Raw genomic sequence first — 56599 nt, forward strand, 5'->3', positions numbered from 1 at the left:
ACGTTGTCGCGGGTAACCTTTTTGACGGTACCGGAGATGATCTCGCCAACGCGCTCGCGGTAGGCATCGACCACCTGGGCACGCTCGGCCTCACGGACCTTCTGCACGATGACCTGCTTGGCGGTCTGGGCGGCAATACGACCGAATTCGATGGACTCGATCTTCTCTTCGATCACGTCACCAACCTTGGCTTCAGGGTGGGTTTCGTGAATCTTGCTCAACCAGGTCTCGATCGCCGGATCATCAAGATCGGCTTCGTCGACCACGGTCCAGCGACGGAAGGTCTCGTAGCTACCGGTGTGGCGGTTGATTTCCACACGCAGGTCGACTTCGTCTTCAAAACGTTTTTTGGTTGCAGTGGCCAGTGCCACTTCCAGCGCTTCGAAAATGACGCCGGGCGGTACACCTTTTTCGTTGGATACCGATTCAACAACCAGCAGTACTTCTTTGCTCATCGTACGCCTCGCCTTGCGCAAGCCATTGGGCCCGGATAGTCCGCCGGGCCCGGCACGTCTCAGTCAAAACTGGGAATAATATTGGCCTTGTCGATCGAGTCGATCGGCAACAGGAATTCTTGATTGTCCACCTGGACCACCACATCCTGCTCCTCCACACCGCGGAGAAGGCCCTGGAAGTTACGACGACCCTCGAAGGGTGAGCGCAGCTTGATCTTCACTTGTTCGCCGGCATGCGAGGCAAACTGTTCCAGAGTGAACAGTGGGCGATCCATGCCTGGAGAAGACACCTCGAGGGTGTATTCACTGCTGATCGGATCTTCCACATCGAGAATTGCGCTGGCCTGACGGCTGACCGCTTCGCAGTCGTCCACCAGGATGCCGCCTTCCTTGTCGATGTAGATGCGCAGTACCGAATGCTTACCCTGGGAAACGTATTCGATCCCCCAGCATTGATAGCCCAGACCCTCGACAACCGGGGCCAACAAGGCCTGCAACTGTTCTAGCTTGCTCGACACCTGAACCCCCTCGTGCATGCTGTGCAAATAAAAAATGGGCGAAGCGCCCATCCCTGAAAGCGCCGTTGGACAACGACGCCGAAAACTGTTCGGTTAGCAAAAAGCCCCTGAAAAGGGGCTCCGCTGAAGCTGGTTGCGGGGGCTGGATTTGAACCAACGACCTTCGGGTTATGAGCCCGACGAGCTACCAAGCTGCTCCACCCCGCGACAAAGCTGGGGCAAAAGTATAAGACTGAACCCTCTTGAGGGTCAAATCCGAACCTTCACCTGCAAGAAAGCCCGCTAAAGCGGGCTCTCAAGCTTTAATTGGTACCGAGAAGGGGACTCGAACCCCTACACCCTATGGGCACAACCACCTCAAGGTTGCGTGTCTACCAATTCCACCACCTCGGCAATACTACTACTTGAAACCCGTTACTTCTGCTCTTGTGCCGGAGGAGGTACATCACCCGTGTTAGGAGTGGTTTCGCTCTTCTGCTGCTGGAGCACCGGTACATCATCATTAACTGCCGGTTTCTGCGGCTCTTTCACTTCTAGCACTGCTGGATCTGGAAGACCTGCTTGGCTAAGCTGGTGAGCTTGTTGCTTCGCGAAGTATCCTAACCCAAGTGCTGTCAAAAAGAAAGTGGCAGCGAGTATAGCAGTTAATTTACTCAGAAACGTTGCAGAACCCTGGCTCCCGAACACGGTATTTGAAGCACCCGCGCCGAAAGATGCACCTGCTTCCGCACCTTTACCCTGTTGCAACAGAACCAGCACTACAAGCGACAGCGCTGCCAACAGATGAAAAACAACGATGACTGTTTCCAGCATTTGTTCAGTTTCCTGCGGCGCGACAAATTGCACCGAATTCGTCTGCGTTCAGGGAAGCTCCACCAATGAGCCCCCCATCGATATCCGGCATGCCGAACAGTTCGGCCGCATTGGCCGCCTTCACGCTGCCGCCGTAGAGCAACTGCACCTTCGCAGCCACTTCAGCATCTTTTGCCGCCAACTGGCTACGGATGGCTGCGTGCACATCCTGGGCCTGCTGTGGCGTGGCCGTAAGGCCGGTACCAATGGCCCATACAGGCTCATAGGCAATTACTGCATTGGCAAAAGCCTTAACACCGAATGCCTCGATGATACTGCTTAGTTGACGCCCGACAACTTCGAGCGTTTTGCCAGCCTCGCGCTCTTCAAGGGTTTCCCCGATGCAAAGCACTGGCTTCAAACCTTTGGCCTGGGCCGCTGCAAACTTGCGATTGAGCACTTCGTCGGTTTCACCAATGACCTGGCGACGCTCCGAATGACCAATCAACACCAACTTGCAGCCTGCTTCAACCAGCTGTTCCGGAGCAACTTCTCCGGTCAGCGCACCCTGTTCGGGTTGTACTGCAGAATTCTGTGCGCCGACAGTAATTTCCTTACCTGCCAGGCCATCGATCACTTGATTGATGAACAAGGCCGGTGGAAATACAACGACTTCCACTCCGCTCGGCAAGGCCAGATTTCTCAAGCCTTCGGTCAGCTCAGCGACGCTAGCGCGGGTACCGTGCATCTTCCAGTTACCAGCTACCATAGGGCGACGCATGCTTTACCTCGTCGGTCAAAGTGGGCGCAGATAGTACCCAACCCTATCTGCGCTGGCAAGCGCCTTCAGACACAAACTTCGCCGACCAGTTTGGCCAACGCTTCTGCGTGCGCACGCACCTGGCTTTCGTCCTCGCCCTCGACCATCACCCGCACCAACGGCTCGGTACCGGATTTTCGCAGCAGCACGCGGCCGCGGCCTGCCAAGGCCTCGGTCACCTTGGCACTGGCTTCCTTGACCGCCGGGTGCTCCAGCGGGTCGACCTTGCTGGCGCCATATCGCACGTTGATAAGCACCTGCGGGCACTTGCGCAGGGCCTGACGAGCCTGCGCCAGAGTTTCGCCACGACGCTTGAGTGCCATCAATACCTGCAGCGCTGCGATGATCGCATCACCGGTGGTGGTGTGGTTGCAGCACACGACGTGCCCGGAGTTTTCGCCACCGACCAGCCACTCACGCTCCAGCAGCTCTGCCATGACGTAACGGTCACCGACCTTGGCCCGCACGAACGGAACATCCAGTTCCTTCAGCGCAAGCTCCAGGCCCAGGTTGCTCATCAGCGTGCCCACCACCCCGCCCTGCAGCTTGCCACGCTCGTGCAGGTCGCGAGCAATGATGAACAGCAGTTCGTCACCATCAACGATGGCGCCGGTGTGGTCGACCATCAGCACGCGGTCGCCATCACCGTCAAAGGCAATGCCCAGGTCGGCATGGCCTACCAGCACGGCAGCCTGAAGCGATTCGATGTGAGTCGAGCCACAGCCTTCGTTGATGTTCAGGCCGTCTGGCTGGGCATGCAGCACGGTCACTTCGGCACCCAGCTCGCGGAAAACGCTTGGCGCGACCTTGTAGGTGGCACCGTGGGCGCAATCGACAACCAGCTTGAGGCCGTCGAAACTGGTGCTGGTCGGCACACTGCTCTTGCAGAACTCGATGTAGCGGCCGGCTGCATCGTTGATGCGCGAAACCTTGCCCAGCTTGCCCGACTCGACAACGGTCATCGGCTGATCGAGCAATTCCTCGATCATCAACTCGACTTCGTCCGGTAGCTTGGTCCCTTGGCCCGAGAAGAACTTGATGCCATTGTCATCGTGCGGGTTGTGCGAGGCGCTGATGACGATGCCGGCTTCGGCGTGGAAGGTACGCGTCAGGTAGGCGATGGCCGGCGTAGGCATCGGCCCGAGCAGCATCACATCGGCACCTGCCGCGGACAGGCCGGCTTCGAGTGCGGACTCGAACATGTAGCCGGAGATACGCGTGTCCTTGCCAACCAGCACTCGGCAGTGGCCTTGCTTGCGGAAGGCCATGCCGGCCGCCCAGCCAAGCTTCAGCATGAAGTCAGGCGTGATCGGGTATTCGCCGACGCGGCCACGAATGCCGTCGGTACCAAAGTATTTTCTGCTCATAGGGACTCCAATGTTCTTATTCGGCGTTTTGCACCGCAGCGATCATGCGCACCACATCAACGGTTTCGGCCACGTCATGGACACGAAGGATGCTCGCCCCCTTGGTCATGGCCAACGCCGCCAGCGCAAGGCTGCCATACAACCGCTCGCCAACCGGACGTTCCAGCGTCAGGCCGATCATGCTCTTGCGTGAAACACCCACCAGCAGCGGGCGCCCAAGGCGATAGAGCGCTTCCATGTGCTTGAACAGGCTCAGATTGTGCGCCAGTGTCTTGGCGAAACCGAAGCCCGGATCAAGGATGATTCTGTTTGCGTCGATGCCCGCCGCGGCGCAGGCGACCATTCGCTGTTCAAGGTAGCGCGTAACGTCGGCGGTCACATCTTCGTAATGCGGGTCGTCCTGCATGTTACCCGGCTCGCCACGCATGTGCATGAGGCACACCGGCAGGCCGGTATCCGCGGCTGCGTCCAGGGCGCCATCGCGCTCCAGGGCACGCACGTCGTTGATCAACCCTGCACCGAGGCGCGCCGATTCACGCATGACGGCTGGCGTGGAGGTATCGACCGAGATGACCACGTCGAGTCGGCTGTTGATCGCCTCGACCATGGGGGCCACCCGCTCCAGCTCCTCGGTCACCGATACCGCGCGCGCACCCGGCCGCGTGGACTCTCCGCCGATGTCGATCAGCGTGGCGCCTGCGGCAACCATCGCTTCGGCATGACGCAACGCCTCATCACGCTGGTTGAAGCGCCCGCCATCGGAGAAGGAATCAGGGGTGATATTGAGAATACCCATGACATGGGTACGCGACAAATCAAGAACCCGATTGCCGCAAGGCAACCGGGTCGGGTACTGCACTGAGCTCATAGATGCCCTTAGTGTTGAGCCGCTGGACCGCCGATCGGCGATTCCGGGCGATCACCCTGGGCAGCTGGTTTGCCCGAAGCCGAGTCATCATCCCAGTCGCGCGGTTCGCGGGGGGTACGGCCAGCCATGATATCGTCAATCTGCTCGGCGTCGATGGTCTCGTACTTCATCAGCGCTTCGGCCATGGCATCGAGCTTGTCACGGTTGTCGGTGAGCAGCTGCTTGGCCGTGGCGTAGCACTGGTCGATGATGCTGCGCACTTCCGAGTCGATCAGCTTGGCGGTTTCGCCGGAAACGCTGGCGTGCTGGCTCGCAGCACTGCGCCCCAGGAACACCTCACCTTCTTCCTCGGCGTACATCAGCGGCCCGAGTTTTTCGGAAAGGCCCCACTTGGTCACCATGTTGCGGGCGATCTGGCTGGCACGCATGATGTCGTTGGACGCGCCGGTAGTGACGCCATCGAAGCCCAAGGTCATTTCCTCGGCAATACGGCCCCCGTACAGCGAGCAGATCTGGCTGATCAGTGCGCGCTTGGACAGGCTGTAGCGGTCTTCTTCCGGCAGGAACATGGTCACGCCCAGGGCACGGCCACGCGGAATGATCGAAACCTTGTAGACCGGATCGTGCTCAGGCACCAGGCGACCGACAATGGCGTGGCCAGCCTCGTGGTAGGCAGTGTTCTGCTTTTCTTTCTCGGACATGACCATGGTCTTGCGCTCGGCGCCCATCATGATCTTGTCCTTGGCCAGTTCGAACTCTTTCATTTCGACCAAGCGCTTGTTGGCGCGCGCGGCAAACAGCGAGGCCTCGTTGACCAGGTTGGCCAGGTCCGCACCGGAGAAGCCAGGGGTACCACGGGCAATGACCGCCGGGTTGACGTTCTCGCCGACCGGCACCTTGCGCATGTGTACCTTGAGGATCTGTTCGCGACCACGAATGTCCGGCAGGCCCACCACCACCTGACGGTCGAAGCGGCCGGGGCGCAGCAGCGCCGGGTCGAGCACGTCCGGACGGTTGGTAGCGGCGATGACGATGATGCCATCGTTCATCTCGAAGCCGTCCATCTCCACCAGCAACTGGTTGAGGGTTTGCTCACGCTCGTCGTGACCACCCCCCATGCCAGCGCCACGGTGGCGACCAACGGCGTCGATCTCGTCGATGAAGATGATGCATGGGGCGTGTTTCTTGGCCTGTTCGAACATGTCGCGCACACGGCTGGCACCGACACCGACGAACATTTCCACGAAGTCCGAACCGGAAATGGTGAAGAAAGGCACCTTCGCCTCGCCGGCGATGGCCTTGGCTAGCAAGGTCTTACCGGTACCGGGCGGGCCGACCATCAGCACGCCACGCGGGATACGGCCGCCCAGGCGCTGGAACTTGCCCGGGTCGCGCAGGAACTCGACCAACTCGCCGACTTCTTCCTTGGCTTCGTCGCAACCTGCAACGTCGGCCAGGGTGGTCTTGACCTGGTCTTCAGACAACAGGCGCGCCTTGCTCTTGCCGAAACTCATCGGCCCGCCCTTGCCCCCCGCTCCGCCCTGCATCTGACGCATGAAGAACATGAACACGGCGATGATCACCAGGATCGGGAAGCTCGCTACCAGCAGCTGTGTCCAGATGCTCTGCTGCTCAGGCTGCTTGCCTTCGATGATGACGTGATTGTCGACCAGGTCGCCAATCAGGCCGTTGTCGGTAATGGCCGGACGCACGGTCTTGAAATTGTCGCCATCGGCGCGCTTGCCGGTGATGATGTAGCCGTCGACGGTCACACGCTCGACCTTGCCATCCTTGACCTGCTGGATGAAGTCGGAATAGTTGAGGGTCTGCGGCTCGTTAGGGCTGGAGAAGTTGTTCATCACTGTCACCAGGACAGCTGCGATGATCAACCACAGGATCAGATTCTTTGCCATGTCGTTCAATTCGCTACCCTCTGAGGTCGGCGCACGACGCAGCCGTTCCTCGCATGATATTCATCGCCCTAACTTACTACATTACCTACGCAGCCGCAGGCACCGTCTGTAACCCTTTGTGAAAGCTAGACTACACGAAGTTCGGACGATCCTGACGCGGCGGCCGATTGGAAATAACTATCGGCCACCACGCTTCACGCCTTTCATGCCCCTTTGAAACCCCTGCCCAGCAGGTACTGCTCGCGGGAACGGTCACGCGACGACGACGGCTTGCGCATCTGTACCTTGTCGAACTTGCTGCGCACGTCCTTGAGGTACACGTCAAAACCTTCGCCCTGGAAAATCTTGATCAGGAAATCGCCGCCGGGCTTTAGCACGCGGGTTGCCAGATCGAGGGCCAGCTCGCAGAGGAACATGGCACGCGGCATGTCCACCGCAGGCGTACCACTCATATTGGGGGCCATGTCGGAAATCACAAGGTCTACGTGCGAATCGCCGACGGCCTCGAGAATGCGCTGCAGCACTTCATCCTGGGTGAAATCGCCCTGGATGAAGGTCACATCGGGGATCGAGTCCATCTCCAGGATGTCGGACGCGATCAGGCGGCCCTGGCCACCAATCAGACGACTGGTCACCTGCGACCAGCCACCAGGAGCAGCGCCGAGATCGATCACGCTCATACCTGGGCGGATCAGCCGGTCCTTTTCCTGGATCTCCAGCAGTTTGTAGCTCGCACGCGAGCGGTAGCCGTCCTTTTGTGCCTGTTTCACAAAAGGATCGTTGAAATGCTCTCGCAGCCAGTTTGCGCTGCTTTTGGAACGTTGTACCACGGGGCACCTCGATGATATGCGTCGTGATTGACTGGGCGGAGCCGGTGGCCCTCGGGTAAAATGCCGGTCAATTTTACAGAATCAGACGGAAAGGGTCAGATTATGCCGCTCAATAACGAGCAGAAGAAGCAATACAAGTCCATTGGTCATGACCTGAAGCCGGTCCTGATCGTCGCTGGCAACGGTTTGAATGAAGGCGTCATCGCCGAACTGGAGCGCGCCTTGGTCGACCATGAGCTGATCAAGGTCGAAATTCGCTCGGAAGACCGCGAAGAGCGCGCCGAGACCATTGCCGAACTGTGCAAGGCCGGCCGTGCCGAACTGGTGCAGACCATTGGCAAGAAAGCCCTGATCTACCGCAAGAACCCACAGCCGAACAAGCAGCTGTCCAATATCCACCGTTACAAGTAACGGCAAAGGGGCTGCTGCGCAGCCCATCGCCGGCAAGCCAGCTCCCACAGGTACGGCGCATGGCCTGAATTCGATGCGGTCGGTGTGGGAGCCGGCTTGCCGGCGATGGGCTGCGAAGCGGCCCCAGCGATCTCGAGCCGCTTAGCGGCGCACCTTGACCGGAACCGGCTGGGCCACCAGCACGATGCCGGAAAAGCCCAGCACCAGGAAACAGAGCAGCTGCCAGCGCTCGCCAACGGAAATACCGTAGCGCAAGGTGTAATACCCCACGCAGGCACCGAAGCCGAGCAACAGCATCTGGCCACGGAACTGCTGCCACCAGGCCGACAGGCCGTCCACCCTTGCCAGCACCGCCAGCTGGGTCAACAAGCCAAGCAGCGCCACACCGATCAACCAGCGGTCGATCTGCCCGGCGATATCCTGCACCAGCAGCGGCGCCAGGCCACTGACCTTGAGCGCGGGCACCAACCCCACGTGAAACACCCACAAGCCACCGACCCAGAAAACCTGGGCCAGCTGCCATAGGATCCCCTCGAGGGATGGCGCCCGCAGGCGCCGGTCAGATGTGCTTGACTTCGACAATCTCGTACTCGACCGTGCCGCTAGGCGTCTTGACGACGACAGTATCACCTTCTTCCTTGCCGATGATGGCACGGGCAATAGGCGCTCCGCTCGAGAGCTTGCCCTGTTTAACGTCGGCTTCATCCTCGCCGACGATCTGGTAGGACACCTCTTCATCGGTTTCGGTGTTGGCCAGTACCACGGTGGTACCGAAAATCACCTTGCCGGTGTGAGGGATGGTAGTCACGTCGATCACCACCGAGTTCTGCAGGCGGCCTTCGATATCGCGGATACGCGCCTCGACCATGCCCTGCTCTTCACGGGCGGCATGGTATTCGGCGTTTTCCTTGAGGTCGCCCAGTTCACGTGCTTCGCCGATGGCCTGGCTCAGGCGCGGGCGCTCGGTCTTGCTCAGGAACAGGTGCTCCTCTTCCAGGGCGCGAGCGCCCTGGACGGTCATCGGGTACTTGGTAATGCTCATGCTTTCAGTCCTGCATGCAGATCCTGCAGGCGACGAACGGTCTTTTCCGGACCGAATTTCAGCGCCTCGCAGATGGCTTCACCGGCCGCAATGGTAGTGGTGCAGTAAATCTTGTGCTGCAGCGCATTGCGACGAATCGAGTAGGAATCGGCGATCGACTGGCGGCCTTCGGTGGTGTTGATGATCAGCGACACTTCGTCGTTCTTGATCATGTCGACCACGTGCGGGCGACCTTCGGTCACCTTGTTCACACGGCGCACTTTCAGGCCAGCCGCTTCGATAACCTTGGCAGTGCCGGCAGTTGCAACCACTTCGAAGCCCAGGGCGATCAGGTCGCGGGCAACGCCAGCCACTTGCGGCTTGTCGTCGTCACGCACGCTGATGAATGCGGTACCGCCGGTCGGCAGTACTTCGCTGGCACCCATCTGGGCTTTGGCGAAGGCTTCACCGAAGCTGTCACCGACACCCATGACTTCACCGGTCGATTTCATCTCAGGGCCGAGGATCGGGTCAACCCCCGGGAACTTGGCGAACGGGAAGACGGCTTCCTTGACGCTGTAGAAGTTCGGGATGATTTCCTGGGTGAAGCCCAGCTCTTTCAGGGTTTTGCCGGCCATGACGCGGGCCGCGATCATCGCCAGGGAGGTGCCGATGCACTTGGAGACGAACGGCACGGTACGCGAGGCGCGCGGGTTGACTTCAATCACATAGATCTTGTCGCCCTGCAGGGCCAGTTGCACGTTCATCAGGCCGACCACGCCCAGCTCCAGGGCCATCTTCTTGACCTGTACGCGGACTTCGTCCTGCACTTCCTTGCTCAGCGAGTACGGTGGCAGGGAGCATGCCGAGTCGCCGGAGTGAACGCCGGCCTGCTCGATGTGCTGCATGATGGCGCCGATCACCACATCGGTGCCGTCGCACACCGCATCCACGTCCATCTCGATGGCGCAGTTGAGGAAGTGGTCGAGCAGTACCGGGCTGTCGTTGGACACCTGCACAGCTTCGCGCAGGTAGCGCTTGAGCTCGTCCAGCTCGTAGACGATTTCCATGGCACGGCCGCCCAGTACGTAGGACGGGCGCACTACCAGCGGATAGCCGATGCCGCCAGCAGCGCTGATGGCTTCTTCTTCGCTGCGCACGGTGGCGTTTGGCGGCTGCAGCAGGTTCAGGCGCTGAACCATCTGCTGGAAGCGCTCGCGGTCTTCAGCGCGGTCGATGGCATCCGGGCTGGTACCGATGATCGGTACGCCGGCTTCTTCCAGGGCGCGGGCCAGTTTCAGCGGGGTCTGGCCACCGTAGTGGACGATCACGCCTTTCGGCTTCTCGACACGGCACACTTCCAGCACGTCTTCCAGGGTCAGCGGCTCGAAGTACAGGCGGTCGGATGTGTCGTAGTCGGTGGAGACGGTTTCCGGGTTGCAGTTGACCATGATGGTCTCGTAACCGTCTTCACGCAGCGCCAGTGCGGCGTGTACGCAGCAGTAGTCGAACTCGATACCCTGGCCGATACGGTTAGGGCCGCCACCCAGGATCATGATCTTGTCGCGGGTCGACGGGTTGGCCTCGCACTCTTCCTCATAGGTGGAGTACAGGTAGGCGGTGTCGGTAGCGAATTCGGCAGCGCAGGTGTCGACGCGCTTGTACACCGGGAACACTTCCAGCTTGTGGCGGTGACGGCGCAGGTTCTTGTCGGTGATACCCAACAGCTTGGCCAGGCGCTGGTCAGAGAAGCCCTTGCGCTTGAGGCGCAGCATGTAGTCCTTGTCGATCGACGACAGGGCCAGGGTCTTGACCTTCTCTTCTTCCTTGATCAGGTCTTCCATCTGCACCAGGAACCACATGTCGATGCCGGTCAGGTCGAAGATCTGCTCGCAGGTCATGCCGGCACGCATGGCGTCAGCCACGTACCAGATACGCTCGGCGCCCGGTACGGTCAGCTCGCGCTTGAGGATGCTGCTGGCTTCGGGGTTGGCCAGGTCGACTTTCGGGTCGAGGCCGCAGGCGCCGACTTCCAGGCCGCGCAGAGCTTTCTGCAGAGACTCCTGGAAGGTACGGCCGATGGCCATGACTTCACCCACGGACTTCATCTGGGTGGTCAGGCGGGCGTCGGCTTTCGGGAATTTCTCGAAGGCGAAGCGCGGCAGCTTGGTGACGACGTAGTCGATCGACGGCTCGAAGGACGCCGGGGTGCGGCCGCCGGTGATGTCGTTCTGCAGTTCGTCGAGGGTGTAGCCGACAGCCAGCTTGGCAGCGATCTTGGCGATCGGGAAGCCAGTGGCCTTGGAGGCCAGCGCCGAGGAACGCGAAACGCGCGGGTTCATCTCGATCACGACCATGCGGCCAGTGTTCGGGCAGATACCGAACTGCACGTTGGAACCGCCGGTTTCAACACCGATTTCACGCAGCACCGCCAGGGAGGCGTTGCGCATGATCTGGTATTCCTTGTCAGTCAGGGTCTGTGCCGGGGCGACAGTGATCGAGTCACCGGTGTGCACGCCCATCGGGTCGAAGTTCTCGATCGAGCAGACGATGATGCAGTTGTCCTTCTTGTCGCGGACCACCTCCATCTCGTATTCCTTCCAGCCGATCAGCGATTCGTCGATCAGCAGTTCCTTGGTCGGCGACAGGTCCAGGCCACGGGCGCAGATTTCTTCGAATTCTTCACGGTTGTAGGCGATACCACCACCGGTGCCGCCCATGGTGAACGACGGACGGATGATGCACGGGAAGCCCAGGCGCTCGAGGACGGCGTTGGCTTCTTCCATGCTGTGGGCGATACCGGAGCGCGGGCACTCCAGGCCGATGTCCTTCATGGCCTTGTCGAAGCGCGAGCGGTCTTCGGCCTTGTCGATGGTGTCGGCATTGGCACCGATCATTTCCACGCCGAACTTTTCCAGAACGCCGTGGCGCTCCAGGTCCAGGGCGCAGTTCAGTGCAGTCTGGCCACCCATGGTCGGCAGCAGTGCGTCCGGGCGCTCTTTCTCGATGATCTTGGCCACCGACTGCCACTTGATCGGCTCGATGTAGGTGGCGTCGGCCATGGCCGGGTCGGTCATGATGGTGGCTGGGTTGGAGTTCACCAGGATGACGCGGAAACCTTCCTCGCGCAGGGCTTTACAGGCCTGGGCGCCGGAGTAGTCGAATTCGCAGGCCTGGCCGATCACGATCGGGCCAGCGCCGAGAATCAGGATGCTTTTGATATCTGTACGTTTTGGCATGGTTGTCACTCAAATCCGGGGTCAGTCGGCAAGCCGCTTTGAACAATCTGGGTCAGGCGCTTCCGGGCGCGGCGCAAGCCGGCCCGGGGCCTTGAAGCAGGATGCTCAGCGGCGCTTGGCCATGGCATCGATGAAACGATCGAACAGTGGCGCGACGTCGGTCGGGCCTGGGCTCGCTTCAGGGTGGCCCTGGAAGCTGAACGCGCTCTTGTCGGTACGCTCGATACCCTGCAGGGTGCCGTCGAACAGCGACTTGTGGATGGCGCGGACGTTGCCCGGCAGGGTGGCCTCGTCAACGGCAAAGCCGTGGTTCTGGCTGGTGATCATGACTACACCGGTGTCCAGATCCTGGACCGGGTGGTTGGCACCGTGGTGGCCATGGCCCATTTTCACGGTCTTGGCGCCAGAAGCCAGGGCCAGCAGCTGATGGCCCAGGCAGATACCGAATACCGGGATCTCGGTCTCGAGGATTTCCTTGATCGCCTGGATGGCGTAGTCGCAAGGCTCGGGGTCACCAGGGCCGTTGGACAGGAACACGCCGTCCGGGTTGAGTGCCAGCACTTCGCTGGCCGGAGTCTGGGCCGGCACCACGGTCACGCGGCAGCCACGGGCAACCAGCATGCGCAGGATGTTCAGCTTGACGCCGTAGTCGAAGGCGACCACGTGGTAAGGCAGGTCAGCGGCTTCGATGGTCGGATGGCTGTCGGTCTTCAGTTCCCACACGCTGGAGCGCCACTCGTAGCGTTCCTTGGTGGAAACGACCTTGGCCAGGTCCATGCCCTTCAGGCCCGGGAAGGCGCGGGCAGCGGCGATGGCGGCTTCTTCGCTGATGTTGTCACCGGCGAGGATGCAACCGTTCTGAGCGCCCTTTTCACGCAGGATTCGGGTCAGGCGACGGGTGTCGATACCGGCGATGGCGACGACGCTGTTGGCCTTGAGGTACTCAGGCAGCGACTGGGTGTTACGCCAGTTGCTGGCCAGCAGCGGCAGGTCACGAATGACCAGGCCAGCGGACCAGACGCGGTTCGACTCGGCGTCTTCCGGGGTAGTACCGGTATTGCCGATGTGCGGGTAGGTCAGGGTAACGATTTGCTGCGCATAGGAAGGGTCTGTAAGGATTTCCTGGTAGCCGGTCATAGCGGTGTTGAATACCACCTCACCAACGGTCTGACCGTCGGCACCGATAGCTTCACCGCGGAAAATACTGCCGTCGGCAAGGGCGAGTATGGCTGGCTTTGTCAAGAAGACCTCCCGTAAATCAAGCATGAAAGGGCGATCGCAGGTTGCAAAAAAGCGGAGTGACGTATGGACACGTCACCCCGCTTTCATGTGCTGAATTCAATTCGCTGCGCGCTTTTAGTGGACACACTAAAGCTGTAGCTTACAGAAAAGTGCGTTTTCGGTCTACCGCGGATGTGTCTCTAAAACACATCAATGCGACAGGCTGACATCTGTGCTGGCTTCTTCGCGGGCTTGCCCGCCTCCACAGAACTTCACAAACCTCAAGGCTTGCGCCATCCCTGTGGGAGCGGGCAAGCCCGCGAAACAGCCAACACCACTCCAACTGCTTAACGCAGCTCGAGCACATCCTGCATGTCATACAGGCCAGGCTCACGCTCGTCCAGCCACAGCGCCGCACGTACGGCACCCTTGGCGAAGGTCATGCGGCTGGAAGCCTTGTGGGTGATCTCCACGCGCTCGCCTTCGGCGGCGAACAGCACGGTATGGTCACCCACCACATCTCCAGCACGCACGGTGGCGAAGCCGATGGTCTGACGCTCACGTGCACCGGTCTGCCCTTCACGGCCATACACGGCCACTTCCTGCAGGTTGCGACCCAGCGCCTGGGCAACCACTTCACCCATGCGCAGCGCGGTGCCCGACGGCGCATCGACCTTGTGCCGATGGTGCGCTTCGAGGATTTCGATATCCACATCGTCACCCAGCACGCGCGCTGCGGTATCCAGCAGCTTAAGGCACAGGTTGACGCCGACGCTGAAGTTGGCGGCAAAAACGATCGGGATTTCCTTGCCGGCTTCGGCCAACTGCTGCTTCTCTTCCGGCGTGAAGCCAGTAGTGCCAATTACCATGGCCTTGCCCGCCTTGCGGCAGAACGCCAGGTTCTTCAGGGTCACCGAAGGGTGAGTGAAATCGATCAGCACGTCGAACTCGTCGACCACCTTGGACAGGTCGTCGGAAATCGGCACACCAATACGGCCCAGGGCCGCCAACTCACCGGCATCAGCCCCAACCAGCGAGCTGTCCGGGCGGTCTATCGCCGCCGTCAGGCCCGCCCGGGGGGCCTGTTGCTGCACGGCCTCGACGAGGGTCTTGCCCATCCGCCCTGCCGCGCCCATCACTGCAATACGTCGCATAGCCATTTCCTTGTCAGAGATCGCCGAAGAAGCGCTTCACGCCATCGAACCAGCCACTGGCCTTGGGCGAGTGAGAGCTATCGCCTTCCAGCGAATCACGCAGCTCTTCGAGCAACTCGCGCTGACGACGGCTGAGATTGACCGGGGTTTCCACCGCCACACGACACAGCAGGTCGCCCGCACCACCACCGCGCACCGGAGCAACACCCTTGCCGCGCAGGCGGAACTGCTTGCCGGTCTGGGTACCCTCCGGGATCTTCAGCTTCACCCGACCATCGAGGGTCGGCACCTCCAGTTCGCCACCCAAGGCAGCATCGGTGTAGCTGATTGGCACTTCGCAGTACAGGTGCTTGCCATCACGCTGGAAGATCTCGTGCTCACGCACGTTGATCACTACATACAGGTCGCCGGTCGGGCCACCATGGGTACCAGCCTCGCCCTCGCCCGACAGGCGGATGCGGTCGCCAGTATCGACACCTGCCGGCACCTTGACCGACAGCGTCTTGTATTCCTCGACACGGCCTTCGCCGTGGCACGAGGTGCATGGGTCGGTAATGATCTTGCCCTGGCCATGGCAGCGCGGGCAGGTCTGCTGTACCGAGAAGAAGCCTTGCTGCATGCGCACCTGGCCGATACCGCCACAAGTCGGACAGGTAGACGGGGTCGAGCCCTTCTTGGCACCGGAGCCGTCGCACGGCTGGCAGTTGACCAGCGTGGGCACACGGATGCTGACCGTGGTGCCACGTACCGCTTCTTCCAGGTTCAGTTCCAGGGTGTAGCGCAGGTCACTGCCGCGCTGGGCACCACCACGCGAGCCGCCGCGGCCACCCCCGAAGAAGTCGCTGAACACATCGCCGAAGATGTCGGAGAAGTTGGCACCACCGAAACCTGCGCCACCACCACCCATGCTCGGGTCAACACCCGCATGACCGTACTGGTCGAACGCAGCACGCTTGCTGGCGTCAGACAGCACTTCGTAGGCCTCGTTGGCCTCCTTGAACTTGTCTTCCGACTCTTTGTCGCCTGGGTTGCGGTCCGGATGGTACTTCATCGCCAGGCGACGGTAAGCCTTCTTGAGGTCTGATTCGCTGGCGCCGCGCTCGACACCCAATACCTCATAATAGTCACGCTTGGACATAGGTCATTTACACCTTGTTGGGCGTCTGGCATCTACGCCGCGCCATCAGCACCCGCCCTTTGCCCATCAGGGCCACCGACAGATGCTGTAAAAATTCTCGAATTCCAGATACGCCAACGCGGGAGCAAGCCCCCGCGCGGCGACATCCTACCAGCTCACCACCAAACGGCGGTGAACTGGCCGACAACATGCAGGGATTACTGCTTGTTGTTGTCTTTCACTTCTTCGAACTCAGCGTCAACCACGTCATCGTGCTTGGCTTCCGGCTCGGCCTGCTGTGCGCCGCCCTGAGGCTGTTCGGCCGACTGCTCGGCGTACATCTTCTGGGCAACCGGCGCCGAAACCTTGGACAGCTCCTCGACCTTGGCGTCGATGGCAGCCTTGTCGTCGCCTTTGACAGCGGCTTCCAGGGCAACAACGGCAGCCTCGATGGCGGCTTTCTCTTCAGCGGTAACCTTGTCACCAGCGTCAGCGACCATCTTGCGGGTCGAGTGAACCAGCGCATCACCCTGGTTACGGGCAGCGGCCAGCTCTTCGAACTTGCGGTCTTCCTCGGCGTTGGCCTCGGCGTCACGCACCATGCGCTCGATCTCTTCGTCCGACAGGCCGGAGTTGGCCTTGATCACGATCGACTGCGACTTGCCGGTAGCCTTGTCCTTGGCGCTGACGTGCAGGATGCCGTTGGCGTCGATGTCGAAGGTTACTTCGATCTGCGGAACGCCACGTGGAGCCGGCGGAATGTCAGCCAGGTCGAACTTGCCCAGCGACTTGTTCTGTGCAGCCTGCTTGCGCTCACCCTGCAGCACGTGGATGGTCACGGCACCCTGGTTGTCGTCGGCAGTCGAGAACACCTGCGACTTCTTGGTCGGGATGGTGGTGTTCTTCTCGATCAGCGAAGTCATCACGCCACCCATGGTTTCGATACCAAGGGTCAGCGGGCTGACGTCCAGCAGCAGTACGTCTTTGACGTCACCAGCCAGCACCGCGCCCTGGATAGCAGCACCCATGGCCACGGCTTCGTCCGGGTTGACGTCCTTGCGCGCTTCTTTACCGAAGAAGTCGGCAACGGCTTTCTGCACCAGCGGCATACGGGTCTGGCCACCGACCAGGATCACGTCGTCGATCTTGCTTGCATCGATACCGGCGTCCTTCAGGGCGATACGGCAAGGCTCGATGGTACGGGCAACCAGGTCTTCGACCAGCGATTCCAGCTTGGCGCGGGAAATCTTCACGTTCAGGTGCTTCGGACCGGTAGCGTCTGCAGTGATGTACGGCAGGTTTACGTCGGTCGACTGAGCGGAGGACAGTTCGATCTTGGCCTTTTCAGCGGCTTCTTTCAGACGCTGCAGTGCCAGCGGATCGTTCTTCAGGTCCATGCCGGACTCTTTCTTGAACTCGTCGACGAGGTAGTCGATCAGGCGCATGTCGAAGTCTTCGCCACCCAGGAAGGTGTCGCCGTTGGTAGCCAGTACTTCGAACTGGTGCTCACCGTCGACTTCGGCAATCTCGATGACCGAAACGTCGAAGGTACCACCACCCAAGTCATAAACGATGACGGTGTGGTCGCCCTTGGCCTTGTCCATGCCGTAAGCCAGCGCAGCGGCAGTTGGCTCGTTGATGATGCGTTTTACATCCAGGCCAGCGATGCGACCGGCATCCTTGGTGGCCTGACGCTGGCTGTCATTGAAGTAGGCCGGAACGGTGATGACCGCTTCGGTAACTGGCTCGCCGAGGTAGTCTTCGGCGGTTTTCTTCATTTTCTTCAGGACTTCGGCGCTGATCTGCGGCGGAGCCATGTCTTTGCCACTGGCCTGCACCCAGGCGTCGCCATTGCTGGCCTTGACGATCTTGTAAGGCACCAGCTTGATGTCTTTCTGTACAACATCTTCTTCGAAGCGGCGGCCGATCAGGCGCTTCACTGCGAACAGAGTGTTGTGCGGGTTGGTGACCGCCTGACGCTTGGCCGACTGACCAACCAGGATTTCGCCGTCATTGGCGTAGGCCACGATCGAAGGGGTGGTACGCGCACCTTCGGCGTTTTCGATGACCTTGACGTTACCGTTTTCCAGAACAGAGACGCACGAGTTGGTGGTCCCCAGGTCGATACCGATGATTTTACCCATGTTAACTCTCCCGAAACTTGAATTTGGTAGCAGCGACTACTTTGGCCAACTGCGGTAATACTTGAAGGCTTGACACCTAGATGGGGATGCCCGGATGGATTTCAAGCCTTTTCATTGATCGAGGGTTGCGCCGCGCTTGGCGCCTTGCTGACCACCACCATGGCGGGGCGCAGCAGACGACCGTTGAGCAGATAGCCCTTCTGGAACACGTTCAGCACGCTGTTCGGCTCCACTTCGGCGTTTTCCTGCATGGCCATGGCCTGGTGGTGCTCTGGGTTGAACGGCTGGCCGTGCGGGTCGACTGCTTCGAGGTTGTAGCGCTTGAGAGTGTCCTGGAACATCTTCAGGGTCAGCTCGACACCCTCGCGGATCTGCTTGACGTGCTCATCGTCGGCACTGGAGTGCGCCAGGGCCAGTTCCAGGCTGTCGATCACCGGCAGCAGGTCGCCCGAGAACTTCTCGAGGGCAAACTTGTGGGCTTTCTCGACATCCTGCTCGGCACGACGACGAGCGTTCTGCACGTCGGCAACGGCGCGCAGCGCCTGGTCCTTGGCGGCGGCCAGCTGCTCCTCGAGTTCCAGGACGCGGGCATCGGCAGCATTACCTGCACCGGTCTCTTCGACGTTAAGGTCTTTCTCGTTCAGCTGTTCGTCAGCCATGGGGTCTCTCCTGCGCAATTTTGTGGACTGCGAGCCAGGCTCGCCTTTGATGTCGGCTATATGGGGCCGGAAAAACCAGCTTCAAGGGGCAAGGTCGTTTTCCCGGCGGCAACAGAATCTGCCAAGGGGCATTGGCAGGCCCGAAAAAAGTACTGTATAAATAACCAGACCTGACTTTCGGGAGCCGCCCCATGCTGGTGCACCTGTCCATTCACAACTACGCCATCGTCGAGCACCTCGACCTCGAGATCGCCCGAGGCATGTCCGTCATCACCGGTGAGACCGGTGCAGGCAAATCGATCATGCTCGATGCCCTCGGTCTGGCCCTGGGCGACCGGGCCGACAGTGGCGTGGTGCGCCCCGGCACGGACAAGGCAGACATCCTCGCCACCTTCGACCTGGTGGACATCCCCGAGGCGCATGCCTGGCTGGCCGAGCGTGACCTGGACAACGACGGCCTGTGCATCCTGCGCCGGGTGATCACCGCCGAAGGCCGCAGCCGCGGCTACATCAATGGCACCCCCTGCCCGCTCGGCGACCTCAAGGCACTGGGCGAGCTGCTGATCGATATCCACAGCCAGCACGAGCACCAGTCACTACTCAAGACCGACACCCATCGCCGCCTGCTCGACGAGTACGCCGGCGCCGTCGACCTGGCCCGTCAGGTACAGCTGGCGGCCAAGCGCTGGAACCAGACCCGCCTGGAGCTGGAGCGCCTGTCCAACTCCGGCGATGAGCAGCGCGCCCGCCATCAGCTACTGAGCTACCAGTTGGAGGAACTGGACAACCTCGGCCTGGGTGAATACGAACTGGAGCAGTTGGAGCAGGAACACAAGAACCTGACCAGCGCCGAAGCCTTGTTCGGCATCTGCCGCCAGGTCATCGACCAGTGCAGCGAAAGCGATTCGGGCAACGTGCTCAGCGCCCTCACCTCCAGCCTCAACCGCCTGGGTGCCGCCCCCAACTCGCCAAAGGCACTGGGCGAAGCGGCCAACCTGATCGCCAGCGCGCAGATTCAGGTCGAGGAAGCCGTGGGCGAGCTCAATCGTTTCCTCGACAACTTCGACGCCGACCCCATGCGCCTGCAGGCACTGGAAGAACGCCTCGACACTATCTATACGCTGGCACGCAAACACCGAGTGCACCCAACCGAACTGCCCCACCTGCAGCAGCAACTGATGGAAGAGCTGGAGGGCCTGAACGCCAGTGATGAGTCGATCGAGCGATTGGGTGAAGAACTGGCCGCTTTCGCCCAGCATTATAAAGAGAAGGCACTCGAGCTCAGCGCGCTGCGCCAGCAGGCCGCCCAACAGTTGGCGGTGGCCGTCGAGCAGGAGATCCAGCGCCTGGGCATGCCTGGCGGGCGCTTCTGTATCGCACTTACACCCAATGAAGGAGCAGACCTTTCGCCCCATGGCCTGGAGCAGATCGAGCTACTGGTCAGCGCCAACCCTGGCCAACCGCTCAAGGGCCTGGCCAAGGTGGCTTCAGGTGGCGAACTGTCCCGCATCAGCCTGGCGATCCAGGTAATTACCGCGCAGACTTCACGCATTCCAACCCTGGTGTTCGACGAAGTCGACGTCGGTATCGGCGGGCCTACTGCCGAAATCGTCGGCCAACTGCTGCGCCGCCTGGGCGAACGCGGCCAGGTGCTGACCGTTACCCACCTGCCGCAGGTGGCGGCACAAGGGCATCACCACCTGTTCGTGCACAAGGTGCGCAACAGCGACACCACCCACACCGCCGTGGCCAACCTGGGCAAACGTGAGCGAGTGGAGGAAGTGGCGCGGATGCTGGGCGGCATAGACCTGACCAAGGAATCCCTGGCGCATGCGCGCAAGATGGTGGTGAGCGGCAAGGCTTGACCCCTTCTTTTTCAGGCCCATTCGCGGGCACGCCCGCTCCCACAGGATGATCACAGGACCTGAAATCTGTGGTGTACCTGTGGGAGCGGGCGTGCCCGCGAAGAGGCCAGCACCGACAACACACTTCCAGCCCCAGAAAGCACAAAGGCGACCCGAAGGTCGCCTTTGTCATTCATAACGATAAAAATCGTTACTTCTTTTTACGTACGTACAGGACCAGATTGTGATCCACCAGCTCGTAGCCATGCTCGGCCACGATTTCGCGCTGGCGTTTCTCGATCTCGGCATCCATGAACTCGATGACTTCACTGGTCTCCACATTGACCATATGGTCGTGATGACCGCCATCGGCCAGTTCGAACACCGCATGACCGCCGTCGAAGTTGTGGCGAACCACCAGACCCGCCGCTTCGAACTGGGTCAGTACGCGGTAGACGGTGGCCAGGCCCACGTCCTCGCCAGCCTCCATCAGCGCCTTGTAGACATCCTCGGCGCTCATGTGACGCTGCTCGGTAGAGTCGAGCATCTGAAGGATCTTGACTCGAGGCAGGGTCACCTTGAGACCGGCTTTGCGCAATTCGCTATTTTCAACCATGGTCAGCTTTCTCGCCGATGCTGCTTCGCAGCTTCTCTTAATACGGGTATGATCGGGGTTTACGTTGTCCAGCCAAGATAGTGGAAGTCGCCCACCGATGCAAAACACCAAGCTCTTGCTAACCAGCCTCACCCTAGTGGGACTGCTCGCACTCGCCGGTTGCTCGTTTCCCGGGGTTTACAAAATCGACATCCAGCAGGGCAATGTCGTTACGCAAGACATGATAGACCAATTGCGCCCCGGAATGACCCGCCGGCAAGTAAGGTTTATCATGGGTAACCCGCTAATCCAGGACACCTTCAACACCAACCGTTGGGATTACCTGTACAGCCTGCAGCCAGGCGGCGGCAAACGCCAGCAAGAACGCATGAGCGTGTTCTTCAACGAAAGCGACCAGTTGGTGAGCCTGTCCGGCGACTTCATGCCAGGCGTCAGCCGCGACCAGGAAATCCTCGGCGGCAGCAGCGACACCACGGTCAGCCCGGCCAACCAGCCAGAGCAGCCAACCGCGCAGCCTGAAGAAAAACCGGCCAAGCCAGGTTCGGTGGAAGAATCCATCCAGCGCGAAATCGACACCATCGAGACCACCCCGGTCCCGACTCCAGCGCCGCTGGAAACCTCGCCTCAATAAGCGGCGAGCAGATACAAAAAGCCCGGACCTGGTCCGGGCTTTTTGTTGCCGCTGTTTCAGTCAGGCATTCAGTTGCTTGGCACGCTGGCAAAAGGCATCCACCAGCGTATTTGCCGCCTGGTTGAACAGCGGCCCCAAAGTCGCGCGCACCAGCGGGCCAGCATAGTCGAACGAAAGGTCCAGGCTGATCTTGCAGGCCTTTTCACCCAGCGGCTTGAATACCCAAAGGCCATGCAACTGGGTGAACGGCCCCTCCTCCAGGTTCATCTCGATAGACTGCCCCGGCACCAGTAAATTGCGCGTGACGAAGTGCTGGCTCATGCCGCCCTTGGCCACTTCGAGCTTGGCACGCATGTGCGTGTCGCTGGCTTCGATCACCGTCGAGGCCGAGCACCAAGGCAGAAACTGCGGGTAGCTGGCCACATCGTTGACCAGATCATAGAGCGCCTGGGCGGGATACGGCAGCAGGGCGGAGCGTTGAATATGGGTAGTCATCCAGGCATCACTTCCAAGGCTGGGTGGCGGCGCTTCGCAGCGTGCCGAAAACAGGTTCTGTCGCAAAGACAGGGGCTGTATTGTCCGGTATTCATTGCAGTGGCTCAAGCACACCGAAATCCCATAGCCGACGACGCGGCGACTGCCTATAATGCCGCCCCTATGGCTAAACAAAAGAAACATCCGACCGGGACCATCGCGCAGAACAAGAAGGCGCGACACGATTACTTCATCGAACACAAGTTCGAGGCCGGGCTGGTCCTGTCCGGCTGGGAAGTAAAAAGCCTGCGAGCCGGCAAGGCGCACCTGACTGACAGCTACGTGCTGCTGAAGGACGGTGAGGCCTGGCTGTTCGGCAGCCACATCACCCCGCTGACCACGGCCAGCACCCACGTCATAGCCGACCCCATCCGCACTCGCAAGCTGCTGCTGAACAAGCGCGAGCTCGAGCGGCTGGAAGCGGCCGTGGCGCAAAAAGGCTACACCTGCGTGGCCCTGGCGCTGTACTGGAGCAAGCACCTGATCAAGTGCGAAATCGCACTGGGCAAGGGCAAGAAGGAATTCGACAAGCGCGACACCATGCGCGAACGCGATTCCAACCGCGAGCTGCAGCGGGCTGTGCGAAACAAGGGCAAGGAAGAGTAATACCTCTTCTTAGCCTCTTCGCGGGCTCGCCCGCTCCCACAGGTATCGCGCCGCCTTCGAGTCCGGCGCATATCCTGTAGGAGCGGGCAAGCCCGCGAAGAATCCAACACCGATCTCAACGCCCGCTACGCCGCTCCGCCCGCGCCACTCGCTGCGCTTCTTCATGCGCCTCTTCCAGCACCTCCTGCACATACAGAATGTGCCGGCTGGACACTTCCCGCGCATCCTCCGCCCTGCCCTCGACTATCGCCAGGTACAGCTCCCGGTGCTGACTTATCAGCATGTCCCGGGTCTCGGTCCGTTGCTGGTACATGCCGCCGATGTTGGTCACCACGTTGCGCTTGAGCAGGTCGAACAAGCCCCGAATGGTGTGCAGCAACACGGCATTATGGCTGGCCTCGGCAATCGCCAGGTGGAAGCGCGCATCAGCCGCGCCCTCCTCCGCCCGGGTCACTTCGTCGGCCCTGGCATAGCAGTCCTGCAGCGCATCGAAGGCCGCCTTGAGGCGCGCCCGGTCCGGCTGGGTGGCGCGCTGGGCCGCGTAGTAGGCGCAGGACGCCTCCAGGGTATGGCGGAATTCGAGCAGGTCACGCTGCGCCTCGGCACTGTGCTCAAGCAGTTGCAGCAATGGGTCGCTGAAAGTGGACCCCAGAGACTCGGCGACAAAATTGCCCCCACCCTGGCGGCTGACCAGCAGCCCTTTGGCCACCAGCTTCTGGATCGCCTCACGCAGTGATGGGCGGGACACGCCGAACTGCTCGGCAAGGACGCGCTCGGCCGGCAGCCGCTGACCAGACGTCAGCGTACCTTCCAGAATCATCCCTTCCAACCGATCGACGATGTCGTCGGACAGGCGCCGTTGGCGGACCTGATCAAAAACCATCACATGCTCTCCACAAACCCCAGGCAGATTTCAGGGGGCGCCTATTCTCGCCGATCCGTGCCTTGCAAACACCCACCAGCCGACGATTTTCCCCGCCCATCAGATGCCCACTCATCGGCACACGACCAAAGTTTTGCACGGGACAAATTGACACACCCACGAAGACGCTTTTAACCTAGCGCCCAGCCATTGTAAATTGGTCTTACCAATTATCCAATGCCAGTGCCTGACCAACAACAATTAGGGGCCACCCCATATGCAAACCTGGCAACAAATCTATAGTCCGCTTGGTAGTCTTGGCCTGTCCGCACTGGCGGCGGTCATCCCCATCGTCTTCTTCTTCCTTGCCCTCGCGGTGTTCCGCCTCAAAGGCCACGTGGCCGGCAGCATCACCCTCGCATTGTCGATCCTGGTGGCGATCTTCGCCTTCCAGATGCCTGTCGACATGGCATTCGCCGCTGCAGGTTATGGCTTCCTCTACGGCCTCTGGCCGATTGCCTGGATCATCGTTGCCGCGGTGTTCCTGTACAAACTCACGGTCAAGAGCGGCCAGTTCGAAGTGATCCGCAGTTCGGTGCTGTCGATTACCGACGACCAGCGCCTGCAAGTGCTGCTGATCGGTTTCTGCTTCGGTGCCTTCCTGGAAGGTGCGGCGGGCTTTGGTGCACCGGTGGCAATCACTGCCGCGCTGCTGGTGGGCCTAGGCTTCAACCCGCTGTATGCCGCCGGCCTGTGCCTGATCGCCAACACCGCGCCAGTGGCCTTTGGCGCCTTGGGCATCCCGATCATCGTGGCCGGCCAGGTCACCGGTATCGACGCCTTCCACATTGGCGCCATGACCGGTCGCCAGCTGCCGCTGCTGTCGCTGTTCGTACCGTTCTGGCTGGTATTCATGATGGACGGCCTGCGTGGCGTGAAGGAAACCTGGCCTGCCGCCCTGGTCGCCGGCCTGAGCTTCGCCGTCACCCAGTACTTCACCTCGAACTTCATCGGCCCGGAGCTTCCGGACATCACCTCGGCCCTGGCCAGCCTGATCGCCCTGACCCTGTTCCTGAAAGTCTGGCAGCCAAAGCGTTCGTTCGCCGAAGCCAAGGGCAGCGTCGGTGCCGCCGTGGTCCAGCCAAGCGGCAGCCAACCAAGCCCCTACAGCTTTGGCGAGATCTTCAAGGCCTGGTCGCCGTTCCTGATCCTCACCGTGCTGGTCACCATCTGGACCCTGAAACCGTTCAAGGCGGCCTTCGCCCCGGGCGGCGCGATGTACAATTTCGTGTTCAACTTCGCCATCCCGCACCTCGACCAACTGGTGATCAAAACCGCACCGATCGTCGCCGCGCCAACCGCCATGCCAGCGGTGTTCAAGCTCGACCCGATCTCTGCCACCGGCACCGCGATCTTCCTCTCGGCGCTGATCTCCATGGCCGTGCTGAAGATCAACTTCAAAACTGGTCTGACCACTTTCAAGGAAACCTTCTGGGAGCTGCGCTGGCCAATCCTGTCGATCGGCATGGTGTTGGCCTTCGCCTTCGTCACCAACTACTCGGGCATGTCCTCGACCATGGCCCTGGTGCTGGCCGGTACCGGTGCCGCGTTCCCGTTCTTCTCGCCGTTCCTCGGCTGGCTGGGTGTGTTCCTGACCGGTTCCGACACCTCGTCCAACGCCCTGTTCAGCTCGCTGCAGGCCACCACCGCGCACCAGATCGGGGTCAACGACACTCTGCTGGTAGCGGCCAACACCAGCGGCGGCGTGACCGGCAAGATGATCTCGCCGCAGTCGATCGCCGTGGCTTGCGCCGCCACCGGCCTGGTTGGCAAGGAATCCGACCTGTTCCGCTTCACCGTCAAGCACAGCCTGTTCTTCGCCACCATCGTCGGCCTGATCACCCTGATCCAGGCCTACTGGCTGACCGGCATGCTGGTTCATCACTAAAGTGAAAGGGGCCGGGCGCCATCGCGCGCCCGGCAATCCCCACACGCAACGCTGCGAGAATCCATGATCATTTCTGCCTCTACCGACTATCGCGCCGCGGCCCAACGCAAGCTGCCTCCCTTCCTGTTCCACTATGCCGACGGCGGCGCCTACGCCGAGCACACCCTGCGCCACAACGTCTCGGACCTGGCCAGCATTGCCCTGCGTCAGCGCGTGCTGAAGAACATGTCCGAGCTCAGCCTGCAGACCAAGCTGTTCGACGAAACCCTGAGCATGCCGGTGGCCCTGGCCCCGGTCGGCCTCACCGGCATGTACGCCCGCCGTGGCGAAGTGCAGGCGGCACGTGCGGCGGCGGCCCACGGCATTCCGTTCACCATGTCCACGGTGTCGGTGTGCCCGATCGAAGAAGTGGCCCCGGCCATCGACCGGCCGATGTGGTTCCAGCTGTACGTGCTGAAGGACCGCGGCTTCATGCGCAACGCCCTGGAGCGGGCCAAGGCCGCCGGGGTCAAGACCCTGGTGTTCACTGTCGACATGCCGACACCCGGCGCCCGCTACCGCGACGCCCATTCTGGCATGAGCGGCAAGAACGGCCCGCTGCGCCGCGTGCTGCAAGCCATGACCCACCCCGAATGGGCATGGGATGTCGGCGTGATGGGGCGCCCACACGACCTGGGCAACATTTCCACCTACCGTGGCAACCCCACCGGCCTTGCCGACTACATCGGCTGGCTGGCCAACAACTTCGACCCGTCGATCTCCTGGAAAGACCTGGAGTGGATCCGCGAGTTCTGGGATGGCCCGATGATCATCAAGGGCATCCTCGATGCCGATGACGCCCGCGATGCGGTCAGGTTCGGTGCCGACGGCATCGTCGTGTCCAACCACGGCGGTCGCCAGCTCGACGGCGTGCTGTCCAGTGCCCGCGCCCTGCCGGCAATTGCCGATGCGGTCAAAGGTGACCTGAAGATCCTCGCCGATTCCGGCATCCGCAGCGGCCTCGACGTGGTGCGCATGATCGCCCTCGGCGCCGACACCGTACTGATCGGCCGCGCCTTCCTCTACGCCCTTGCCGTGCACGGCCAGGCCGGGGTGAAAAACCTGCTGGAGCTGTTCGAAAAGGAAATGCGCGTAGCGATGGTGCTGACCGGCGCCAAGTCGATCAGCGAGATCACCCGCGACTCGCTGGTACGCGAACTGGGCGCCTGACCGCCCGCAAGAACGACCGCCTGATTGACCCGGGGCATGGGGCGCACAGACGCCACGGCCCCGCGAGGAGACTGCATGAGCCTGCCCGCCGCGTTCCTGCGTGATGCCGAGCGCCTGATCCCCGCCGAACGCCGCTTCGACGACCCCACCTCCACTTTGGCTTTCGGCACCGATGCCAGCTTCTACCGGCTGATCCCCAAGCTGGTGGTGCGCGTCGAGTCAGAAGACGAAGTGGTCGGCCTGATCAAACTGGCCCAGCGCGAGCGGGTGCCGGTCACCTTCCGCGCCGCAGGCACCAGCCTGTCCGGCCAGGCCATCAGCGACTCGGTACTGATCGTGCTGGGCGATAACTGGAACGGCCGCGAAATCCGCGGCCAAGGCGAGCAGATCCGCCTGCAGCCCGGCGTCATCGGCGCCCAGGCCAATGCCTGGCTGGCTCCCTTCGGGCGCAAGATCGGCCCCGACCCGGCGTCGATCAACGCCTGCAAGATCGGCGGCATCGTCGCCAACAACGCCAGCGGCATGTGCTGCGGCACGGCGCAGAATACCTACCACACCCTGGCCGGCCTGCGCCTGGTGCTGGCCGACGGCACGCGCCTGGACAGCGAAGACCCGGCCAGCGTCGCCGCGTTCGAGGCCAGTCACGCCGGCCTGCTGGAAGCACTGGCCCGCCTGGGCCGCGAGACCCGCGCCAACACTGCACTCGCCGAGCGCATCCGGCACAAATACCGGCTGAAGAACACCACTGGCCTATCGCTGAACGCACTGGTGGACTACGACCAACCGCTGGATATCCTGCAGCACCTGTTGGTCGGCTCCGAAGGTACCCTGGGCTTCATCAGTGCCGTCACCTACGACACCGTGCCCGACCACCCGCACAAAGCCAGCGCACTGCTGGTTTTCCCCAGCGTGGAAAGCTGCTGCCGCGCGGTGACCGTGCTCAAGCGCCAGCCGGTCTCGGCCGTTGAACTGCTCGACCGCCGCAGCCTTCGCTCGGTGCAGAACATGCCCGGCATGCCACTGTGGGTAAAAGGCCTGTCGGACAACGCCTGCGCCCTGCTGATCGAATCCCGCGCCGCCAGCCAGAGCCTGCTGCATGAACAGCTGCAACAGGTGATGGCCTCGATCGCCGACTTCCCACTGGAACAGCAGGTGGACTTCAGCGAAGACCCCGCCGTGTACAACCAGCTGTGGAAAATCCGCAAGGACACCTTCCCCGCCGTCGGCGCCGTACGCCAGACCGGCACCACCGTCATCATCGAAGACGTCACCTTCCCCATCGAGCAACTGGCCGAAGGCGTCAACCGCCTGATCCAGCTGTTCGACAAGCATCGCTACGATGAAGCGATCATTTTCGGCCACGCCCTGGAAGGCAACCTGCACTTCGTCTTCACCCAGGGTTTCAACAGCGCCGAGGAAGTCGCACGCTACCAGGCCTTCATGGACGACGTGGCGCAACTGGTCGCGGTGGAGTTCGGCGGCTCTCTCAAGGCCGAGCACGGCACCGGGCGCAACATGGCACCGTTCGTGGAGCTGGAGTGGGGCCACGACGCCTATCAACTGATGTGGAAGCTCAAGCGCCTGCTCGACCCCAACGGCATCCTCAACCCTGACGTGGTGCTCAGTGAAGACCCGGACATTCACCTGAAGAACCTCAAGCCGCTGCCCGCTGCCGACGAGATCGTCGACAAGTGCATCGAGTGCGGCTTCTGCGAACCGGTGTGCCCTTCCAAAGGCCTGACCCTCAGCCCACGCCAGCGCATCGTCATGTGGCGTGACATCCAGGCCAAACAGCGCGCCGGCATCGACACCCGGGAATTGCGCCAGACCTACCAGTACCAGGGCATCGACACCTGCGCCGCCACCGGCCTGTGCGCCCAGCGCTGCCCGGTTGGCATCAACACCGGCGAACTGGTGAAGAAACTGCGCAGCCAGGCCGCCGAACACGAAAAAACCGCCGACTGGCTGGCCGAACACTTCCACACCGCCCTGGGCGGCGCGCGCCTGACCCTGACCGCCGCCAATACCGCACGCAAGCTGCTCGGCGCCCCACGCCTGGGCCGCCTGAGCGCCTCGCTGAACAAAGCCAGCAAAGGCCGCCTGCCAAAGTGGACCCCGGCGATGCCACAACCACTGCGCCCACTGGACTTCGGCCCGGCCAGCAACGACGCCCGCCCTCGCGTGGTGTACCTGGCTGCCTGCGTCTCGCGGGTGATGGGCCCGGCCTATGCCGACCGCGAGCAGAGTTCGCTGCTGGACAAGACCCGTGCCCTGCTGGAAAAGGCCGGCTACCAGGTGGTGTTCCCTGACAACGCCGACAGCCTGTGCTGCGGCCAACCGTTCGCCTCGAAGGGCTACCCCGAGCAGGCCGAACACAAACGCCAGGAACTGCTTGCCGCCCTGCTGCACGCCAGCCGCGGCGGCCTCGACCCTATCTACTGCGATACAAGCCCCTGCACTCTGCGCCTGGTGCAGGACCTGGGCGACACCCGGCTGGACCTGTACGACCCAGTGCGCTTCATCCGCACCCACCTGCTCGAGCGCCTGGAGTTCACCCCCCAGGACGAACCAGTGGCCGTGCATGTGACCTGCAGCACCCAGCACCTGGGCGAAAGCCAGGCGCTGATCGACCTGGCGCGGCGGTGCAGCAAACAGGTGGTGATCCCGGAGGGCATACATTGCTGCGGCTTTGCCGGTGACAAAGGCTTCACCACCCCCGAGCTCAACGCCCACTCGCTGCGCAGCCTGAAGGATGCGGTGCAATATTGCAGCGAAGGCATCTCCACCAGCCGCACCTGCGAGATCGGCCTGTCCAGCCATAGCGGCATCGACTACCACGGGCTGGTCTACCTGGTAGACCGCGTCACCCGGCCACGCAGCATATGACCGTTTAACGCAAAACCTGATAGCTGCCGCAATCCCTGTGGGAGCGGGCAAGCCCGCGAACACCGGCGCAGCCGGTGCCATACACCGCGCAGCCTGCTTCGCGGGCATGCCCGCTCCCACAGGGACCGCGCCGGCTTTGGGCGCACGCCCTACCTGTAGGAGCGGCTTCAGCCGCGAACACCGGCAAAGCCGGTGCCATCCCCCGCCAGCATCCGATTGAACCCCCGCCAATCCTCCACAGTCCATCCTTACAGGCCCACCTTCCAGAGGCCAAGAAGGAGACTCCCATGAAAGGTACCGCGCTTTCGGCCCTGTTCGCGGCCGCCACCCTGCTGGCTTCGCCGGTGTTCGCCGCCGAAGACCTCTGCACTGCCAACCTGCAAAAGATCGACGACAGCATGGCCACCGCCGGCGCCACCTCCGAAGGCCTGGACAAGGCCATCACCGAGCACGTCGACAAAGCCAAGGCTGCCCAGGCATCGGGGGACACCAAGGAATGCATCGCCATCACCAGCAAAGTCCTGGAGCGGTTGGAAAAAACGGAGAAAGGCAGCGGCACCAGCGGCGGCGGTAGCGGCGCGTGAGCCCAAAAGCGGGCGACCGGACCGGCTGTCGACGTCGCCCGCGCAATGGCGTATACTCAGCCTCACGTACCGTAAGGTGCGTTAGCTTAGAGCTAGTGTGGGGCCGATCAGGATTCGACGCCGGTAGCGAAACTCTAGGTGCATGCCGAGTTGGTAACAGAACTCGTAAATCCACTGTTGCAACTTTCTATAGTTGCCAATGACGAAAACTTCGAGGCGGAGTACGCTCTCGCTGCGTAAGCAGCCGAGCCCGACCTTCTGGTAGCTTCGGCTCCAGCAATCATCAGGGGATGCCTGTAAACCCGAAATGATTGTCATACAGAACAGGATCGTCGTGTAGCACGTTGGGGGCAAAGCGACTAAAACTTACCCAACTCGTCCAAAGCACCCTGCCCGTCGGGCGGCTGCGGATTAACTCAGTAGACACGGCTAAGCATGTAGTACCGACAGCGGAGTACTGGCGGACGGGGGTTCAAATCCCCCCGGCTCCACCAAATTCCAAAGAAGAAGACGCCCTCGGGCGTCTTTTTTTGTGCCTGGATTTTGGGTTGTGCGAGCCCACAAAGTCAGAATCAGGCTTTTCCGCATAGGGCGTTTCCCAAAGATACTCCCTGCGCCGGTTTGCTCTTCACCGGTCTCTCAACCCAAACACGGCTTCCACCACGTGAGTGACAGCAAGCGCTGGTCGCCCCAGTCGCCAGGTCGTGATGCCCGCCGCCAGCTTCATGATTCCCTATCAGCCAGCAACACTTCCGGCACGGCCGGCAGCGGCCGGCTCAGCAACACGCCAACCAGCATCGCGAACAGCAGCGCCGCCACACCGGCGACCTGCAACACGGCTTCGAAGCCCCCGATGAACGCCTGGCGGGCCAAGGGTGCCACCGTTTCCCGCAACCTGGGCTCAAGCAACGCCAACGCCGCCTGCAAATCACCCGCGGCAACCCGGGTAGCCATCGCGGAAACCTGGCCCGATTGCCCAGGCGCCACGGCAGCCATGGCCTCATACAGCAACTGCCCACTACGTGCAGCCAGCACACCACCCAACCCACCGATGGCCAGCACGATCGCCCCGAACCGCGTGGTTGTACTCAACCCCGAAGCCATGCCGGTACGCTCACGCGGCACGCAAGCCATGATGTTCTTCTGCGTATCGCCATTCAGCAGCCCGGCACCAGCACCCAGCACCAGGCTTGCTAGGGCGAATGTACCGTAACCGCCTTGCTGAGTGGCCCAGGCACACAGCAGGTTACCCGCCCCGACCAAAACCAGGCCGAGTGCGAATACCTGCGCCGGGCTCAAGTGTGCAGCCAGACGCATGCCCAGGCGTGGCGTCAGCAGCATGGCCACGGCAAACGGCAGCATGCCCGCCCCTGCGGCCAGGGCCGACAGCTGCAGGCCGTTCTGCAAGTAAAGCGGCAGCAGGGTCATCATCACCTGGGCGCAGGCAGCATAGGCAAACATCCCCAGCAAGGCGCCAACGAAGCGCCCGCTGCGCATCAGCCGCAGGTCGATCATCGGCCGTTCCTGGCTGCGCTCGACCATGACGAACAGGCCGAACAGGAAGGCGCTGATCACCAGCCGTCCCAGGGTTTGCGCACTGCCCCAGCCCACCTGGTTGGCATCGATCATTGCCCAGATCAGGTAACCCAGGCTGCCGGCGAAAGTCAGGCTTCCCCATGGGTCGAGCCGGGCCGCAGCGCTGTCACGGGACTCTTCGACACTGCGCAGCACCATCACTGCGAGCACTGCCACCAACGGCAGGTTGATGTAGAAGATCCAGCGCCAGCCAAGGGTGCTGGCGATCAACCCGCCCAGCAGCGGCGCAAAGGTGATGGTGGCGCCCATGCAGGCGCCCCAGAAGGCCCAGGCGCGCATGCGTTCCTGGGGTTGGTGGAAGCGGTTGCCGATCGCGGCCAGGGCCGAGGTCAGCAGCAATGCCGCGCCAACGCCCTTGGCTGCCCTGGCCAGGTCGAGGAACAGCAGGTTGGGCGCCGCGCCACAGGCCAGCGAGGCGAGGCCGAACAGGGCCAGGCCGAGCAGCAGCATGCGGCGGCGGCCAAAGCGGTCGGCCAGGCTGCCAGCGGGCAGCAGGCAGGCGGCAAAGGCCAGCAGGTAGGCGCTGACCACCCATTCGATATCGGCAAACGAGCCGGACAGGTCGCGGGCGATGCTGGGCAGGCTGACCGCGACGATGTTGGTGTCGAGGATGATCAGGGCACAGACCAGGGAGGCGGTGAGCAGGGTGAAACGCGCAGAGGGCATGGTGAGGCTCCGGATGCAGGGCTGGTTGGTCAAATCGCCGGGGCTGCCTTGCAGCCCATCGCAGGCAAGCCAGCTCCTACAGGGACCGCACCGCCTTCAAGGATTGCGCAATACCTGTAGGAGCTGGCTTGCCAGCGATGGACCGCAAAGCGGTCCCCTGCAATTCCCAGGCAGCCTTTGCCGCCAAGCCACCAGCCTTGTAGTGTTGGCCTCACCATAACGCCACCAGCCCCCAGGCTTGTTAGCCACGGCGGCTCGCGTCATTACCCTGCAGGTAACACCCATGGAAATCCGCCATTTCCGCTACTTCCTCTGCGTCGCCCGCCACGGTCATTTCACCCGTGCCGCCGAACAGCTGGGGATCGCCCCGCCCACGCTCAGCCGGCAGATCCAGGACATGGAGCGCGAACTGGGCGTGCGCCTGTTCGAGCGCAACCAGCGCGAGGTCAACCTCACCGCAGCGGGCCAGGCGCTTTTGATCGAGGCCGAACATGCCGTGCGCCAGTTCGATGCTGCACAACTGGGCGCGCAACGGGCCGCTCGAGGCGAAAGCGGGCGCATCGAACTGGGCTATGTGGCTTCGGCCGCGTACTCGGGCATGCTCCAGCAGCAAGTCAGCCGCTACAGCGAAACCTGCCCCCGCGTACGCCTGAACATTCGCGAACTGCCCATGGCCGAACTGCCCGGCATGGTCCGCGACGGCCTGCTTGACCTTGCCTATGTGCGCTCGCCGATGGAGCTGCCCGAGGAACTCGAAGCTATCGCCTTGCACCAGGAAGGTTTCGTCCTCGCCCTGCCCGCCAGCTCACGGATAAATGAAGTGCCGCAGATCCCGGCCTCGCGCCTGGCCAATGAAACCTTCATCCTGCCCGAACAGATCTCCGGCACGCTGGAAGTGGCCGCACAAGGTGGTTTCGTCCCGAGGCTCGGCCCCCAGCCGGGCAGCCTGGTGGCGGTGATCACCCTGGTGTCTCTCGGCCAAGGCATCGCAGTGGTGCCGGAATCGGTGGTGCAGCGCATCAGCCTGCCGCAGGTGCACTACCGGCGTATTGTCGACTGCCAGGCCAGCTCGTGGCTTAGCCTGATCCACCGGCGCTTCGAGAAAGCGCCGGCGGCAATCAGATACATCAAGATGATGAAAGGCTGAAAAAACAAAGGGCACCCATCCACTGGTGCCCTTTGCCCTACCGCCAGGTGAACTCACTCACCCCATCGAACGCACCCCCACAGGCTGCGCATTGCCCCGCGTGGTCACGATCCCCAGGAAGGAAATCACGATCGCCAGGCCCAATGTCGAGCTCACCTCTGCCCGGTGTTCAGGCGTGAACATCATGACCGCCAGTGCCCCGCCAATGAACAGGATCACCGCCCAGGTCAGGTACGGGAACAGCCACATGCGGAACTTCAGCTCGGTGTTTTCCCGCTCCAGGCGACGACGCATGCGCAGCTGCGAAATCGCGATGACCATGTACACCAGCAAGGCAATAGCACCGGAGCTGGCCAGCAGGAACTCGAACACACCCTTCGGCGCGAAGTAATTGAGGATGGCAATGGCCGCGCCGATCAGCGTGCTGCCGAATACCGCAGCGCGTGGCACACCGACCTTGGAGGTCTTGTTGAGCATGGCCGGTGCGTCACCGCGCTTGGCCAGCGAGTACATCATCCGCGAGGCAATGTAGATCGAAGAGTTCATGCAGCTGGTCACTGCCACCAGCACCACCAGGTCGACCATGAAGGCTGCATTGGGGATGTTCATGATTTCCAGCGCACGCTGGTAGGAACCCACCACCGCCAGCTGCGGGTCGTTCCACGGCACCACCGAAATGATCACGAAGATCGACAGGATGTAGAAGGTACTGATGCGCCAGATCACCGAGCGAGTGGCCTTGGCGATGTTGCGCGACGGGTCGCTCGACTCGGACGCGGCGATGGTCACCGCTTCGGTGCCGATGAAGCTGAACATCACGGTGATGAACGCACCAACCACGGCCGACCAGCCCTTCGGCGCGAAGCCGCCGTGCTCGGCCATCAAGCTGCTCAGGCCACTGACCTCGCGGTTGGGCAGCCAGCCCATAAGTGCGGCGAAACCCAGGCCGATGAAACCGAGAATGGCCGTGACCTTGAGAATGGCGAACCAGAACTCGAACTCACCGTACTTGGCCACGCTGAACAGGTTGGTACCAGCCAGCAGCAGCACCGAAGCCAGGGCGAATATCCAGCTGTCCACCTGCGGGAACCAGGCGTTCAGCACATGCCCGGCGGCCAGCGCTTCGATCGGGATTACCAGTACCCAGAACCACCAGTACAGCCAACCGATGGTGTAGCCGGCCCAGCGGCCGATGGCCTGCTCGGCGTAGGTGGAAAACGATCCGGTGTCCGGGTGTGCCACGGCCATTTCGCCGAGCATGCGCATGACCAGTACCACCAGGGTCCCGGCCACGAAATAGGAAATTATGGTAGCTGGCCCGGCTGCCGCGATGGCGTGGCCAGAGCCGACGAAAAGTCCGGCGCCGATGATGCCGGCGATGGACAGCATCGTTACGTGACGTGGCTTGAAACCTTGTGCAAGGTTGCCATCAGATCCCACGGTGTTCATTGATGTTGTTCTCTTTTTACTGACACAAGGATGGACGGGCAGGTGTAGGCGAAAATATCTCCTTTGAAATCAATAAGTCGACACGTTACTCGCGCTCTGTTGTTGATATTTGGCACGCGTCACAGAGCAACGTGTCAGTGCAGGTCGGGCTTCATTTAAGCCCCGCAGGGCTGTGGGAAATTACACGAGAACGCCCCGGAACTGTTCGATCACGACAGGGCATCCCCATTAACGTCAGAAGTCGCGAATGGCATACCCGATCCCGTCACCAGGCCGTCTGGAGCTTTTGTTTTTCATTTGAGTGTGTTGTGGCTGTACGGGCCCTTTCGCGGGCTCGCCCGCTCCCACAGTTACTCCACGCCCCTCAAACCTGTGGTGTACCTGTGGGAGCGGGCAAGCCCGCGAAAGGGCCGGTGCAGCCATCACCACTTTCTGCCAGCCACAAAAAAGCCCCGGTCTCCCGGGGCCTCTGTTGCCAGGCGTCTGCCTACGCCTGCCCGGTACGCTCGAAGCACCGGACTAGCAACAGGAATCGCAAAAGGGCCCTATGCCTCAACGCACCAGGCAAGGCCGCTTGTTATCGAAGCTCCACCCCGGAATCAGGAACTGCATTGCCACGCTGTCATCCCGCGCGCCCAACCCCATGTTGCGGTAGCACTCATGCGCCTTGGCCAACTGGTCTTCATCCAGCTCCACCCCAAGCCCCGGCCGCGCCGGCACGTGCACATGCCCGTCGACGATGCGCAGTGGCTCGCGGGTCAGGCGCTGACCGTCCTGCCAGATCCAGTGGGTGTCGATCGCAGTGATTTCCCCCGGCGCCGCAGCCGCCACCTGGGTGAACATTGCCAGCGAGATATCGAAGTGGTTGTTGGAATGCGAACCCCAGGTCAGCCCCCAGTCGTTGCACATCTGCGCCACCCGTACCGAACCCTGCAAGGTCCAGAAGTGCGGGTCGGCCAGCGGGATGTCCACCGACTGCAACTGGATCGCATGGCCCATCTGCCGCCAGTCGGTAGCGATCATGTTGGTGGCGGTGGGCAGGCCGGTGGCGCGGCGGAACTCGGCCATCACCTCACGGCCCGAGTAGCCGTTCTCGGCACCGCACGGGTCTTCGGCATAGGCCAGCACATCGTGCTTGTCGCGGCACAGGGCAATGGCCTCCTTCAATGACCAGGCACCATTCGGGTCGAGGGTGATGCGGGCTTCGGGGAAACGTTCGGCCAGCGCCGTTACCGCTTCCATCTCCTCCTCGCCGCGCAACACCCCGCCCTTGAGCTTGAAGTCGCTGAAGCCATAGCGCGCCTTGGCGGCCTCGGCCAGGCGCACCACCGCGTCCGGGGTCAGGGCCTTTTCGTGGCGCAGGCGGAACCAGTCATCCTCGGCATCGGCTTCGTTGCGGTAGGCAAGGTCGGTCTGCTGGCGGTCGCCGATGTAGAACAGGTAACCGAGCATCTTCACCGCCTCGCGCTGCTGCCCCTCGCCCAGCAGTGCCGCCATCGGCACGTTCAGGTGCTGGCCGAGCAGGTCGAGCAGCGCCGACTCGATGGCCGTCACCGCATGCACGGTGATGCGCAGGTCGAAGGTCTGCAGGCCGCGACCAGCCGAGTCACGGTTGGCGAAGGTCTGGCGCATGGCATTGAGCACGCGCTGGTAATGGCCGATCGGCTGGCCGACCACCAGGCTGCGGGCGTCCTCCAGTGTCTGGCGGATCTTCTCGCCGCCGGGCACCTCGCCCAACCCGGTATTGCCGGCGCTGTCACGCAGCACCACTACGTTGCGGGTGAAGAACGGGCCATGGGCACCACTGAGGTTGAGCAGCATGCTGTCGTGCCCGGCGACGGGGATCACGCGCAGATCAGTGACCACGGGGGTGCTGGTGTGAAGGGTCTGCATGTTCATGGTTGTTGTCTCGCAGTCATCAATGGCTCTGACCCAGGGCCGAAGGGGCCTTGAGGTCATCGGAAGGGGCGCCCTTTGGGCGAGTGCGTACGAAGAAGATGGCAATGGCCGCCAGCACCGAGGTCACCGCCAGGCCGTACAGGCCGCCCTGGATCGAACCGGTCTGCTGCTCCAGCAGGCCGAAGGTGGTGGGGGCGACGAAGCCGCCGAGGTTGCCGACCGAGTTGATCAACGCGATCACCGCTGCGGCGATGCGGGCATCCAGGTAGCCCTGCGGGATCGGCCAGAACAGCGACGATGCCGACTTGAAACCGATCGCCGCGAAGCACACCGCGACAAAGGCGAACACCGGCCCACCCGTGGTGGACATGAACATGCCGATGGCAGCGATCACCAGCGCACCTGCGACCCAGGCCTGCTGGAACTTCCAGCGCGCCGAGCCGGCGGCGAAGGCATACATGGCCAGGATCGAGATCAGCCACGGGATCGAGTTGAAGAAGCCGACCTGCAGGTCGCTGAGGTCACCCATGCGCTTGATGATGCTCGGCAGCCAGAAGGTGGCGGCGTAGATGGTCAGCTGGATGCAGAAGTAGATCAGGCAGAACAGCAGGATCTGGCGGTCCTTGAGCAGGCTCCAGGCCGATGGCCTGACCGCGCCGACCGCTTCGCGCTCAAGTTGCTCGCGATCGATGGCGGCCACCAGTGCTTCCTGCTCGGCCTGGCTCAGCCACTTGGCGTCCTGCGGCCTGGAGTCGAGCCAGAAGAACACGAAGAAGCACAGCGTCACCGAGGCCATGCCTTCGATGAACAGCATCCACTGCCAGCCATGCATGCCCAGGCCCTGGATCTGCATCAGCGCGCCGGCCAGCGGCCCGGAAATCAGCGACGCCAATGCCGAACCGCTGAGGAAGATGGCAATCGCCTTGCCACGCTCGGCGGCCGGCAGCCAGCGGGTGAAGTAGTAGATCACCCCGGGGAAGAAGCCCGCTTCGGCAACCCCCAGCAGAAAGCGCAGCACGTAGAACTGGGTTTCGTTCTGCACGAAGGCCATGGCCGTGGCCACCACCCCCCAGGTGAACATGATGCGGGTCAGCCACAGCCTTGCGCCGACCTTCTGCAGCAGCATGTTCGAGGGCACTTCGAACAACGCGTAGCCAATGAAGAACAGGCCGGCGCCAAAGCCATAGGCCGCGGCGCTGATGCCCAGGTCGCTTTCCAGATGGGGGCGGACGAAGCCGATGTTGACGCGGTCCAGGTAGTTGACGATGAACATGATGACGAACAGCGGCAGGACGTGGCGCTTGACCTTGGCCACGGCGCTGGCCAGGGCGTCGCCTTCATTCCGGGCAGACGGAGCGAGGGTATCGTTCACTTGCGGATCTCCCACTAATTGTTTTTGTGCGGGTCGAGGTTGTCTGACATGGCAGTGGGGAGGAGCATATGCGCAGCGCAGTTGTACGACAAGATCAACAACATCGGCAAAATCACAAAATACAAGCCACCGCAAAGACTATATGCGTCGATCTTGCAAAAACAGACAAACTACTCGCTGGCTTGACCTCAGGAAAAATCGGCAAGAAATATTTTTATCGATTAACTTGTCGTACAAGTACAACAACAATCGGATCACACCATGGCCACCGAACAAGCCCACAAACGCGGCCACAGCCGTGCCCATGACCTGGTCTCCAGCCTGACCCAACAGATCTTGCTGGGTACCTTCAAGCCAGGCGACAAGTTGCCCTCGGAAAACAGCCTGGTGCGCGAGCATGGGGTCAGCCGCACCGTGGTCCGCGAGGCCCTGTCGAAATTGCAGGCTTCGGGGCTGGTGGAGCCACGCCACGGTATCGGTACGTTCGTGATGGAGCGCCAGGCCCAGGCCGGCCTGCGCATCGCTGCGGAAAGCGCGGCGAATGTGCGCGACCTGCTGGAGCTGCGCATCGGCCTGGAAGGCCAGGCCGCCGCCCTGGCCGCGCTACGCCGTGACGAGGGGCACCTGAGGCGCATGCGCCAGGCGCTGGATGACTACCAGGACCTGGCCGCCGCCGGCGACAGCTGCATCGAGGCCGACCGGCGCTTTCACCTGTTGATCGCCGAGGCCTCTGGCAACCTGTACTTCACTGAAATGCTGTTGCAGCTGGGCAACGGCCTGATCCCGCGCAACCGCATGGCCCTGGCCGAACGCAGCGGGGCGAAGCTGGCGCGGCAGGCGTACCTGGCCAACCTCGAGCATGAGGCGATCCTCAATGCCATCCGCCGGCAGGACCCGGACGCGGCGCGGGCAGCGGTGTGCCTGCACCTGTCCAATAGCCGCGACCGACTACTGCCCGAACAGGCCTGACACGATCCCCTGTAGGAGCGGCCTTGTGTCGCGAAAGGGCTGCACAGCAGCCCCTCGATTTCAGCTACAGAATTGCAGGCCGGGGGCCGCTTTGCGGCCCTTTCGCGACACAAGGCCGCTCCTACAAAGAGAACCGCATCAGGCCCTGTTACCAGGTCAGGCAGATTTTGCCGAAATGCCGGTTGCTCTCCTGATAACGGAACGCCTCGACGATCTGCTCCAGCTCGAAATGCTTGTCCACCACCGGCCGCAAGCCGTTGGCATCGATCGCCCGCACCATCGCCTGCTGCTGGGCGCGGCTGCCCACCAGCACGCCTTGCAGGCGAATCTGCCGCACCAGCGCCTGCACCAGCGGCAACTGCCCGGCCACGCCGGTGAGGATGCCGATCAACGACACGTGCCCACCAATGCGCGCGGCGATCATCGATTGCTCCAGCGTCGCCGGGCCACCCACTTCGATCACATGGTCGACGCCGAGGTTGCCGGTCAGCTCGCGCACTTTCTCACCCCACGCCGGAGTGCTCTTGTAGTTGATCAGGTGGTCGGCACCCAGGGCCTTCAGGCGCTCCAGCTTGGCGTCGCTGGACGAGGTGGCGATCACCGTCGCGCCAGCCAGCTTGGCAAACTGCAGGGCGAAGATCGATACACCGCCGGTGCCCTGCACCAGCACCGTATCGCCGGGCTTGAGGTGGTCGTCGCACATCAGCGCGCGCCAGGCCGTGAGACCGGCCGTGGTCAGAGTGGAAGCTTCGGCATGGCTGAAGCCCTTGGGCGCCAAGGTGAAGGCGCTGGCACGAGCAGTGACCTGTTCACGGGCGTAACCATCGATACCGTCGCCGGGCACCTTGGCGAAGCCTTCCACATTTGCCTGGCCGTCGAGCCAGTCGGGGAAGAAGGTACTGACCACATTGTCGCCGACCTGGAACTCGGTGACGCCGCTCCCTACCGCGACCACTTCGCCAGCGCCATCGGCCATGGGGATGCGCCGCTCGCTCGGGCCCCACATGCCGCTGACAACGGCGAAATCGTGGTAGTTGAGAGAGCTGGCGTGCAGGTGCACGGTGATCTCGCCGGCCTCGGGTGAAGAGGCCTCGCAGGTGCCGACCTCGACCTTGTCGTAGCCGCCGCCGGGTTTTACGTAGATGGCCTTGCTGGTCATGGATAGGTCTCCTTCAGGGAAAAGATTGGGGTTCAGCATAGACAGGTCCGGCCTCTTCGCGGGCTTGCCCGCTCCCACAGGATCTTCACCACCCTCAACAGCAGTGCAGTACATGTGGGAGCGGGCAAGCCCGCGAAGAGGCCCGCACAGGCGACACAAAAACTCAGCCCAGCATCACCTTCAATGCCCGGCAATCGGCCGCATGCCAATCCACCAGTTCCGGCCACGGATTGTCCGGCAGGTTCACCAGCACCGTGCGCGCCCCTGCGGCACGCCCACAGTCCAGGTCAAACCGGTAATCCCCCACCATCACCAGCTCACCCGGTGTCACACCCCAGGCATTGGCAATCTTCAGCAGCCCATCCGGGCTTGGCTTGGGCGCTGCTTCGTCACGCCCCAGAATGTGCTCCACCGGGAAGCAGTCCGCCAGGCCGATGGCCTCCAGCGTCACATGCGCCAACTCACGGGCATTGCGGGTCAGAATGCCCAGCCGGCAACCACGCTGGGCCAGTTCGCGCACCAGTTCCACCGCCCCGGTGGCCGCCGTGGAGGCAATCGCCAGGTCACGCTCGTGCTCCAGCAGCCAGGCATGCTTGGCCGCCGCCTCGTCCGCCGGCAAGGCTGCCAGGTGGGTGAGGATGTCGTGCTCGGCCGGGATATCCAGCGCCACGCGGATGGCGGCAAAATCGTGCACGGCCACGGTCAGGGTGCCGTCCATGTCGAACACCCAGTTGCGCACCTCGCCCAGGCTCATGCCCAGTCCTTGCGGTGGCGAATCAGGCCTTCCTGGCACGACGACGCCACCAGTTGCCCGGCCTGGTTGAAAATGCTGCCGCGGCAGAAGCCACGGGCATTGCCCGCCCAGGGGCTGTCGGTGGCGTACAGCAGCCACTCGTCGGCACGCAGGTTGCCATGGAACCACAGCGAATGGTCGAGGCTGGCGATCTGCATGTCACGCTGCCACACCGATTTGCCATGGGGCAGCAACGCAGTGGTCAGCAGGCCGAAGTCCGAGGCGTAGGCCAGCATGTATTTGTGCAGGGCGGGGATATCGGGCAGGTTGCCGTCGGCGCGGAACCAGGCGTACTTCACCGGGTCGCCAGGCTGGGGGTTGAACGGGTCGCGCTCGGTGACCGGGCGGATCTCGATCGGCTTGGCGCACAGCACCTTGTCGCGAATGCGTTCGGGCAACTGGTCGGCCATGGCCCGGGCCAGCTCGACTTCAGTGGGCAGGTTCTCCGGGCCGACCACCTCGGGCATCTGCGCCTGATGCTCGAAACCTTCCTCGTCGTACTGGAACGAGGCGCTGCAGGTGAAGATCGGCTGGCCCTTCTGAATCGCAGTCACCCGCCGGGTGCTGAAGCTGCCGCCATCGCGCACACGGTCCACCGAATACACCACCGGCAGGCTGGCATCGCCAGGGCGCAGGAAGTAGCCGTGCAACGAATGCACATGGCGTGCATCCTCGACCGTCTGGCTGGCCGCCGACAACGATTGGCCCAGTACCTGCCCGCCGTACAGCTGGCGAAAGCCCAGGTCTTGGCTGCGGCCACGGAACAGGTTCTCCTCGATGGACTCGAGGCTCAACAGGTCGACCAGGTCGTCCAACACATGACTCATCGGGGGTTCTCCTAGCAAGGCAACACGTCTCTACAGCACACTTATGAAGGCAAATAATACAGGGTTTGTCATTCGCGCCGGGCATGGCCATGCATTCAGGCGCGCAGGGTACGCTCCCAGTGAGCGCGATCGATGCGGTACAGCACATGCGGGCGCAGCGGATGGCCCACGGGCAGGCGCGGGTGTTCGAAACTACCATTCAGGTCCTGCTGCATACCGATGGCCTGCATGACCTTCTGCGAGGGCAGGTTGCTCTCGCTAGTGAACGACACCACTTCCTCCAGGCGCAATTGGGCGAAAGCACAGCGCAGGCATGTCCACGCCGCCTCGCTGGCGAAACCCAGGCCCCAGTGGCGGCGTGCCAGGCGCCAGCCGATCTCCACCGCCGGCGCAAAATCGGCATCGAAGCCCACGTGCAGCAACCCGGTCATGCCGATGAAGGCACCACTGTCCTTGCGCTCCAGAGCCCACAGACCAAAGCCGTACTCATTGAAATGCCCGCGCACGCGGCCGATCAGCGCGGCTGCCTCCAGGCGTGTCAGCGGCGCCGGGAAGTAGCGCATCACCTGCGGGTCGGCACACAGGGCAGCGAACTCGCGCAGGTCGTCGTCGTGCCATTGGCGCAGTACCAGCCGCGCGCTTTCCAGTTGCAGGATAGGGGTCATCGGGCGTGCTCCGGTTTTACCGTCTTGCAGTTTACAGCGTAGGCGCGGGTGCAGGTTTCACCTAGCCGGCGCGCCCGAATGCAATTTTCACACGCCCTTCACCGCCCCCCGACAGGCCTGTTGGCAGGATGCCAGCCAACACCGCCGCGCCAGCCGCGACCATGCCAACGGAGCAACGCATGCTATCGAGCAACACCCTGGGGCACCCTGCCATCCACGCCCGGCGCAAGCGACGCCTGACCCGCAAAGCCCTCGGTGCCGCCCTTGGCCTGTGCATGGTCGTGGCGGCGTTGAGCACCTGGCTGGCGACGAGGACGCACATCGTGGACCTTGGCAACGAACGGCAATTGAGTGACAGCGGCCTGCTGCAGGACTGGGCCGACGGTGCGGTGATCGTGATGATCCGCCACGCCGAGCGCTGCGACAGCGCCCCCGGCCCGTGCCTGGACGACCCCACCGGCATCACCGTGGCCGGCAGCCAGGCTGCCGGACGTGTTGGCCAAGGGATGCACCAGCTGGGCCTTAACAACGCCGATATGCTCAGCAGCCCGAAACTGCGCACACGGCAAACCGCGCATTTCATCCTTGGCCAGGCGGTGGCCAGTGAGGGCTGGCTGGAAAGCTGTGACAGCCAGTTCGCCAGCGAAGCGCTGGCACACAAACGACCGGGGCATAACCTGGTGCTGGTGACCCACAACGGCTGCATCGACCATTTTGCCCGCCAGCAGAAAGTTGCGGGGGGCGAGCGTGAGAGCGGCTATGCCAGTGCGCTGTTCGTTTCGGTGGATGGCAATGGCAAGACGCGCATCCTCGGCCGCCTGAACGAGCCGGACTGGCAACGGGTGCTGGCCAGTACCACGAAACAGCACTGACGCCGCTCCTGCTGCCAGGGCAACCGCCTTGCACTGCCTTTTCTGGCCTCATCGCCGGCAAGCCAGCTCCCACAGGTATCCCATAGCCTTTTCGCCTTGTGCAGTACCTGTGGGAGCTGGCTTGCCGGCGATTGGGCAGCAAAGCTGCCCCAGCCATGGCAAGATCAGCACTGGCCCCGATTGCGACCCCACCCATGCCGTTGCCGCTGATCTACCACGAAGACTACAGCCCGGAGTTCCCTGCCGAACACCGCTTCCCCATGGACAAGTTCCGCCTGCTGCACGACCACCTGATCGACAGCGGGCTGACCACCGACCAAGCCCTGCTGCGCCCGGACATCTGCCCCAACGACATCCTCGCCCTGGCCCACGACCGCAGCTACATCGAGCGCTACATGAACGGTGACCTGTCACGCGAGGACCAGCGCCGCCTCGGCCTGCCCTGGAGCGAGGCCCTGGCCCGGCGTACCGTGCGCGCCGTAGGCGGCTCGCTGCTGAGCGCCGAGATGGCGCTGCAGCACGGCATCGCCTGCCACCTTGCCGGCGGCACCCACCACGCCCATTACGACCACCCTGCCGGCTTCTGCATCTTCAACGACCTGGCCGTGATCAGCCGCTACCTGCTGGAGGCTGGCCGGGTACACCGGGTGCTGATCTTCGACTGCGATGTGCATCAGGGTGACGGCACCGCGCGCATTCTGCACGACACACCAGACGCCATCACCGTGTCGCTGCACTGCGAACAGAACTTCCCGGCGCGCAAGGCGCAAAGCGATTGGGACATCCCCCTGCCCCGCGGCATGGGCGACATGGCCTACCTGAAGGTGGTGGACGACGCCCTCAACTACCTGCTGCCACTCTATCGACCCGACCTGGTGCTGTACGACGCCGGGGTCGATGTGCACAAGGACGACGCCCTGGGCTATCTGCAATTGACCGATGCAGGCGTTGCCGCCCGTGACGAAGCGGTGCTGCGCCACTGCCTGGGCCGCGACATCCCGGTGGTGGGCGTGATCGGCGGTGGCTACAGCAAGGACCGCGCAGCCCTGGCCAGGCGCCATGGCATCCTTCATCACAGCGCGGCACGCGTCATCGGTTGTTCACAATGACTGTGGAACCGCTTGTGGATAACCTGCGGGAAAGGCGCTGCAGCCCTTTACAGGCAAGGCCTGCAAAGCTCTGATCATTTTTTGAGCAGTGCTTCCACAGGCCGCGCTGCGCTAGAATGCGCCTCTTTTCCACAGCCTGCTGCCCACCATGCCTGATCTGAGCCCCGCCTCCCCTCCCCTCGCAGTCGTCATCGGCGGCGGCCCAGCCGGCCTGATGGCCGCCGAAGCACTGGCCCAGGCGGGCCTGGCGGTCGAGGTGTTCGATGCCATGCCTTCGGTGGGTCGCAAGTTCCTGCTGGCGGGTGTCGGTGGCATGAACATCACCCATTCCGAGCCCTACCCGGCGTTCGTCAGCCGGTATGCCGAGCGCCAGGGCGAAATCGCCGCGCTGCTGCACGACTTCGATGCCGACGCCTTGCGCCAGTGGATTCACGGCCTGGGCATCGAAACCTTCGTCGGCACCTCGGGCCGGGTGTTCCCCACCGACATGAAAGCCGCGCCACTGCTGCGCGCCTGGCTCAAGCGCCTGCGCGACAACGGAATAGTTATCCACACCCGTCACCGCTGGCTGGGCTGGAATGCCGAGGGTGCATTGCGGATTGCTTATCCACAAGGCGAGCGGCTGGTGAAGGCCGCCGTGGTGGTGCTGGCGCTGGGTGGCGGCAGCTGGGCGCGACTGGGCTCGGACGGTAGTTGGCAGCCGCTGCTGGCCGAACGGGCTGTGGATATCTCACCCTTGCAGCCCAGCAACTGCGGTTTTGAAGTGGCAGGCTGGAGCGCGCTGCTCAAGGACAAGTTCGCCGGTGCGCCGTTGAAGAACATTGCCCTTAGCGTTCCTGGCAGCGTGCCGCGCAAGGGCGAGTTCATCCTCACCGCGCAGGGTGTGGAAGGCAGCCTGGTGTATGGATGGTCAGCGCCGGTGCGCGAGGCCATCAACCGTGAGGGCCACGGGGTGTTGCTGCTCGACCTGTTGCCGGACAAGCCTGTGGACAAGATTGCCCAGGCGCTGGCCAAACCACGGGGTTCGCGCTCCATGGCCAAGCACCTGCACAGCCAGCTGGGTATCGATGGGGTCAAGGCTGCGCTGCTGCGCGAGCTGACCGATCAGGCGACCTTTGGCGACCCTGGGGCCTTGGCGAGGGCGATCAAGGCATTGCCGATCACGCTGGTGCGCACGCGGCCGCTGGATGAAGCGATCAGCAGCGCGGGTGGGGTGCGTTTCGAGGGGCTGGATGAAGGCTTGATGGTCAAGGGCATGCCGGGGGTGTTCTGTGCCGGCGAGATGCTGGACTGGGAGGCGCCGACTGGGGGGTATCTGCTGACAGCGTGCTTTGCCAGCGGCTTGCGCGCCGGGCGGGCGGCGGCAAGCTGGCTGAAGTCCTGACACATACTCGACCCCCTGTGGGAGCGGGCGCGCCCGCGAACACGGGCGAAGCCCGTGCCATGCACCGCGGTGCCTGCTTCGCGGGCACGCCCGCTCCTACAGGGGCCAAGTTTCCGCAGGCTACGGCTTACGCTTGCGCGCCCCACCATTGAAGCTCGGCACCTTGCGCACTGCCTTCACCGCCGGCTCCGCACTGCCTGATTCAGCACTGTCCATCCAGCGCCCCAACCCGCGCTTGGCGCTGTTTTCCTTCGGCTTCTTGGGCTTCTTCGGCTTCTTGATCACCTGGCCACTGGCGTCGGTCATCGGCACCCGGTGGTCAGGGATGAAGTCCGGCTCTTCATGACGCGGCAGGGTCTGCCGCGTCAGCACTTCGATCGCCGCCAGCAGCTGCACTTCATCGGCACACACCAGCGAGATAGCCTCGCCCTTGTTGCCCGCCCGCCCGGTACGCCCGATGCGGTGCACGTAATCCTCGGCAACGATCGGCAGGTCAAGGTTGACCACCAGCGGCAAGTCATCGATATCCAGGCCGCGGGCCGCCACATCGGTCGCCACCAGCACCTGGATTTCGCGGGCCTTGAAGCTGTCCAGCGCGCGCTGGCGAGTGGCCTGCGGGCGGTCACCGTGAATGCCGTCGGCATTCACACCCTCGGCCAGCAAGCGCTCCACCAGCTGGTCCACACCATTGCGGGTCTTGGCGAACACCAGCACCTGCTTCCAGCGCTGCTTGCGCAGCAGGTGGCAGAACAGGTCGACCTTGCGCTTTTTATCCACAGGCACCAACCACTGCTTCACGCTGGTGGCCGTGGCATTGCGCGGGCTGACTTCGATGCTCAGCGGTTCGTTCAGGGCCAGCCCCGCCAGCATGCGGATCTGGTCGGAAAAAGTGGCGGAGAACAGCAACGTCTGGCGCTTGCGTGGCAGCGCGGCGTACACCGACTGCAGCTCTTCGGCAAAGCCCAGGTCGAGCATGCGGTCGGCTTCGTCCAGCACCAGGGTTTGCACCTGGTTGAACTTCACGGCGTTCTGCCGGAACAGGTCGAGCAAGCGCCCCGGGGTGGCCACCAGCAGGTCGACGCCACGGCGCAGGCGCATCATCTGCGGGTTGATGCTGACCCCGCCATACACCGCGTAGGTGCTCAGCGGCAGGTTCTCGGCGTACTCGCGCACGTTGTTGTGCACCTGCTCGGCCAGCTCACGAGTGGGCACCAGCACCAGCGCGCGGATCGAGTTGCTGGCCACCTTTTCGCCTTCCAGCGCCAGGCGCTGCAGCACAGGCAGGGCAAAGCCCGCGGTCTTGCCGGTGCCGGTCTGGGCCGCGGCCATCAGGTCGCGGCCGGCCAGCACGGCGGGGATGGCCTTGGCCTGCACCGGGGTCGGGGTGGTGTAGTCCAGTTGCTGCAGGGTGCGCAGCAGCGGTTCGATCAGGCCGAGTTTGGCGAAATTCATGGCAATACCGTCAGGGGGTTCAGCGAAGGCGGCAAGTTTACCGCATCACCCCTGCCTACTTGCAGATTTCGCCTTTCAACGGCTGCGCCGGCTCAGGTGCCTTGCGCCACTGCGGCAGGCCGATCAGCACCACCGCGCCGATGATCACCGCCATGGCCACACATTCTTCGGCACCAATCTGCTCACCGGCAAAGACGATGCCCAGCAGCACGGCCACCGCCGGGTTGACGTAGGCATAGCTGGTGGCAGCTGCGGGGCGCACGTGCTTGAGCAAGTACATGTAGGCACTGAACGCCAGGATCGAACCGAAGAACACCAGGTAGGCCAGTGCCCCCCAGCCGGCAGCGGTCGGCATCTGCGTCATGCGCTCGCCAGACAGCGCGCTGCCGAGCAGCAGCACAGCGCCACCAACGAGCATTTCTGCGGCGCTGGCCATGGGCCCCTGGGGCAGCGGCAAGGTCTTGCTCCACACCGAGCCGAACGCCCACGACGCCGCCGCAAAGATGATCAGCGCCGCGCCAATCGGGCTTGCCTGAAGGTTGGAGCCCAGGTTCAGCAGGCCGATACCCACCAACCCGAGGGCGATCCCCGCCCACTCCAGCTTCGAATTGCGGTGCCCGAACAGCAGGCCGAACAGCAACGTGAACAGCGGCACCGTCGCCACCGCCAGCGCAGCGACGCCCGAGGCCACACCGGCATGCTCGGCCACGGTCACGCCACCGTTACCACAGCTGAGCAGCAGGAAACCGATCGCCCCCGCAGCCCGCCACTGCGGCCAGGTCGGTGCCGGCACACCGCGCCAGCGCAAGAAGCCATACAGCAGGCCCCCGGCAATCAGGAAGCGCACTCCGGCCATGAGCATCGGTGGCCAGCTCTCGACGCCTATGCGAATGAACAGGTAGGTGGAGCCCCAGACCAGGTACAAGGCCAGGAAAGCGCCAATGAGCAACAACGGGAAGCGACGGGAGGCAGGCATGGGAAACACTCGAAATCCGTTTACGGGTGGCTTAGTTTAGAAAGGCCATCGTGTAAACTTAAGTTACAAAACAGCTTTAAATTACCCGAACACTTTGCATTGCATGGTTATTCGGATGCTTTTCAATCGAATCGAAACCAGGCAGGAATAACCCATGGACAAGTACGACCGCATGCTGCTCGCCGCCCTGCTCGACAATGGCCGCGCCACCTTCGCGCAACTGGCGCGCCAGGTGAACCTGTCGGCGCCGGCGGTGGCCGAGCGGGTGGCCAAGCTCGAGGCCAGCGGGGTTATCACCGGCTACCAGGCCAAGGTCGACATGAGCAAGATCGGCCTGCCGATCCAGTGCGTGATCGAACTGCGCCTGGCCAGCCACGGCAACCAGCAGGCCTACGAAGCGTTGACCCAGATCCCCCAATTGACCGAATGCCACCGGGTAACCGGCGACCCCTGCGTCATCATGCAGGCAGCGGTGGGTTCGATGCCGGAGCTTGAAGATCTGATCAACCGGGTCGCGCAGTTCGGCTTCAGCAAGACCTCGATCATTCTCTCCAGCGCTGTGGAGCGGCGGGTGCCGCTGGCGCAACTGGAGAAGAAGCCCTAACAGAACCTGGCCAGGGTTTCACGAACCTTGGCGGCCGGGGTTTTCTGCAGGCGGCAGAGCAGGTCGTGCGAGAGTTGCTGTACACCATGGCCCTGGCGCAGCACGCCAGCCAGGTGTTGCAGCAGGTTGGCGGCCATTTCGGCATCGGCCATGGCCCGGTGCGCGGTACCGGTATCCGGCAGCCCGGCCCAGCGGGTCAGGGTGCCCAGCTTGTGGTTCGGTGCCGCCGGCAACAGGCGTCGTGACAGCAGCAAGGAGCAGGCGAAGGCCTGGCTGCGGCTTCGGCCGATGCGGCCCAGTTCGTAGTCCCAGAACTTCTGGTCGAAGGCGGCATTGTGTGCCAGCAGCGGGGTGCCACCAACGAACTCGGCCACTTCGTTCATCACCTTGTCCACCGGCGGCGCACTACGCAGCATGGCGGTGGTGATGCCAGTGAGCCCGGCGACGAATGCCGGTACCGGCACACCCGCGTTCATCAGGCTCTGGTAGCGCTCGACGATGCGCCCGCCCTCCAGCATCACCACCGCCACCTCGGTGGCGCGGCAGCCGGCGCCGGGGCTGATGCCGGTGGTTTCAAAGTCGATGACAGCGATACGTTCCATGCAGGGGCCTCAGTGTTTGAGCAACAGCGCACCCTCGATGGGCACATAACGGGTGGCGGCACGGATCAGCGACAGTGCGGTAAGCCCGGGCACACCATACACCACTGCCTCGGTGCCATGGCGCTGTATCACACGCTCCAGCAGCAGGTCGAAATCGCCATCGCCGGAGGCCAGTACCACTTGGTCGACGCGGCTGGCGGCGTCGATCACATCCAAGGTAATACCCACATCCCAGTCACCTTTGGCCGAGCCATCGCTGCGCTGGATGAAGGGCTTGAGGCGCACATCGAAACCGAGGTTGCGCAGGATCTGCTGGAACTGCTGCTGCTTGCTGTCGCCACGGTCGATGGCATAGGCCACGGCCTCGACGATCTGACCTTCGCGGCTGACATCGGCCCACAGGGCGGTGTAGTTGAAATGGCAGCCGTGGGCCTGGCGCACGGTGTAGTAGAGGTTCTGCACATCGGCGAACAGCGCGATCTTTTTCACCTTGGAACCCCTTGGTCGGCCTGGAATGCTGGGGGCTGCTTTGCAGCCCTTTCGCGACACAAGGCCGCTCCTACAGGGGTTCGCGTACCCTTGCAGGAGCGGCCTTGTGTCGCGAAAGGGGCGCAAAGCGCCCCCAAAATTGCCAGCAGTATGCCAGACCTGTCAGACGTACGAATCGTCGTCCGAGAAGAACCCGCCATCATCGCTGCCATAACCGCTGTCGGCATAACCACCCTGGTCGCCGCCCCAACCACCGTTGTCAGCTACCTGCTGCGCCCCCGAGTCGTTCCAGCCTCCGCTGTCACTGGCCGGCGCCGGCTCCTCCTTGATCACCTCTACCACCTCTTCGGGCTGCGAGTTGTGGTTGAACAGGCTGCTGATGCCCTGCGCCAGCAACACACCACCCGCAACACCGGCCGCAGTCTGCATCGCACCGCCGAGGAAGCTGCTGGCACCACTGCGTGCTGGTGCAGCGCCAAAGCCAGGCTGCTGCACTTGTGGCTGGGAAAAGCCCGGCGCCGACGGCTCACGCCAGCCACCGCCAGCTGCCACGGGTGCTGCAGCGGGACGCTGCGGTTGCACGGCCGGGGCCGCATTGCGCCCAGACGAACCAAAGATGCTGGACAGGAAACCACCACCGCCATTGCTCGGCGCGCTGCCGGCACGGGTGGCCTCGGCCTGGGCACGAGCCTGCTTCAGTTCGGCTTCCAGTTGCTTGTTCTGCTCGTCGAGGCGCTTGATCGCTGCCTCCTGCACCAGGATCGCCTGGGCCATGTAATAAGGCGCCGCTGGCTGCTGACGCACATGTTCCTCGATACATGCCTGGGCCTGCGCATCACGTGGCTGGCTCGGGTCCTCGGCTTGCTTGAGGCGGCCGAACAGGCCGTCGATCAGGGTTTGTTCTTCAGTATTCATGGGGCGACCTCGTGGGGTAGCGGACAACGGACAGCGTCAAAGATGGGGCGTACAGGCGTGGGATTCAATCACCGGCGGCGTGAAACTTTTTTCAGCAAGTGACAGCCCCAGGCCTGCTTTGGGCTAAAGTTATGCCCCTGTTTTTACTGCCATGCGATGTAGACTGATGAATCCGCTGAGCGTCCTGCGCGACTCCCTGTACTTCTTCCGCCGCCACCTGCCGAGCATCCTCCAGCTGTGCCTGCCGCTGGTGGTGCTGGAAGCCTTGCTCACCCAGCTGCTGTACCGGCAGATGGGCGACCAGGCATCGCCGGCCTACGGCATGCTGATCAGCCTGCTGTTCTACCCGCTGTACAGCGCCGCGCTGATCCTGTACCTCGACACCCGCAGCAACGGCCAGGAAATCGCCAAGCGCGACCTGTTCGCCCGCGCCGTGCAACTGTGGCCGCAGCTGGCCCTGCTGATCCTGATCAGCTCGCTGCTGATCATGGCCGGCCTGGCGCTGTTCATCTTTCCGGGCGTGTGGATCATGATCAACCTTGTGTTCGCCGAGTACCTGCTGGTACTGCGCGGCCGGCCGGTGGTGCAGTCGATGCGCGACAGCGCAAGCATGACCACCGGGCACTTCATGCGCATCATGATCTGTGTCGTAGGTGTGCTGGCGCCGATCTGGCTGATCGACGGCCTGCTGCTGATGGCCTTCCCCGAGCCATCGCCCGGCATGGAGCTGGCCATGGACAGCCTCAGCGGCTTCCTGCAGTTGTTCAGCACCGTGGTGCTGTATCGCCTGTTCATGTTGCTGGAAGGCGAAGCCGGGGCGTGATGCCCAGGCTCATCGCTTGACCGGGAAACGCTGTTGTCACGTCCCTCGAGGCTTGGCCCGAGCGGTGGCTTCGGCCACAAGCGGATCATCCGGCCAGTAATGCTTCGGATAACGCCCCTTCAGATCTTTCTTCACCTCGGCGTAGGTCGTACGCCAGAAGTTGGCCAGGTCCTGGGTCACCTGCACCGGGCGGCGTGCCGGTGACAGCAGGTGCAACTTGACCTGCTGGCGGCCATTGGCGATGCGTGGAGTTTCGGCCAGGCCGAACAGCTCTTGCAGGCGCACCGCGAGGATCGGCGGGTTTTCGCTGTAGTCCAGGCGGATGTTCGAGCCGGACGGTACCGCCAGGTGCGCGGGGGCCTGCTCCTCCAGGCGCTGCGGCAGCGGCCAGGGCAACAGGTTGCGCAGCATCGACGGTAAGTCCAGTGCGGCGAAATGGCTGAGGCGCGACACCTTGCCCAGGTAGGGCTGCAACCAGTCTTCCAGGCTGGCGAGCAAGGCCTCGTCAGCCAGGTCGGGCCATTCGCTGTGGCCGTCTTTGGCCAGGTCCAGTTGACGCAGCAAGGCCACGCGCGCCTGCCATTGCCGCAGCTCGGGGGTCCAGGTCAGCAGGTTCAGGCCTTTGCGCCGGACCAGCCCAAGCAGTGCGCGAGCCCGCGCTTCGTCATCCAGGCCGGGCAGCGGTTCGCGGCTGAGCACCAGCTCGCCGACTTTGACCTGACGTTCTGCGCGCAACACCTGCTCGCGTTCGTCCCAATCGAGGATATCGACCCGCTCGACCTGCTCGGCCAGCACGCCCTCGAACAGCGCCGGATCGAACTCGGCGGCCAGATAGATGCGTTCTTCGCGCTGGCCCTGGCGGCTACCCAGGTCGGCGATCACCAGCCACGGGCACTTCATCAGTGCATCGACTTCGGCAAACAGCGCCGCACGGCCGTTGGCCAGCCGGTATTCCGCACCGCCCTCGCGGCGCTGCTGGGCGACGCGGTCGGGGTAGGCCAGCGCCAGCAGCGCGCCCAGCCAGCGCGGGTGATCAGGGTCCACAACCGGCGCGCCTGGTTTGCCACGCAGCATGCCACGGTACTGGCGGGCCAATTGGCGCGCACGCTGCACACCACCGTGGCTGCCACGGGCGGTCCTGCTCTCGCCACTGACCAGCGCCAGCCGGCTGTGCAAGTCGGCGCCACCGCCGCGCTGGATATCCCGCTCGCCCAGCAGCGCAGCCACATCACAGGCCATCTGTGCCAGGCCCAGGTCCTGGCCGCGCAACAGCAAATGCGCAATACGTGGATGCGCGGGCAGCTCGGCCATGGCCAGGCCGTGTTCGCTGAGGTTGTCACGGCTGCCGGGCTTGAAGGCATTGAGCCGTGCCAGCAGGTCCTGGGCCTGGGTGAAGGCTGCAGTGGGGGGCTGGTCGAGCCAGCGCAACTGCTCGGGCGTAACGCCCCAGCGTGCCAGTTGCAGGGCCAGGCCGGCCAGGTCGGCCTGCATGATCTCGGCGCTGCCGTGGGCGGCCAGCTGGTCATGTTGGGCCTCGGACCAAAGGCGATAACATACGCCGGGCTCCAGGCGGCCGGCGCGACCGGCGCGCTGGGTAGCACTGGCGCGGGAGATGCGCTGGGTGTCCAGGCGGGTCATGCCGCTGCCGGGGTCGAAACGCGGTACCCGGGCCAGGCCTGCGTCGATCACCACGCGCACGCCGTCGATGGTCAGGCTTGTCTCGGCAATGTTGGTGGCCAGCACCACCTTGCGCAGGCCCTTGGGCGCCGGGTCGATGGCCGCACGTTGGGCGTCGAGATCGAGCTCGCCATGCAGCGGGCAGAGCAGGACCTCGGGACGCTCGCCCAACGCTTCCTGCAGGCTCTGGTGCACCCGGCGGATCTCGGCCTGACCCGGCAGGAATACCAGCAAACTGCCGGTCTGGTCAGCCAGTGCCTGCAACACGCTGTCCACTACCCGAGGCTCGATGAACTCACCCGGCTGGAAAGGCCGCCCCCAACGGATGTCGACGGGGTGCATGCGGCCTTCGCTGCTCACCACCGGGGCATCATTCAGCAGCCGCGAAAGGCGCTCGCCCTCCAGGGTCGCGGACATCAGCAAAACCTTCAGCGGCGGGTCGTCCCGCAGCAACTCCCGGCCATTCAGGCTCAATGCCAGGGCCAGGTCGGCATCAAGGCTGCGCTCGTGAAACTCGTCGAAAATCACCAGCCCCACGCCCTCCAGCGCCGGGTCGGCCTGCAGCCGGCGGGTAAGGATGCCTTCGGTCACTACCTCGATGCGGGTTTTCGGCCCGACCTTGCTGTCCAGGCGGATGCGATAGCCCACGGTCTCGCCGACCTTTTCGCCCAGCTCGCTGGCCAGGCGCTCGGCCGCAGCCCGCGCTGCCAGGCGGCGGGGCTCGAGCATGAGAATGCTCTGCCCGGCCAGCCACGGCTCGTTGAGCAGCGCCAGCGGCACGCGGGTGGTCTTGCCCGCGCCAGGTGGCGCCTCGAGCACCGCTTCGTCACGGTTTTCCAGGGCCTGGCGCAGGGCGGGCAAGACAGCATCGATCGGTAATGAAATCATGGTGGTCCTCGAACAGTCCCGCGAGTATAACGGCGAACCCAGCCTGCTCTATCATGGTCTTAGCTTCAGGTGCAGGCGCTTCGCTTGCCCTGCTGGATACCTTTTCGGAGATTTACATGCGCATCCCAACCCGCGTCATTGGTGGCGCCCTCATCGTCACCTTGCTGACCCAACTGACCGCCTGCGGCACCATTCTCTACCCGGAACGGCGCGGCCAGATCGGCGGCAAGATCGACCCAGTGGTTGCCGCAATGGATGCGATCGGCATCCTGTTCTACGTGATCCCGGGGCTGATCGCTTTCGGTATCGACTTTGCCACGGGCGCCATCTATTACTCGGGCGGGCGATCCGCCCAGGTCGACCCGGTCAAACTGCGCGAGGCCGTAAGCCCCGATGGCAAGGTCGACAACCTGAAGTTGCAGGCCATTCTGGAAAGCGAACTGGGCCAGCGCCTGCCGCTGAACGACCCCCGGCTGATCCAGCATCGCGGCAGCATCGAGCAGTTGGCCAGCCTGGGCCTGGTGCCGGCAGCCTGAAGCACAAGGACACTGCCCACGGATGATGACCACCCCGGCTGAACACCAGCGCCTGCTACGCCTGGCCACGCGCGCATCGCTGGCGGTGGCCAGCATCCTGGTCCTGAGCAAGGCGCTGGCCTGGTGGCTGAGCGGCTCGGTCAGCCTGCTGGCCGGGCTGACCGACTCGGCACTGGATGCCGTTGCCTCGTTCCTCAACCTGCTCGCAGTGCACTATGCCCTGCGCCCGGCCGACGACGACCACCGATTCGGCCATGGCAAGGCCGAAGCCCTGGCCGGTATGGCGCAGGCGCTGTTCATCGGGGTCAGTGCGGTGCTGATCGGAGTGCAGGCGGTTGAACGCCTGCACACCCCGCAACCCTTGGGCGATACCGCCATCGGTATCGGGGTAATGCTGCTGTCGCTGGTGCTGACCCTTGCCCTGCTGGCACTGCAACACAAGGTCATCCGCCTGACCGGCTCCACGGCGGTGCGGGCCGACTCCCTGCATTACCGCTCGGACCTGCTGCTCAACAGCAGCATCCTGCTGGCCCTGCTGCTGGCACGCTTTGGCTGGCCGCAGCTGGATGCGCTGTTCGGCCTGGGCATCGCTGTCTATATCCTTTGGAGCGCGCTGCAGATCGCACGGGAAAGCACGGCCATCCTGATGGATCAGGAACTGCCCGGCGATGTCGGCGAGGCCATGGCTGCGCTGGTGCTGGCCATTCCTGGGGTCAAAGGCGTGCACGACCTGCGTACACGGGTGTCGGGCAACCAGTGGTTCGTGCAGTTGCATCTGGAGATGCCGGGGCAGTTGCCGCTGCATGAGGCGCATGCCTTGTGCGTGGAGGCCTCGAAGGTGATCCGCCAGCGTTATCCACAGGCGGATGTGATGGTGCACGCGGATCCGGTGTGAACCTGCAAGGGCCCTATCGCCGGCAAGCCAGCTCCCACAAGAACCGCACCGGCCTGAAGGCATGCGCAATACCAGTGGGAGCTGGCTTGCCAGCGATAGGGCCGGGACAGGCAGTTCCAACAGGCACTACACATGGCTTCAGGCCGGTGCAGTACCTGTGGGAGCTGGCTTGCCGGCGATAGGGCCGGGACAGGCAGCACATCTGGCTCAGTTGATGCTGTAGCCTCGGCCGCTGAAACAAGCGCCCAGCGCCCGCCGGTAGTTGTCCGCCACATTGGCCGGCGGCGCATATGTCGCTGTCGCCGGGTCGAACCCTGACTGGCTCACCGCCCAACGGTGGCACTGGTAACGGTCCTGGTCCTGCTGTTCCTGCCCTTGCCCATACATGGGGTAGGCCACCACATCATACCGACCACTTACAGGTGCGGGCGCGGCTACCGGCGGGTTGACCACCACGTACTCGCGGCTGTCGGCCAGGTACTGGTAATAGGTATCGGCCACCAGGAAGAACAGCGCCCCGCCCAACCAGACTTCCCGCGCATAAGGCGGCAGGTAGTCGACCCGCACGCCGTAGGGCGGGCTCACC

General features: G+C 63.1%; 51 protein-coding genes, 2 tRNA genes and 1 other RNA gene (2 of these 54 running past the window's edge). 18 read left to right on the forward strand and 36 right to left on the reverse strand.

The annotated features are described in order from the left end of the window. The 10 genes from nusA to rlmE all read right to left on the reverse strand — a co-directional run. Positions 1-455 carry the beginning of a transcription termination factor NusA gene (nusA, locus tag AC2T3R_RS22695; RefSeq protein WP_003258062.1) on the reverse strand. It extends 1027 nt beyond the left edge of the window, so the window shows 455 of its 1482 coding nt (coding positions 1-455); it begins with the start codon at positions 453-455; the stop codon falls past the left edge of the window. A 59-nt stretch (positions 456-514) separates the two neighbouring features. Beyond that, positions 515-973, reverse strand: a complete 459-nt coding sequence (rimP, locus tag AC2T3R_RS22700) for a ribosome maturation factor RimP (protein ID WP_003249960.1) — start codon at positions 971-973, stop codon at positions 515-517. Between the two features lie 130 nt (positions 974-1103). After that, positions 1104-1180 (reverse strand) — tRNA-Met (locus AC2T3R_RS22705). Positions 1181-1280: 100 nt separating this feature from the next. Then, positions 1281-1366 (reverse strand) — tRNA-Leu (locus AC2T3R_RS22710). A gap of 21 nt (positions 1367-1387) precedes the next feature. Beyond that, entirely contained in the window at positions 1388-1786 is a 399-nt protein-coding gene (gene secG / locus AC2T3R_RS22715) for a preprotein translocase subunit SecG (protein WP_015271857.1), read from the reverse strand. A gap of 4 nt (positions 1787-1790) precedes the next feature. Beyond that, positions 1791-2546, reverse strand: a complete 756-nt coding sequence (gene tpiA / locus AC2T3R_RS22720; protein WP_015271858.1) for a triose-phosphate isomerase — start codon at positions 2544-2546, stop codon at positions 1791-1793. Positions 2547-2611: 65 nt separating this feature from the next. Beyond that, on the reverse strand, positions 2612-3952 hold the full coding sequence (gene glmM / locus AC2T3R_RS22725) for a phosphoglucosamine mutase (protein WP_486744297.1): 1341 nt from the start codon (positions 3950-3952) through the stop codon (positions 2612-2614). 16 nt (positions 3953-3968) lie between these two features. After that, positions 3969-4820: a dihydropteroate synthase gene (folP, locus tag AC2T3R_RS22730; protein WP_024087765.1), complete on the reverse strand. Its 852-nt coding sequence runs from the start codon at positions 4818-4820 to the stop codon at positions 3969-3971. An 8-nt stretch (positions 4821-4828) separates the two neighbouring features. Next, a complete protein-coding gene (gene ftsH, locus AC2T3R_RS22735; protein WP_015271861.1) occupies positions 4829-6733 on the reverse strand; it encodes an ATP-dependent zinc metalloprotease FtsH in 1905 nt (634 codons plus the stop codon). Between the two features lie 203 nt (positions 6734-6936). Next, on the reverse strand, positions 6937-7563 hold the full coding sequence (gene rlmE, locus AC2T3R_RS22740; protein WP_015271862.1) for a 23S rRNA (uridine(2552)-2'-O)-methyltransferase RlmE: 627 nt from the start codon (positions 7561-7563) through the stop codon (positions 6937-6939). A 102-nt stretch (positions 7564-7665) separates the two neighbouring features. Between rlmE and yhbY the strand changes: the two genes are divergently transcribed. Further along, positions 7666-7974, forward strand: a complete 309-nt coding sequence (gene yhbY, locus AC2T3R_RS22745) for a ribosome assembly RNA-binding protein YhbY (RefSeq protein WP_003249945.1) — start codon at positions 7666-7668, stop codon at positions 7972-7974. A 141-nt stretch (positions 7975-8115) separates the two neighbouring features. Here the strand turns inward: yhbY and AC2T3R_RS22750 are convergent, their stop codons facing one another. The 8 genes from AC2T3R_RS22750 to grpE all read right to left on the reverse strand — a co-directional run bounded on the left by AC2T3R_RS22750 (position 8116) and on the right by grpE (position 18529). Continuing rightward, a complete protein-coding gene (locus tag AC2T3R_RS22750) occupies positions 8116-8556 on the reverse strand; it encodes a hypothetical protein (RefSeq protein ID WP_049798463.1) in 441 nt (146 codons plus the stop codon). Further along, complete coding sequence (greA, locus tag AC2T3R_RS22755; protein ID WP_013974292.1) at positions 8534-9016, reverse strand: transcription elongation factor GreA; 483 nt, start codon at positions 9014-9016, stop codon at positions 8534-8536. Before greA ends, AC2T3R_RS22750 begins: the two co-directional genes overlap by 23 nt. Beyond that, the gene (gene carB, locus AC2T3R_RS22760) at positions 9013-12234 is read right to left on the reverse strand and encodes a carbamoyl-phosphate synthase large subunit (protein ID WP_015271865.1); all 3222 of its coding nucleotides are present in this window, start codon (positions 12232-12234) and stop codon (positions 9013-9015) included. The genes greA and carB overlap by 4 nt, the downstream gene beginning before the upstream one ends. A 105-nt stretch (positions 12235-12339) precedes the next feature. Next, complete coding sequence (gene carA / locus AC2T3R_RS22765) at positions 12340-13476, reverse strand: glutamine-hydrolyzing carbamoyl-phosphate synthase small subunit (protein WP_486744299.1); 1137 nt, start codon at positions 13474-13476, stop codon at positions 12340-12342. 326 nt (positions 13477-13802) lie between these two features. Further along, a complete protein-coding gene (gene dapB / locus AC2T3R_RS22770) occupies positions 13803-14609 on the reverse strand; it encodes a 4-hydroxy-tetrahydrodipicolinate reductase (RefSeq protein ID WP_486744301.1) in 807 nt (268 codons plus the stop codon). A gap of 13 nt (positions 14610-14622) precedes the next feature. Then, positions 14623-15747, reverse strand: coding sequence for a molecular chaperone DnaJ (gene dnaJ / locus AC2T3R_RS22775; RefSeq protein WP_013974296.1), 1125 nt, complete (start codon positions 15745-15747; stop codon positions 14623-14625). Between the two features lie 197 nt (positions 15748-15944). Beyond that, entirely contained in the window at positions 15945-17870 is a 1926-nt protein-coding gene (gene dnaK, locus AC2T3R_RS22780; protein WP_015271867.1) for a molecular chaperone DnaK, read from the reverse strand. A 101-nt stretch (positions 17871-17971) separates the two neighbouring features. Beyond that, positions 17972-18529 (reverse strand): nucleotide exchange factor GrpE, encoded by a 558-nt coding sequence (grpE, locus tag AC2T3R_RS22785; protein WP_003258073.1) that lies wholly within the window; start codon positions 18527-18529, stop codon positions 17972-17974. 191 nt (positions 18530-18720) lie between these two features. On the opposite strand from grpE, the gene recN reads away from it, so the two are divergent. Then, positions 18721-20394: a DNA repair protein RecN gene (gene recN, locus AC2T3R_RS22790; protein ID WP_061551376.1), complete on the forward strand. Its 1674-nt coding sequence runs from the start codon at positions 18721-18723 to the stop codon at positions 20392-20394. A gap of 190 nt (positions 20395-20584) precedes the next feature. Here the strand turns inward: recN and fur are convergent, their stop codons facing one another. Continuing rightward, positions 20585-20989, reverse strand: coding sequence for a ferric iron uptake transcriptional regulator (fur, locus tag AC2T3R_RS22795; RefSeq protein WP_015271870.1), 405 nt, complete (start codon positions 20987-20989; stop codon positions 20585-20587). A gap of 97 nt (positions 20990-21086) precedes the next feature. Here fur and AC2T3R_RS22800 point away from each other — a divergent pair, with 97 nt between their 5' ends. Beyond that, complete coding sequence (locus AC2T3R_RS22800) at positions 21087-21620, forward strand: outer membrane protein assembly factor BamE (RefSeq protein WP_015271871.1); 534 nt, start codon at positions 21087-21089, stop codon at positions 21618-21620. Between the two features lie 60 nt (positions 21621-21680). On the opposite strand, the gene AC2T3R_RS22805 is transcribed toward AC2T3R_RS22800, so the two are convergent. After that, complete coding sequence (locus tag AC2T3R_RS22805) at positions 21681-22115, reverse strand: type II toxin-antitoxin system RatA family toxin (protein WP_410952201.1); 435 nt, start codon at positions 22113-22115, stop codon at positions 21681-21683. Between the two features lie 162 nt (positions 22116-22277). Between AC2T3R_RS22805 and smpB the strand changes: the two genes are divergently transcribed. Then, the gene (smpB, locus tag AC2T3R_RS22810; protein WP_013974300.1) at positions 22278-22760 is read left to right on the forward strand and encodes an SsrA-binding protein SmpB; all 483 of its coding nucleotides are present in this window, start codon (positions 22278-22280) and stop codon (positions 22758-22760) included. 115 nt (positions 22761-22875) lie between these two features. Here smpB and AC2T3R_RS22815 read toward each other — a convergent pair whose 3' ends face one another. Beyond that, complete coding sequence (locus AC2T3R_RS22815) at positions 22876-23643, reverse strand: FCD domain-containing protein (RefSeq protein WP_013974301.1); 768 nt, start codon at positions 23641-23643, stop codon at positions 22876-22878. Positions 23644-23899: 256 nt separating this feature from the next. Here AC2T3R_RS22815 and AC2T3R_RS22820 point away from each other — a divergent pair, with 256 nt between their 5' ends. The 5 genes from AC2T3R_RS22820 to ssrA all read left to right on the forward strand — a co-directional run bounded on the left by AC2T3R_RS22820 (position 23900) and on the right by ssrA (position 30743). Further along, positions 23900-25570, forward strand: a complete 1671-nt coding sequence (locus AC2T3R_RS22820) for a lactate permease LctP family transporter (protein WP_015271872.1) — start codon at positions 23900-23902, stop codon at positions 25568-25570. A 63-nt stretch (positions 25571-25633) separates the two neighbouring features. Further along, positions 25634-26779: an FMN-dependent L-lactate dehydrogenase LldD gene (gene lldD, locus AC2T3R_RS22825; protein ID WP_013974303.1), complete on the forward strand. Its 1146-nt coding sequence runs from the start codon at positions 25634-25636 to the stop codon at positions 26777-26779. A 75-nt stretch (positions 26780-26854) separates the two neighbouring features. Further along, a complete protein-coding gene (locus tag AC2T3R_RS22830; protein WP_410952202.1) occupies positions 26855-29665 on the forward strand; it encodes an FAD-binding and (Fe-S)-binding domain-containing protein in 2811 nt (936 codons plus the stop codon). Between the two features lie 287 nt (positions 29666-29952). Further along, positions 29953-30249, forward strand: a complete 297-nt coding sequence (locus AC2T3R_RS22835) for a hypothetical protein (RefSeq protein WP_013974305.1) — start codon at positions 29953-29955, stop codon at positions 30247-30249. A 99-nt stretch (positions 30250-30348) separates the two neighbouring features. Next, positions 30349-30743, forward strand: a transfer-messenger RNA (tmRNA) gene (gene ssrA / locus AC2T3R_RS22840). 229 nt (positions 30744-30972) lie between these two features. On the opposite strand, the gene AC2T3R_RS22845 is transcribed toward ssrA, so the two are convergent. Then, positions 30973-32511, reverse strand: coding sequence for an MFS transporter (locus tag AC2T3R_RS22845; RefSeq protein WP_486744302.1), 1539 nt, complete (start codon positions 32509-32511; stop codon positions 30973-30975). A gap of 283 nt (positions 32512-32794) precedes the next feature. On the opposite strand from AC2T3R_RS22845, the gene AC2T3R_RS22850 reads away from it, so the two are divergent. Next, positions 32795-33658: a LysR family transcriptional regulator gene (locus AC2T3R_RS22850; RefSeq protein WP_054573613.1), complete on the forward strand. Its 864-nt coding sequence runs from the start codon at positions 32795-32797 to the stop codon at positions 33656-33658. Between the two features lie 57 nt (positions 33659-33715). Here AC2T3R_RS22850 and gabP read toward each other — a convergent pair whose 3' ends face one another. From gabP to AC2T3R_RS22865, 3 genes are all read right to left on the reverse strand, one after another. Continuing rightward, positions 33716-35107 carry a GABA permease gene (gabP, locus tag AC2T3R_RS22855; protein ID WP_003258117.1) on the reverse strand — a complete coding sequence of 464 codons (1392 nt, stop codon included), beginning with the start codon at positions 35105-35107 and terminating at the stop codon, positions 33716-33718. A 552-nt stretch (positions 35108-35659) separates the two neighbouring features. Further along, positions 35660-37006 (reverse strand): glucarate dehydratase, encoded by a 1347-nt coding sequence (gudD, locus tag AC2T3R_RS22860; RefSeq protein WP_015271908.1) that lies wholly within the window; start codon positions 37004-37006, stop codon positions 35660-35662. 19 nt (positions 37007-37025) lie between these two features. Then, complete coding sequence (locus AC2T3R_RS22865) at positions 37026-38378, reverse strand: MFS transporter (RefSeq protein WP_410952205.1); 1353 nt, start codon at positions 38376-38378, stop codon at positions 37026-37028. 261 nt (positions 38379-38639) lie between these two features. Here AC2T3R_RS22865 and AC2T3R_RS22870 point away from each other — a divergent pair, with 261 nt between their 5' ends. Next, complete coding sequence (locus tag AC2T3R_RS22870) at positions 38640-39347, forward strand: FadR/GntR family transcriptional regulator (protein WP_486744303.1); 708 nt, start codon at positions 38640-38642, stop codon at positions 39345-39347. A gap of 148 nt (positions 39348-39495) precedes the next feature. On the opposite strand, the gene AC2T3R_RS22875 is transcribed toward AC2T3R_RS22870, so the two are convergent. The 4 genes from AC2T3R_RS22875 to AC2T3R_RS22890 all read right to left on the reverse strand — a co-directional run bounded on the left by AC2T3R_RS22875 (position 39496) and on the right by AC2T3R_RS22890 (position 42791). Further along, a complete protein-coding gene (locus AC2T3R_RS22875) occupies positions 39496-40506 on the reverse strand; it encodes a zinc-dependent alcohol dehydrogenase family protein (RefSeq protein WP_486744304.1) in 1011 nt (336 codons plus the stop codon). A 163-nt stretch (positions 40507-40669) separates the two neighbouring features. Further along, a complete protein-coding gene (locus tag AC2T3R_RS22880; protein WP_013974314.1) occupies positions 40670-41260 on the reverse strand; it encodes an HAD family hydrolase in 591 nt (196 codons plus the stop codon). Continuing rightward, complete coding sequence (gene tesB, locus AC2T3R_RS22885; protein ID WP_025340733.1) at positions 41257-42126, reverse strand: acyl-CoA thioesterase II; 870 nt, start codon at positions 42124-42126, stop codon at positions 41257-41259. Before tesB ends, AC2T3R_RS22880 begins: the two co-directional genes overlap by 4 nt. 95 nt (positions 42127-42221) lie before the next feature. Next, positions 42222-42791 carry a GNAT family N-acetyltransferase gene (locus AC2T3R_RS22890; protein ID WP_013974316.1) on the reverse strand — a complete coding sequence of 190 codons (570 nt, stop codon included), beginning with the start codon at positions 42789-42791 and terminating at the stop codon, positions 42222-42224. 179 nt (positions 42792-42970) lie between these two features. Here AC2T3R_RS22890 and pmrG point away from each other — a divergent pair, with 179 nt between their 5' ends. The 3 genes from pmrG to AC2T3R_RS22905 all read left to right on the forward strand — a co-directional run bounded on the left by pmrG (position 42971) and on the right by AC2T3R_RS22905 (position 46156). Continuing rightward, on the forward strand, positions 42971-43663 hold the full coding sequence (pmrG, locus tag AC2T3R_RS22895) for a lipopolysaccharide core heptose(II)-phosphate phosphatase PmrG (RefSeq protein ID WP_486744306.1): 693 nt from the start codon (positions 42971-42973) through the stop codon (positions 43661-43663). 194 nt (positions 43664-43857) lie between these two features. Further along, complete coding sequence (locus AC2T3R_RS22900; RefSeq protein ID WP_015271914.1) at positions 43858-44772, forward strand: histone deacetylase family protein; 915 nt, start codon at positions 43858-43860, stop codon at positions 44770-44772. A gap of 148 nt (positions 44773-44920) precedes the next feature. Continuing rightward, a complete protein-coding gene (locus tag AC2T3R_RS22905) occupies positions 44921-46156 on the forward strand; it encodes a TIGR03862 family flavoprotein (RefSeq protein ID WP_486744307.1) in 1236 nt (411 codons plus the stop codon). Between the two features lie 120 nt (positions 46157-46276). On the opposite strand, the gene rhlE1 is transcribed toward AC2T3R_RS22905, so the two are convergent. Continuing rightward, positions 46277-47608 (reverse strand): RNA helicase RhlE1, encoded by a 1332-nt coding sequence (gene rhlE1, locus AC2T3R_RS22910; protein ID WP_486744308.1) that lies wholly within the window; start codon positions 47606-47608, stop codon positions 46277-46279. A 55-nt stretch (positions 47609-47663) separates the two neighbouring features. After that, on the reverse strand, positions 47664-48584 hold the full coding sequence (gene yedA, locus AC2T3R_RS22915; protein WP_015271917.1) for a drug/metabolite exporter YedA: 921 nt from the start codon (positions 48582-48584) through the stop codon (positions 47664-47666). 154 nt (positions 48585-48738) lie between these two features. Here yedA and AC2T3R_RS22920 point away from each other — a divergent pair, with 154 nt between their 5' ends. After that, entirely contained in the window at positions 48739-49188 is a 450-nt protein-coding gene (locus tag AC2T3R_RS22920; RefSeq protein WP_410952211.1) for an Lrp/AsnC family transcriptional regulator, read from the forward strand. Here AC2T3R_RS22920 and AC2T3R_RS22925 read toward each other — a convergent pair. The 3 genes from AC2T3R_RS22925 to AC2T3R_RS22935 form a co-directional block, all read right to left on the reverse strand. Then, positions 49185-49790, reverse strand: a complete 606-nt coding sequence (locus tag AC2T3R_RS22925; RefSeq protein ID WP_039613572.1) for a 3'-5' exonuclease — start codon at positions 49788-49790, stop codon at positions 49185-49187. The genes AC2T3R_RS22920 and AC2T3R_RS22925 overlap by 4 nt on opposite strands. A gap of 9 nt (positions 49791-49799) precedes the next feature. Next, complete coding sequence (locus tag AC2T3R_RS22930) at positions 49800-50279, reverse strand: LabA-like NYN domain-containing protein (RefSeq protein WP_004576858.1); 480 nt, start codon at positions 50277-50279, stop codon at positions 49800-49802. Positions 50280-50441: 162 nt separating this feature from the next. After that, the gene (locus tag AC2T3R_RS22935) at positions 50442-51194 is read right to left on the reverse strand and encodes a DUF2076 domain-containing protein (protein ID WP_410952212.1); all 753 of its coding nucleotides are present in this window, start codon (positions 51192-51194) and stop codon (positions 50442-50444) included. Positions 51195-51360: 166 nt separating this feature from the next. Between AC2T3R_RS22935 and AC2T3R_RS22940 the strand changes: the two genes are divergently transcribed. Continuing rightward, positions 51361-52017 (forward strand): YciC family protein, encoded by a 657-nt coding sequence (locus tag AC2T3R_RS22940; RefSeq protein ID WP_085720952.1) that lies wholly within the window; start codon positions 51361-51363, stop codon positions 52015-52017. A 36-nt stretch (positions 52018-52053) separates the two neighbouring features. On the opposite strand, the gene hrpB is transcribed toward AC2T3R_RS22940, so the two are convergent. Then, positions 52054-54582, reverse strand: coding sequence for an ATP-dependent helicase HrpB (gene hrpB, locus AC2T3R_RS22945; protein ID WP_486744309.1), 2529 nt, complete (start codon positions 54580-54582; stop codon positions 52054-52056). A gap of 116 nt (positions 54583-54698) precedes the next feature. On the opposite strand from hrpB, the gene AC2T3R_RS22950 reads away from it, so the two are divergent. Next, positions 54699-55118 carry a hypothetical protein gene (locus tag AC2T3R_RS22950; protein WP_013974328.1) on the forward strand — a complete coding sequence of 140 codons (420 nt, stop codon included), beginning with the start codon at positions 54699-54701 and terminating at the stop codon, positions 55116-55118. Between the two features lie 22 nt (positions 55119-55140). Beyond that, complete coding sequence (locus AC2T3R_RS22955; RefSeq protein WP_367245176.1) at positions 55141-56013, forward strand: cation diffusion facilitator family transporter; 873 nt, start codon at positions 55141-55143, stop codon at positions 56011-56013. Between the two features lie 207 nt (positions 56014-56220). Here AC2T3R_RS22955 and AC2T3R_RS22960 read toward each other — a convergent pair whose 3' ends face one another. Further along, positions 56221-56599: the 3' end of a DUF6515 family protein gene (locus tag AC2T3R_RS22960; protein WP_486744310.1), read on the reverse strand. Its footprint extends 407 nt past the window's final position; only the last 379 of its 786 coding nucleotides appear in the window; its start codon lies beyond the right edge, outside the window; the stop codon is at positions 56221-56223.

The organism is Pseudomonas sp. PVC-5-1 (assembly GCF_057444345.1).

Excerpts from the sequence above, each read along its gene's own strand:
- secG (WP_015271857.1), bottom strand. The coding sequence starts at position 1,786 with ATGCTGGAAACAGTCATCGTTGTTTTTCATCTGTTGGCAGCGCTGTCG.
- tpiA (WP_015271858.1), bottom strand. The coding sequence starts at position 2,546 with ATGCGTCGCCCTATGGTAGCTGGTAACTGGAAGATGCACGGTACCCGC.
- glmM (WP_486744297.1), bottom strand. The coding sequence starts at position 3,952 with ATGAGCAGAAAATACTTTGGTACCGACGGCATTCGTGGCCGCGTCGGC.
- folP (WP_024087765.1), bottom strand. The coding sequence starts at position 4,820 with ATGAGCTCAGTGCAGTACCCGACCCGGTTGCCTTGCGGCAATCGGGTT.
- ftsH (WP_015271861.1), bottom strand. The coding sequence starts at position 6,733 with ATGGCAAAGAATCTGATCCTGTGGTTGATCATCGCAGCTGTCCTGGTG.
- yhbY (WP_003249945.1), top strand. The coding sequence starts at position 7,666 with ATGCCGCTCAATAACGAGCAGAAGAAGCAATACAAGTCCATTGGTCAT.
- greA (WP_013974292.1), bottom strand. The coding sequence starts at position 9,016 with ATGAGCATTACCAAGTACCCGATGACCGTCCAGGGCGCTCGCGCCCTG.
- carB (WP_015271865.1), bottom strand. The coding sequence starts at position 12,234 with ATGCCAAAACGTACAGATATCAAAAGCATCCTGATTCTCGGCGCTGGC.
- dapB (WP_486744301.1), bottom strand. The coding sequence starts at position 14,609 with ATGCGACGTATTGCAGTGATGGGCGCGGCAGGGCGGATGGGCAAGACC.
- dnaJ (WP_013974296.1), bottom strand. The coding sequence starts at position 15,747 with ATGTCCAAGCGTGACTATTATGAGGTATTGGGTGTCGAGCGCGGCGCC.
- dnaK (WP_015271867.1), bottom strand. The coding sequence starts at position 17,870 with ATGGGTAAAATCATCGGTATCGACCTGGGGACCACCAACTCGTGCGTC.
- grpE (WP_003258073.1), bottom strand. The coding sequence starts at position 18,529 with ATGGCTGACGAACAGCTGAACGAGAAAGACCTTAACGTCGAAGAGACC.
- recN (WP_061551376.1), top strand. The coding sequence starts at position 18,721 with ATGCTGGTGCACCTGTCCATTCACAACTACGCCATCGTCGAGCACCTC.
- fur (WP_015271870.1), bottom strand. The coding sequence starts at position 20,989 with ATGGTTGAAAATAGCGAATTGCGCAAAGCCGGTCTCAAGGTGACCCTG.
- AC2T3R_RS22800 (WP_015271871.1), top strand. The coding sequence starts at position 21,087 with ATGCAAAACACCAAGCTCTTGCTAACCAGCCTCACCCTAGTGGGACTG.
- AC2T3R_RS22805 (WP_410952201.1), bottom strand. The coding sequence starts at position 22,115 with ATGACTACCCATATTCAACGCTCCGCCCTGCTGCCGTATCCCGCCCAG.
- smpB (WP_013974300.1), top strand. The coding sequence starts at position 22,278 with ATGGCTAAACAAAAGAAACATCCGACCGGGACCATCGCGCAGAACAAG.
- AC2T3R_RS22815 (WP_013974301.1), bottom strand. The coding sequence starts at position 23,643 with ATGGTTTTTGATCAGGTCCGCCAACGGCGCCTGTCCGACGACATCGTC.
- AC2T3R_RS22820 (WP_015271872.1), top strand. The coding sequence starts at position 23,900 with ATGCAAACCTGGCAACAAATCTATAGTCCGCTTGGTAGTCTTGGCCTG.
- lldD (WP_013974303.1), top strand. The coding sequence starts at position 25,634 with ATGATCATTTCTGCCTCTACCGACTATCGCGCCGCGGCCCAACGCAAG.
- AC2T3R_RS22830 (WP_410952202.1), top strand. The coding sequence starts at position 26,855 with ATGAGCCTGCCCGCCGCGTTCCTGCGTGATGCCGAGCGCCTGATCCCC.
- AC2T3R_RS22835 (WP_013974305.1), top strand. The coding sequence starts at position 29,953 with ATGAAAGGTACCGCGCTTTCGGCCCTGTTCGCGGCCGCCACCCTGCTG.
- AC2T3R_RS22845 (WP_486744302.1), bottom strand. The coding sequence starts at position 32,511 with ATGCCCTCTGCGCGTTTCACCCTGCTCACCGCCTCCCTGGTCTGTGCC.
- AC2T3R_RS22850 (WP_054573613.1), top strand. The coding sequence starts at position 32,795 with ATGGAAATCCGCCATTTCCGCTACTTCCTCTGCGTCGCCCGCCACGGT.
- gabP (WP_003258117.1), bottom strand. The coding sequence starts at position 35,107 with ATGAACACCGTGGGATCTGATGGCAACCTTGCACAAGGTTTCAAGCCA.
- gudD (WP_015271908.1), bottom strand. The coding sequence starts at position 37,006 with ATGAACATGCAGACCCTTCACACCAGCACCCCCGTGGTCACTGATCTG.
- AC2T3R_RS22870 (WP_486744303.1), top strand. The coding sequence starts at position 38,640 with ATGGCCACCGAACAAGCCCACAAACGCGGCCACAGCCGTGCCCATGAC.
- AC2T3R_RS22875 (WP_486744304.1), bottom strand. The coding sequence starts at position 40,506 with ATGACCAGCAAGGCCATCTACGTAAAACCCGGCGGCGGCTACGACAAG.
- AC2T3R_RS22880 (WP_013974314.1), bottom strand. The coding sequence starts at position 41,260 with ATGAGCCTGGGCGAGGTGCGCAACTGGGTGTTCGACATGGACGGCACC.
- tesB (WP_025340733.1), bottom strand. The coding sequence starts at position 42,126 with ATGAGTCATGTGTTGGACGACCTGGTCGACCTGTTGAGCCTCGAGTCC.
- AC2T3R_RS22890 (WP_013974316.1), bottom strand. The coding sequence starts at position 42,791 with ATGACCCCTATCCTGCAACTGGAAAGCGCGCGGCTGGTACTGCGCCAA.
- pmrG (WP_486744306.1), top strand. The coding sequence starts at position 42,971 with ATGCTATCGAGCAACACCCTGGGGCACCCTGCCATCCACGCCCGGCGC.
- AC2T3R_RS22900 (WP_015271914.1), top strand. The coding sequence starts at position 43,858 with ATGCCGTTGCCGCTGATCTACCACGAAGACTACAGCCCGGAGTTCCCT.
- AC2T3R_RS22905 (WP_486744307.1), top strand. The coding sequence starts at position 44,921 with ATGCCTGATCTGAGCCCCGCCTCCCCTCCCCTCGCAGTCGTCATCGGC.
- rhlE1 (WP_486744308.1), bottom strand. The coding sequence starts at position 47,608 with ATGAATTTCGCCAAACTCGGCCTGATCGAACCGCTGCTGCGCACCCTG.
- yedA (WP_015271917.1), bottom strand. The coding sequence starts at position 48,584 with ATGCCTGCCTCCCGTCGCTTCCCGTTGTTGCTCATTGGCGCTTTCCTG.
- AC2T3R_RS22920 (WP_410952211.1), top strand. The coding sequence starts at position 48,739 with ATGGACAAGTACGACCGCATGCTGCTCGCCGCCCTGCTCGACAATGGC.
- AC2T3R_RS22925 (WP_039613572.1), bottom strand. The coding sequence starts at position 49,790 with ATGGAACGTATCGCTGTCATCGACTTTGAAACCACCGGCATCAGCCCC.
- AC2T3R_RS22935 (WP_410952212.1), bottom strand. The coding sequence starts at position 51,194 with ATGAATACTGAAGAACAAACCCTGATCGACGGCCTGTTCGGCCGCCTC.
- AC2T3R_RS22940 (WP_085720952.1), top strand. The coding sequence starts at position 51,361 with ATGAATCCGCTGAGCGTCCTGCGCGACTCCCTGTACTTCTTCCGCCGC.
- hrpB (WP_486744309.1), bottom strand. The coding sequence starts at position 54,582 with ATGATTTCATTACCGATCGATGCTGTCTTGCCCGCCCTGCGCCAGGCC.
- AC2T3R_RS22950 (WP_013974328.1), top strand. The coding sequence starts at position 54,699 with ATGCGCATCCCAACCCGCGTCATTGGTGGCGCCCTCATCGTCACCTTG.
- AC2T3R_RS22955 (WP_367245176.1), top strand. The coding sequence starts at position 55,141 with ATGATGACCACCCCGGCTGAACACCAGCGCCTGCTACGCCTGGCCACG.